Source organism: Streptomyces sp. NPDC057249 (assembly GCF_042669245.1).
Classification (GTDB): Bacteria; Actinomycetota; Actinomycetes; order Streptomycetales; family Streptomycetaceae; genus Streptomyces.
The window spans coordinates 454,972-511,226 of record NZ_JBHUXS010000002.1 but is presented as its reverse complement, the minus strand read 5'-3'; the positions used below and the strand labels follow the sequence as shown (position 1 = coordinate 511,226).

The following is a 56,255-nucleotide window of genomic DNA, read 5'->3' as shown; positions in this document are numbered from 1 at the left end:
TCCATCTCCACGAACCGCACCCGGCGCGGGCTGGTGAACACCTTGTACGGGATGTCGGTGTACGTACGCGCCGACAGGGCCCGGCTGGAGATCCGGGCGATCGAGGGGATCGTGGCGGGCACGGCCCGGCCGAGCGCGCAGGCGACCTGGAAGACGCCGTTGGACAGCAGCTCGTCCTCGATCCAGCCGCTGACCTTTCCGGGCGGGGCCGCGGGGCCCGCGCTGCGGTTGTTGCGCTTGGTGTTGCAGTTTCCGGTGTGCGGGAACCAGTAGAACTCGAAGTGCTCGTTCTCGGCCACGAGCTGATCGAACTCGGTCGTCACCTGGTCGAAGCTCATCGGCTCCTCGCGGGCGGTCAGCAGGAAGACCGGCTCCACGGCGAAGGTGATGGCGGTGATGACGCCCAGCGCGCCGAGCCCGATCCGCGCCACCGCGAAGACCTCGGCGTTCTCGGTCTCCGAGCAGCGCAGCACCGTGCCGTCCGCGGTGACCAGCTCCAGGGCGCGTATCTGCGCGGATATGGACGCCGAGTCGCGGCCGGTGCCGTGCGTACCGGTGGAGGTGGCTCCGGCGACCGTCTGCTCCATGATGTCGCCCATGTTGGTGAGCGAGAGGCCCTCGCGGGCCAGCGCGGCGTTGAGGCGCTTCAGCGGGGTGCCCGCCTCGACGGTCACGGTCATCGCCTTGCGGTCGATCTCGCGGATGCCGGTCAGCAGGTCGGGCCGGATCAGCAGCCCGTCGGTGGCCGCGGTCGCGGTGAACGAGTGCCCGGTGCCGACCGGCTTCACCCGCAGCCCGTCCTCCGACGCCCTGCGCAGCGCCTCGGCCAGTTCGTCCACGGACGCGGGGGACACGGTCCGGGCCGGCCGGGCGGTGACGGTCCCCGCCCAGTTGCGCCACGGGCTCGTCGCCGTCCGTGCGTAGGTCTCGGTCATCTTCCCCGCGCCCTTCCCTAGGAACCGGCCCACCGAGCCGGCGCTTCCCCCGGACGGTGACCACGGGTTACCGGCCGGTTGGAGGGGGATCATACTCACGGCTCCCGCACATTCATCCACCCCTCCCACCACCCCGTCCGGGGGCCGGCACGGCCCGCTCCGGACGTCGGTGCGACCCCGCCCCGGTGCGGGTGGCAGGATCGACGGCATGTCCGATCTGCGCGATCCCGCCCCCTACGACGCCCTGCTCCTGCTCTCCTTCGGCGGTCCCGAAGGCCCGGACGACGTGGTTCCGTTCCTGGCGAACGTGACCCGCGGCCGGGGCATCCCCGAGGAACGGCTCAAGGAGGTCGGCAAGCACTACTTCCTGTTCGGGGGCGTCAGCCCGATCAACGCCCAGAACAGGGCCCTGCTCGACGCGCTGCGCAAGGACTTCTCCGCGCAGGGACTGGACCTGCCGGTCTACTGGGGCAACCGCAACTGGGCCCCGTACCTCACCGACACCCTGCGCGAGATGGTCGGCGACGGGCACCGCCGCATCGCGGTCCTGGCGACCAGTGCCTACGCCTCGTACTCCGGCTGCCGGCAGTACCGCGAGAACCTCGCCGAGTCACTGGCCGCCCTGGAGGCGGAGGGCCTTCCCGTCCCGCGCGTGGACAAACTCCGGCACTACTTCAACCACCCCGGCTTCGTGGAGCCCATGGTGGAGGGTGTCCTCGCCTCGCTGGCGGACCTGCCCGACGAGGCGCGCGCGGGCGCCCACCTGGCCTTCACCACGCACTCCATCCCGACCTCGGCGGCCGACACCTCGGGCCCCGTGGAGGCACACGGGGACGGCGGCGCGTACGTCGCCGAGCACCTCGACGTGGCCCGGCTGATCGTGGACGCGGTGCGCGAGCGGACCGGCACGGCTCACCCGTGGAAGCTCGTGTACCAGTCACGCAGCGGGGCGCCGCACATCCCATGGCTGGAGCCCGACATCTGCGACCACCTGGAGGCCCTCCACGGCGACGGGGTCCCCGCCGTCGTGATGGCGCCCATCGGCTTCGTCTCGGACCACATGGAGGTCCTGTACGACCTCGACACCGAGGCCACCGCCAAGGCCGCCGAGCTGGGCCTGCCCGTACGCCGCTCCGCGACGGTCGGCGCCGACCCCCGGTTCGCCGCCGCCGTGCGCGAGCTCGTCCTGGAGCGGGCGGCCGCCGAGCGGGGCCGGGAGCCGCAGCGGTGCGCCCTCGGGACGCTCGGCGCCAGCCACGACCTCTGCCCGGTGGGCTGCTGCCCGGCCAGGGCGCCCAAGCCCGCCGCCGCGGGGGCCGACAGCCCCTACGCGTGAGCCCGCACGCTTCCCCGCCCGCCCTGTCCCCATCCCTGCCGACCACCCTCAACCTCCTCAAGGGAGCGCCGTGACCGAGACCGACCACTCATCGGACGTCCTGCTCGACCTCGCCCTGGACGCGGCTCGGCTCGCCGGCCGGCTGCTGCGCGACGGGCGTCCGGCGGGACTGGGCGTGGCCGCGACCAAGTCCAGCCCGGTCGACGTCGTCACCGAGATGGACATCGCCGCCGAGAAGCTGATCACCGAGTTCCTGATCGAGCACCGCCCCCTGGACGGCTACCTCGGCGAGGAGGGCGGCACGACCGCCGAGGGCAGCACCGGAGTGCGCTGGGTGATCGACCCGCTCGACGGCACGGTGAACTACCTCTACGGGCTCCCGTCCTGGGCTGTCTCCATCGGCGTCGAGGTGGACGGCGAGCGGGTCGCCGGCGCGGTGGAGGTCCCGATGCGCGGCGAGACGTACTTCGCGCGCCGCGGCCACGGGGCCTTCGTCACCGGAGGCCCGTACGGCGACGAGCACGTCCGGCTGCGCTGCCGGCCCACCGCCCCGCTCGCCGAGGCGCTGGTGGCCACCGGCTTCAACTACGTCGCCGAGGTCCGGGCCCACCAGGCTGAGGTGGCGCACGACCTCATCCCGCAGGTCCGGGACATCCGGCGCGGGGGCTCCGCCGCGATCGACCTCTGCGACGTGGCCGCCGGACGGCTCGACGGCTACTTCGAGCGCGGGCTGCACCCCTGGGACCTGGCCGCGGGCGACCTCATCGCCCGGGAGGCGGGCGCCCTCACCGGCGGACGTCCGGGCCGGCCGGCCGACGGAGACCTGACCGTCGCGGCGTCCCCCGGCGTCTTCGAACCGCTCCAGGCCCTCCTGGACGGGCTGGGCGCCTGGCACGACTGACCGGGTCTCCCGGGCGTCCGGACGCCGGAAGGGCCCCGCAGCCACTGTGGAGCGGCTGCGGGGCCCTCGGCCCATAGCGACGGTCAGGCGTTCGTCGTCGTGCTGATCCGCACACCGTGCTCGGCGGCGAGACGACGGAGGTCGTCCAGCTCGCTCTGCTCGACGTCCGCGAGGAAGTCGTCGCCCGTCTCGCGGGCCTTCGTGAGGTCGTCCTCGGTCGTCTTGATGCGGTGCAGCAGACCTGCGGTGAAAGCGTCCATGAAGCGCCCCCTCATCGTGGGTCGGTGGCACGGGGGTGTGCCCGGGTTTCCCTCCGCCGAGGCGGTAGGGCGGGTGATCACGCACTCTCCGGGAGACGGAGGGGCCTGTGACAACGCCACATGGGAAGACGTGATCGCGGGTGTGAATGCGTACTCCCCCGCCCGAAGCTCAGAGAAACCTCAACTGGCCGGTGAATCCCGACGCTTCTCCGAAGCCGCAGGTGGGGGCGGGACGTCTTACCGCCGGTTTATGCGGGTTACGGGCAGGATGGAGCCGCACAAGTGTGCCGGGGCCGTGTCCGCGGCGCAGGCGGCCGGGCCGTCCCGGACGCCCCCGCGCGCCGTCGTGCAGACCGCTTGCGAAGTTCTAGGGAAGGAAGCGCCGTGCGCGTACTCGTCGTGGAGGACGAGCAGCTGCTCGCCGATGCGGTGGCCACCGGATTGCGCCGTGAGGCCATGGCCGTCGATGTCGTGTACGACGGGGCCGCGGCCGTGGAGCGCATCGAGGTCAACGACTACGACGTGGTGGTGCTCGACCGCGACCTGCCCCTGGTCCACGGCGACGACGTCTGCCGCCGGATCGTCGAGCTCGGCATGCCGACCCGGGTGCTCATGCTCACCGCCTCCGGGGACGTCAGCGACCGGGTGGAGGGTCTGGAGCTCGGCGCCGACGACTATCTGCCCAAGCCCTTCGCGTTCAGCGAGCTGACCGCCCGGGTACGGGCCCTCGGCCGGCGTACGACCGTCGCCCTGCCGCCCGTCCTCGAACGGGCCGGCATCAAGCTGGACCCCAACCGCCGGGAGGTGTTCCGGGGCGGCCAGGAGGTCCAGCTCGCGCCCAAGGAGTTCGCCGTCCTGGAGGTCCTGATGCGCAGCGAGGGCGCCGTCGTCTCGGCGGAGCAGCTGCTGGAGAAGGCGTGGGACGAGAACACCGACCCGTTCACCAACGTCGTCCGGGTGACCGTCATGACCCTGCGCCGCAAACTCGGCGAGCCCCCGGTGATCGTCACCGTGCCCGGCTCCGGCTACCGGATCTGACGCCGGTGCCCGCCGCCCCGCCGCCCATGGCGGCGCCCCCCAAACCCACCTGGGAGCCCAAACAGCAGGAGCCCCCCTACCCGTGGCTGCGCCCGACCATCCGGATACGGCTCACGCTGCTGTACGGCGGCATGTTCCTGATCGCCGGCATCCTGCTGCTGTCGATCATCTACATGCTCGCCGCCCAGGCGCTGCACGTGGGCAGCGACCTCCCGTTCAAGATCGTCGACGGTCATGTCTCCAGCGACGTCTGCAACCTCCTGGAGGAGGGCAACTCGCCGAGCGCGGTCAACGCCGCGATGAACTCCTGCGTGAACCACCAGCGCCAGCAGGCTCTGGACACGCTGCTCAACCGGTCGCTGCTGGCCCTGGTGGGCCTCAGCATCATCGCCTTCGCCTTCGGTTACGGGATGGCCGGCCGGGTGCTCTCGCCGCTGGGCCGGATCACCCGGATCGCCCGGACCGTGGCCGGCACGGACCTGGCCCGGCGCATCGAGCTGGACGGGCCCGACGACGAGCTCAAGGAGCTGTCCGACACCTTCGACGACATGCTGGACCGGCTGGAGCGGGCCTTCACCGCGCAGCAGCGGTTCGTCGGCAACGCCTCGCACGAGCTGCGCACGCCGCTCGCCATCAACCGCACGCTGCTGGAGGTCCACCTCTCCGACCCGGAGGCCCCGCCCGAGCTCCAGCAGCTGGGCAAGACGCTGCTGGCCACCAACGAGCGCAGCGAGCAGCTGGTGGAGGGCCTGCTGCTGCTGGCCCGCAGCGACAACCAGATCGTCGAGCGCAAGGCCGTCGACCTCGCCGAGGTCGCCTCCCGCGCCGTCGACCAGGCGCGCGGCGAGGCCGAGACCAAGGGCGTCGAGATGCGCGAGGAGCTGGCCGAGGCCGTCGTCCAGGGCAACGGCGTCCTGCTGGAGCGCATCGCGCTGAACCTCGTGCAGAACGCCGTCCGCTACAACGTCCCGGAGGGCGGCTGGGTGGAGGTGAGCACGGCGCTGCTGCCCGGCCAGGCGGTGCTCGTCGTCTCGAACACCGGCCCGGTGGTCCCCGCGTACGAGATCGACAACCTCTTCGAGCCCTTCAGGCGCCTGCGTACGGAGCGGACGGGCAGCGACAAGGGGGTCGGGCTCGGTCTGTCGATCGCGCGGTCCGTCGCCCGGGCGCACGGCGGCCGTATCATCGCCGAGCCCCGCGAAGGCGGTGGTCTTGTGATGCGCGTCTCACTGCCGGTCTGACCGGCGCGAGGAGAGCTTTGCGCGCTGATTATTTTTTGTTCGCTTTGAGCGGAATTTTCGGGACCTGATCCCGGAGGGACCGTGTGTGATCGATCACAGGAGCGAATATCTCCCTGCCCACGCTCCGTGACCAGGGAACTCACCGGAAACCCGGCGAAACACCGGGTTTCCGGGGGCAAGCATGACGGGAAGTACACGGGGTGGCGCCTGCGAAGGGTGCCGCCGGGACCGTGTACGGTCCCCATCGCCACCCAAGCCGATCACTCCCGAGCGGTCCTTTTGGGTGTCGATTGAGTAACAGACCTTGATGTGAGGCAAAATCTCCGCCTCAGGTCGGGCACAAGTCCGGCCTCTCACGCGTTACGAGCGCTTGAGACACCGCAGACACCCAGAGGGGGAGAGCGACATGGCAACGGATTACGACACCCCACGCAAGACCGACGACGACGTCGATCAGGACAGCCTTGAAGAGCTGAAGGCGCGCCGGAGCGACAAGACGGCGTCCGCCGTCGACGTCGACGAGTTCGACGCGGCCGAGGGCCTTGAACTGCCCGGCGCCGACCTGTCCAACGAGGAGCTGGCCGTACGGGTCCTGCCCAAGCAGGCCGACGAGTTCACCTGCATGAGCTGCTTCCTCGTGCACCACCGCAGCCAGCTGGCCCGCGAGAAGAACGGCCAGCCGATCTGCCGCGACTGCGACTGAGGTCCGGTCGGCCGTGGCAGGGGACACACCGTTCCGCAAGCGGCGCCCCTGGGGCAGAAGGCACCCGGAGGCGCACCAGGGCGGTACACGCCCGGCAGAAGGCGCGCAGGCGCCTGCCGAGCGGCCCGCCCTGCCACCTTCGCCGGACGGACCGGAGGACGAGCGGGGCCTGCAGGCGGCCTCGCTCGAAGCAGCCGAAGTAGCGGTACGCGCAGCCCGTGAGGCTGCCGGAGTCGACACGGCCGATGGGGCCGGACAGGTCGGCAGGACGGAGCCCGTGACCGGGGCAGGCCGTCTGAGTTCAGTGAAACGGGGTGTACGCAAGGGCGGGGAGAGCGCCAAGGAAGCGATCGGTCATATCGCGGACCTGATCATCCACATCGCTCCCCGCGTCCCTGTGCGTGACCTCGACACCCTGCGCAAGCACTTTCCCGGCCTCGGGCCGGAGGAGATCGCGGACCGGCTCGTCGTGGGCGCGAGCCGCGCGACCGCCACCGTCGGCGCCGGAATCGGCGCGGCGGCCATGATGCCCGTGCCGCCGGCGATGTTCGCCGAGCTGGCCGCCGAGGTCAGCGGCGTCGCCGCCATAGAGATGAAGCTCGTCGCCGAGCTGCACGAGGTCTACGGACGCCGTCCCCCGGGCGGCATCGCCCGGCGCTCGACCGCCTACCTCACCGCCTGGACCGAGGAGCGCGGCATCGAGGTCACCCGTCCCGCCTCGGTGGACGCGGCGCTGAGCGGCCGGATGAAGCGCGAACTGCGCCGCCAGATCATGAAGCGCACCGTGCGCGACCTGCCGAGCCTGATCCCGTTCATGGTCGGCGCCGCCGTCGGCGCGTCCATGAACCGGCGCGACACCAGGAAGCTCGCCGAACGGGTCAGGAAGGACCTGCGCGAGAAGCAGATCCCCTGGGACCGCCTCCCGGACCGGCCCCCGCTGGAACCCGAGGGCCGTTAGGCCGGGACCGCCGCGTTCAGCGCCGCCACCAGGGCCTTCGGGTCGCGCGTCGAGAGATAGACGTACGGGGTCGGGTCCTCCGGGTCCGTGACCTCCACCCGGACCGCCGTCGGGATGTAGCTGCGCAGCAGCATGAAGGCCCGGGTGTCCGCCTTGTGCGTGCGCCAGGCGCGCGCCTCCTCGGCGTCCAGCACCTCGGCCCCGCCGAGCGCCGAGACCGGGATTCGGGCGTCCCCCGCGACGAGCGCGCCCGCCACCACCCGGATGCGGGCCGAGCCGTACGAGCTCACCGCCACGGCCGACAGGACCGTGCCGCCGGCCAGACCGGCGAGGAGCGGCAGGGTGCCCAGCGGCAGCAGCATCAGCGCGCACGCGATGCCGATCAGGACGGCGATCAGCCACCACGAACGGGGTGCGGTGAGGCGTTCGTCGTAGGGCGGGGTCGAAGGCTGCATGGTTCCAGCTTGGCACGGCGCGACCGGCGGGTACCCGCGCGGGTAAGGTCTGCGCCTGTGAGTGGAACATCTGCGGCTCTGACGCCCCCGGCCGACGCGGTGAAACCGGTCCGGCACCCCGACGCCCCGGCCCCCGGCGAACTCCTCGGCGCGCACTACGAGCACTGCTTCGGCTGCGGCTCCGGCCAGCCCCACGGACTGCACCTCCAGGCGCGGGCCGGCGAGGGCGTCAGGGTGACCGCCGAGTTCACCGTGAAGGCGGCCCACCAGGGCGCCCCGGGCCTGGCGCACGGCGGGGTGCTGGCCACGGCGCTGGACGAGACGCTCGGCTCGCTGAACTGGCTGCTGAGGGTCATCGCGGTCACCGGACGGCTGGAGACCGACTTCGTACGGCCCGTCCCCGTCGACACCGTGCTGTTCCTCGACGCCGAGGTCACCGCCGTGCACGGCCGCAAGATCTACTCCCGGGCGACCGGCCGGATCGGCGGCCCGGACGGGCCGGTCGCGGTCCGGGCCGACGCCCTGTTCATCGAGGTGAAGGTCGACCACTTCATCGAGAACGGCCGGCCGGCCGAGATCCAGGCCGCCATGGCCGACCCCGACCAGGTCAGGCGCGCCCGCGCCTTCGAGGTGAACCCGTGATGCGCCACCCCGTCGACGTCCTGATCCGCCGGGTCGACCCGGACGTTCCGCTTCCGGCCTACGGGCACCCCGGGGACGCCGGCGCGGACCTCGTGACGACCGAGGCCGCCGAACTGGCACCGGGCGAGCGGGCCGTACTGCCCACCGGGGTTTCGATCGCCCTGCCCGACGGGTACGCCGCGTTCGTGCACCCACGATCCGGTCTCGCCGCCCGCTGCGGAGTCGCCCTGGTGAATGCCCCGGGGACGGTCGATGCCGGGTACCGTGGAGAGATCAAAGTGATCGTCATCAATCTCGACCCGCGCGAGTCCGTGCGGTTCGAGCGGTTCGACCGGATTGCCCAACTGGTCGTGCAGCAGGTCGAGAAGGTGCGCTTCCACGAAGTGTCGGAGCTTCCCGGCTCGGCGCGGGCCGAAGGGGGCTTCGGGTCCACCGGCGGCCATGCCGCCGTTGATGTTGATGGCGTCCGGGGCGGGGTTCCCCAGGGCGGGAACAGCTACGCTTCGGTCGAATCCGACCGGGAAGGACAGTGACGTGTTCGGACGTCGCAAGAACAGTGGTGCCGCCGATGACACGGCGGACGAGGCGCGCGAGGCCGAGCAGGTCGTCGACGAGCAGGATGACGCCGAGGGCGAGACCCGCCGGACGAACCTTCCGCCGGCGCCGCGCCCGGACGGCCCGTGGGACGTCAGCGAGGTGTCCCAGCCCGGCGACGGCCGGGTCGACCTGGGCGGCATCTTCGTGCCCGGCGTCGAGGGCATGGAGCTGCGCGTGGAGGTCGCCGGTGACGCGATCGTCGCCGCCACCGTCGTGATGCGGGACAGCGCGATCCAGCTCCAGGCGTTCGCGGCCCCCAAGAAGGAAGGCATCTGGGGGGAGGTCCGCGAGGAGATCGCCACCGGCATCACCCAGCAGGGCGGCATCATCGACGAGGTCGAGGGCCCGCTCGGCTGGGAGCTGCGCGCGCAGGTCCCCGTCCAGCTTCCCGACGGGGCGAACGGCGTGCAGCTGGTGCGCTTCGTCGGTGTCGACGGCCCGCGCTGGTTCCTGCGCGGTGTGATCTCCGGCCAGGGCGCCGTGCAGCCGGAGGCCGCCGGGCTCCTGGAGTCGGTCTTCCGCGACACCGTGGTCGTGCGCGGCGAGGGCCCGATGGCCCCGCGCGACCCGATCGTCCTCAAGCTCCCCAACGACGCCCAGATGGTTCCCGAGGGCGTGCAGCAGGAGGAGCAGGAGGGCTCGAAGTTCTCCGGTGGCATGGCGGGCCTCCAGCGCGGTCCCGAGATCACCGAGGTGCGCTGACCCGCACCCGCGGACACCGGCCGGTGGGCCGTACCCCTTCCCCGGGGTGCGGCCCACCGGCTTTCGCGTATGCCGGTGGGTACCGCCGGGGGCCGGGCCGTGCCCGGGCATTGCCCGGTCCCGTGTCACCTGCACATACTGGCGGCCGACAGGACCGAGGACCCACGGGGGAGCGCCATGACCGAGAACACCGCCGACACCAGCACCGGCGGCGGCGCCGGCACGGCCGTCGCCGACGGCCCCATGGTCCGCGTCGAGGACCTGCACCGCTCCTACGGCTCCGGCGCGGGCGCGGTGCACGCGCTGCGCGGTGTCTCCTTCGAGGTGCCGCGCGGCGAGCTCGTCGCCCTCAAGGGGCGCTCCGGCTCCGGCAAGACGACCCTGCTCAACCTCGTCGGCGGCCTCGACACCCCGGACGGCGGCCGGATCACCGTCGACGGCACCGACCTCTCCTCGCTCGGCGAGAACGGGCTCCTGGAGCTGCGCCGGGACCGGGTCGGCTTCATCTTCCAGTCCTTCGGCCTGATCCCGATCCTGACCGCCGCCGAGAACGTCGGCGTGCCCCTGAGGCTGCGCAAGGCCGACCCCGAGGAGCGCGAGGCGCGGGTGTCGCTGCTGCTCTCCCTGGTCGGCCTCGCCGACCACGCCGCCCAGCGCCCCGGTGAACTCTCCGGCGGCCAGCAGCAGCGCGTCGCCATCGCCCGCGCGCTCGCCAACCGGCCCGCCCTGCTGATCGCCGACGAGCCGACCGGACAGCTCGACGCCGAGACCGGCCTCGCGGTGATGGAGCTGCTGCGCGCCGTCGTCCACAGCGAGGGCGTCACCGCGCTCGTCGCCACCCACGACGCCCAGCTCCTCGGCCTCGCCGACCGGGTCCTCGAACTCAGCGACGGCCACATCACCGAGCACTGACCGGCGGCCGGGAAGCGGTATCAGGGTTACGTCAAATCCCGCCGCTTCCCCACCCTCCGCCCGATACGCCGGAAATCCACCAGGTACTTTCGAACCATGGCGCGCGGCAAACTTCGGATCTACCTCGGTGCGGCACCCGGCGTCGGCAAGACGTACGCGATGCTCGCCGAGGCGCACCGGCGCGTCGAACGCGGCACCGACTGCGTCGTCGGCGTCGTGGAGCACCACGACCGCCCGCGCACCGAGACGCTGCTGCACGGCCTCGAAGTCGTCCCCCGCCGCGAGACCGAGCACCGTTCGGCCGTCTTCAGCGAGATGGACATCGACGCGGTGCTCGAGCGCGCCCCGGCCGTCGCCCTGGTGGACGAGCTGGCCCACACCAATGTGCCCGGCTCCCGCAACGCCAAGCGCTGGCAGGACGTCGAGGAACTGCTCCAGGCCGGCATCGACGTCGTCTCGACCGTCAACATCCAGCACCTGGAGTCCCTCGGCGACGTGGTCGAGTCCATAACCGGCGTACGCCAGCGCGAGACCGTGCCCGACGAGGTCGTCCGCCGGGCCGACCAGCTCGAACTGGTCGACATGTCGCCCCAGGCCCTGCGCCGCCGCATGGCCCACGGCAACATCTACAAGCCCGACCGGATCGACGCCTCCCTCTCCAACTACTTCCGCCCCGGCAACCTCACCGCCCTGCGCGAGCTGGCCCTCCTCTGGGTCGCCGACCGGGTCGACGAATACCTCCAGCAGTACCGGGGCGAGCACAACATCCGCACCACCTGGCAGGCCCGCGAACGCATCGTCGTCGGCCTCACCGGAGGCCCCGAGGGCCGCACCCTCATCCGCCGCGCCGCCCGGATGGCGGCCAAGGGCTCCGGCAGCGAGATCCTGGCCGTCTACATCGCCCGCAGCGACGGGCTGACCTCGGCCTCGCCCAAGGAGCTGGCCGTCCAGCGCACCCTCGTGGAGGACCTGGGCGGCACCTTCCACCACGTCATCGGCGACGACATACCCTCGGCGCTCCTGGAGTTCGCCCGGGGCGTCAACGCCACCCAGATCGTCCTGGGCTCCAGCCGCCGCAAGACCTGGCAGTACATCTACGGACCCGGAGTCGGCGCCACCGTCGCCCGCGAGTCCGGCACCGACCTCGACGTCCACATCGTCACCCACGACGAGGTCGCCAAGGGCCGGGGCCTGCCCATCGCCCGGGGCGCCCGCCTCGGACGCGCCCGCATCATCTGGGGCTGGGTGGTCGGCGTCGGCGGCCCGGTCCTCCTCGCCGTGCTCCTCAAGGCCCTCGAATCCGGCCCCGGGCTCGCCAACGACGTCCTGCTCTTCCTCTTCATGACCGTCGGCGCCGCCCTCATCGGCGGACTGCTGCCCGCCCTCGCGGCGGCCGCCGGCGGCTCCCTGCTCCTCAACTACTGGTTCACCCCGCCCACCCACACGCTCACCGTCCAGGACCCGGAGAACTTCGTCGCCATCGTGATCTTCTTCGCGGTGGCCGTCGCGGTGGCCTCCGTGGTGGACCTCGCCGCCCGCCGCACCCACCAGGCCGCCCGGCTGCGCGCGGAGTCCGAGATCCTGTCGTTCCTGGCCGGCAGCGTGCTGCGCGGCGAGACCACGCTCGCCGCGCTCCTGGACCGGGTCCGGGAGACCTTCGGCATGGGGTCCGTGGCCCTGCTGGAACGCCGCAGCGACGTCGATCCCTGGACCTGCGCGGGCAGCGTCGGCCCGGCCCCGGCCGCCCGGCCCGAGGACGCCGACGTGGACATGCCCGTCGGGGACCACATGGCCCTGGCCCTGACCGGCCGGGTGCTGCCCGCCGAGGACCGCCGGGTGCTGGGCGCGTTCGCCGCCCAGGCCGCCGTCGTCCTGGACCGCCAGCGGCTGGTGGACGAGGCCGAGGAGGCCCGCCGACTCGCCGAGGGCAACCGCATCAGGACCGCGCTCCTGGCCGCCGTCAGCCACGACCTGCGCACCCCGCTCGCCGCGATCAAGGCCGCCGTCTCCTCCCTGCGCTCGGACGACGTCGCCTGGTCCGACGACGACGAGGCGGAGCTCCTGGAGGGCATCGAGGCCGGCGCCGACCGCCTGGACCACCTCGTCGGCAACCTCCTGGACATGTCCCGCCTCCAGACCGGCACGGTCACCCCGCTCATCCGGGAGATCGACCTGGACGAGGTGGTGCCCATGGCCCTCGGCGGCGTCCCCGAGGGCAGCGTCGACCTGGACATACCCGAGACGCTGCCCATGGTCGCCGTCGACCCCGGCCTCCTGGAACGGGCGGTCGCCAACATCGTGGAGAACGCCGTGAAGTACAGCCCCGACGGCGACCGCGTCACCGTGGCGGCCAGCGCGCTCGGCACCCGCGTCGAACTCCGCGTGGCCGACCGCGGCCGGGGCGTCCCCGACGAGGGCAAGGAGCGCATCTTCGAGCCCTTCCAGCGCTACGGGGACGCCCCGCGCGGCGCCGGGGTGGGCCTCGGCCTCGCGGTGGCCCGGGGCTTCGCCGAGTCCATGGGCGGCACACTCGACGCCGAGGACACCCCGGGCGGCGGCCTCACCATGGTCCTGACCCTCCAGGCGGCACCCGGGCACGCCCCGGCCGCCCCCGGCCTCCCCGCGCGGACCACCTCATGAAGCAGGACCTCCCCGCACCGACGTACGCCCAGCAGAAAGGCAGGACCCCGATGACCCGGGTGCTCGTGGTCGACGACGAGCCGCAGATCGTACGCGCCCTCGTGATCAACCTGAAGGCGCGCAAGTACGAGGTGGACGCCGCCCCCGACGGGGCCACCGCCCTCCAGCTCGCCGCCGCCCGCCACCCCGACGTCGTCGTCCTCGACCTCGGGCTGCCCGACATGGACGGCGTCGACGTGATCCGGGGCCTGCGCGGATGGACCCGGGTCCCGATCCTGGTCCTCTCGGCCCGCCACACCTCCGACGAGAAGGTCGAGGCGCTGGACGCGGGGGCCGACGACTACGTGACCAAGCCCTTCGGCATGGACGAGCTGCTGGCCCGGCTGCGGGCCGCGGTGCGCCGGGCCGAGCCGGTCGGGCAGGACGGGGGCGACCAGGTCGTCGTCGTGGAGACCGAGGGATTCACCGTCGACCTGGCCGCGAAGAAGGTCCACCGCGAGGGCCGCGACGTACGGCTCACCCCCACCGAGTGGCACCTGCTGGAGGTCCTGGTCCGCAACGGCGGCCGGCTCGTCAGCCAGCGCCAGCTGCTCCAGGAGGTCTGGGGGCCCTCGTACGGCACCGAGACCAACTACCTGCGCGTCTACATGGCCCAGCTCAGGCGGAAGCTGGAAGCGGACCCCTCCCACCCCCGCCACTTCGTCACCGAACCCGGCATGGGTTACCGCTTCGAGCGCGCCTGAAACCGGCGGACGGGCGCGTACGTGTCCTCCGTACGGGTGAGACGGCGGCCACCCGCCAGGACCTCGCGGGACCGGTACCCTTCGGGTATGAGTGCTGTTCCTCGATCCGAGAAGCCCCACAAGGGCGACCGGCCCTCCGGGCGCTTCCGGCGCATGCTCGACCGGCTTTCCAGCTCCCAGGAGGACCTGGAGTGCGAGGAGCTGGAGGAGGACTCGCAGGCGTCGGGGTGCACCCGGATCTCCGAATGCACCGACCGCCAGATCGTGAAGGTCACTGGTACCTTGCGGACGGTCACCCTGCGGCCGCGCGCCGGAGTGCCCGCCCTGGAGGCGGAGCTCTTCGACGGCACCGCACCGCTCGACGTGGTCTGGCTCGGCCGCCGCTCCATCCAGGGCATAGAACCCGGCCGCAAGCTCATCGCCTCCGGCCGGATCGCCATGAGCCACGGCCGCCGGGTGCTGTTCAACCCCAAATACGAACTCCGACCGCTCGGCAAGGAGTAGCCGGTGACGTCTCTCGACAAGCCGACGTCCGACACGGACCGCACCACCGACCAGCAGGAGGCCGACAGCAGGGCGGTCACCGAGGCCGCGCTCTTCGAAGCCTTCGGCGGCGTGAGGGGCATGGTGGAGACGGTCCTGCCCGGGCTGCTCTTCGTCACGATCTTCACGATCAACAAGAACCTCACCTACTCGGCCATCGCGGCCCTGGCGGTGTCGCTCGCGCTCGTGGTCGTCCGGCTGATCCGCAAGGACACCGTCAAGCACGCCTTCAGCGGCGTCTTCGGTGTGGCCTTCGGCGTGGTCTTCGCCAAGATGACGGGCAACGCCAAGGACTTCTACCTCCCGGGCATGCTCTACACCCTGGGCCTCGCCCTGGCCTACCTGGTCACCGCGGTCGCCGGCCTGCCGCTGATCGGCCTGATCCTGGGCCCGGTGTTCAAGGAGAACCTCTCCTGGCGCACCCGTAACCCCGGCCGCAAGAAGGCGTACACCAAGGCCAGCTACGCCTGGGGGCTGATCCTGCTCGCCAAGTGCGCCATTCTCTTCCCGCTGTACTGGTGGGCCGACACCACCCAGCTCGGCTGGGTGCTGGTCGCCCTGAAGATCCCGCCGTTCCTGCTCGCGGTCTACCTGACCTGGGTGTTCCTCGCCAAGGCGCCGCCGCCCATCGACGTCTTCGCCGAGATGGAGGCGGAGGAGGAGGCCGAGAAGGCCCGCAAGGCGGCCGCCGCCGAAGCGGCCAGGGGCCAGGAGCTCTGAAACGTACGAGAGGGGCCCCGTCACCAGCGGTGACGGGGCCCCTCTCGCATGCTCACGCCTCCGAGTCGCCCCGGCGCACCGACAGCAGGTCCTCCAGCTGCTCCTCACGCGCCTGCGCGGCGACGAACAGCAGCTCGTCACCGGCCTCCAGGCTCTCCTCCGGGCTCGGCGTCAGCACCCGCTGACCCCGGATGATCGTCACCAGCGAGGTGTCCTCCGGCCAGGCGACCTCTCCGACCTGGGTCCCCGCCAGCGCCGACTCCGGCGGCAGCGTCAGCTCCACCAGGTTCGCGTCGCCGTGGCTGAAGCGCAGCAGCCGGACCAGATCGCCGACGCTCACCGCCTCCTCCACCAGCGCCGACATCAGACGCGGCGTGGACACCGCCACATCGACGCCCCACGACTCGTTGAACAGCCACTCGTTCTTCGGGTTGTTCACCCGGGCGACGACCCTCGGCACGCCGTACTCGGTCTTGGCCAGCAACGAGACGACCAGGTTCACCTTGTCGTCGCCCGTCGCCGCGATCACGACGTTGCAGCGCTGGAGCGCCGCCTCGTCCAGCGACGTGATCTCACAGGCGTCCGCCAGCAGCCACTCGGCCATCGGCACCCGCTCCACCGAGATGGCGGTCGGCGCCTTGTCCACGAGCAGCACCTCGTGCCCGTTCTCCAGCAGCTCGCCCGCGATGGAACGCCCCACCGCACCCGCCCCGGCAATCGCGACACGCATCAGTGACCGCCCTCCTCGGGGCCCTCGGCGAAGGCCGCCTCGACCTTCGCGATCTCGTCCGTACGCATCATCACGTGGACGAGGTCGCCCTCCTGGAGCACCGTCTGCGACGACGGCAGTATGGCTTCGCCCAACCGGGTGAGGAACGCGACGCGGACGCCCGTCTCCTCCTGGAGCGTGCTGATCTTGTGACCGATCCAGGACGGCGTGGTGTGCACCTCCGCGAGCTGCACCCCGCCGCTCGGGTCGCGCCACAGCGGCTCCGCACCCGACGGCAGCAGCCGGCGCAGCATCTGGTCCGCCGTCCAGCGCACGGTCGCGACCGTCGGAATGCCCAGACGCTGGTACACCTCGGCGCGCCGGGGGTCGTAGATCCGGGCCGCGACGTTCTCGATGCCGAACATCTCGCGTGCCACCCGGGCCGCGATGATGTTGGAGTTGTCCCCGGAGCTCACCGCCGCGAACGCGCCGGCCTCCTCGATCCCCGCCTCGCGCAGCGTGTCCTGGTCGAACCCGACGCCGGTGACGCGACGGCCGCCGAACCCGGAGCCGAGTCGCCGGAACGCCGTGGGGTCCTGGTCGATGACGGCGACCGTGTGCCCCTGCTGCTCCAGGGTCTGCGCGAGAGCGGCTCCCACTCGCCCGCAGCCCATGATGACGATGTGCACCTTGCGCCTACCTCGCAGTCCTGGTCGTCCGGCTGACCTGCGAAAACACCCTGCTCACACTCTTTCCTCGGCTGGCCGGGCAAACAACGGGGCAACGGTGTGTCCCGTCGCCCGGTTACGAGCTTATGCGGCGCGGGTCGCGTCGCCTCATCCGAGTGTGCGCATCGCGGCGCGGCGGTGGCAAAGACGACGTGCCCGGGACGCTCGCCGGCGGCGCGGCGCAAGGATTGCGTTAAGGATTCCGTGGCGTTTCCGGCCGAGTGCAGGAGATTGGCGGGCCACGCCGGTGCAGCGGGGGCGGGCCCCATACGGAACCCTTACGATCCTCTGCGTGTCCAAACTGACCGACGTGCCCAAACGGATCCTGATCGGACGGGCCCTGCGCAGCGACAAGCTGGGGGAGACGCTCCTCCCCAAGCGCATCGCGCTCCCCGTCTTCGCATCCGACCCGCTGTCCTCGGTGGCGTACGCACCCGGAGAAGTCCTCCTCGTGCTGTCCATCGCGGGTGTGTCGGCGTACCACTTCAGTCCCTGGATCGCGGTCGCGGTCGTGGTCCTGATGTTCACGGTCGTCGCCTCCTACCGGCAGAACGTCCACGCCTACCCGAGCGGCGGCGGCGACTACGAGGTCGCCACCACCAACCTCGGCCCCAAGGCCGGGCTGACCGTCGCCAGCGCGCTGCTGGTCGACTACGTCCTTACCGTGGCCGTGTCGATCGCCTCCGGGGTGGAGAACCTGGGCTCGGCGATCCCCTTCGTCGTCGAGCACAAGACGGGGTGCGCGGTCGCCGCGATCGTCCTGCTGACCCTGATGAACCTGCGCGGGGTCAAGGAGTCCGGGAAGCTCTTCGCCATCCCCACGTACCTCTTCGTGGCCGGCGTCTTCATCATGATCGTCTGGGGCGCCTTCCGCGGCCTGGTCCTCGGCGACACCATGCACGCCCCGACCTCCGGTTACACCATCCATCCCGAGCACAAGGGTCTGGCGGGCTTCGCGCTCGTCTTCCTGCTGCTGCGCGCCTTCTCCTCCGGCTGTGCGGCGCTCACCGGCGTCGAGGCGATCAGCAACGGCGTGCCCGCGTTCCGCAAGCCGAAGAGCAAGAACGCCGCGACCACGCTCGCGATGATGGGCCTGCTCGCCGTCACCATGTTCTGCGGCATCATCGGCCTCGCCATGGCCACCGACGTCAAGATGGCGGAGAACCCGGCGAAGGACCTGATCAGCAACGGCAGCCCGGTCGGCGCGGGCTTCGTCCAGGACCCGGTCATCTCGCAGGTCGCGGCAGCGGTCTTCGGCGACGGCACCTTCTTCTTCGTGATCCTCGCCGCCGCCACCGCCCTCGTCCTCTTCCTGGCCGCGAACACCGCGTACAACGGCTTCCCGCTCCTCGGCTCGATCCTGGCCCAGGACCGCTACCTGCCCCGCCAGCTGCACACCCGCGGCGACCGGCTCGCCTTCTCCAACGGCATCGTGCTGCTGGCCGGCGCCGCGATCCTGCTGGTCGTGATCTACGGGGCCGACTCGACCCGGCTCATCCAGCTGTACATCGTCGGCGTGTTCGTCTCCTTCACGCTCAGCCAGACCGGCATGGTCCGGCACTGGAACCGCCATCTGGCCGTCGAGAAGGACCCGGCCAAGCGCCGCCGCATGATCCGCTCCCGGGCCATCAACACCTTCGGCGCGTTCTTCACCGGTCTGGTGCTCGTGGTCGTCCTCGCCACGAAGTTCACCCACGGCGCCTGGGTGGCGCTGCTCGGCATGGTCATCTTCTTCGGCACGATGACCGCGATCCGCAAGCACTACGACCGGGTCGCCGAGGAGATCGCCGCCGACGAGACCGCGCCCGACGAGTCGATCCGCCCCTCCCGGGTCCACTCGATCGTCCTGGTCTCCAAGCTCCACCGCCCCACCCTGCGCGCTCTCGCCTACGCCAAGCTGATCCGCACGGACCACCTGGAGGCGCTCTCCATCAGCGTGGACCCGGCCGAGACGAAGGCCCTGCGGGAGGACTGGGAGCGGCGCGGCATCAACGTGCCGCTGAAGATCCTCGACTCCCCGTACCGCGAGGTGACCCGCCCGGTCATCGAGTACGTCAAGGGCCTGCGCAGGGAGAGCCCGCGCGATGTCGTGAGCGTCTACATCCCCGAGTACGTCGTCGGGCACTGGTACGAGCACCTGCTGCACAACCAGAGCGCCCTCAGGCTCAAGGGCCGGCTGCTCTTCACCCCCGGTGTGATGGTCACCTCGGTCCCGTACCAGCTGGAATCCTCCGAGGCCGCGAAGAAGCGCGCCCGCAAGCGCGCCGACTGGACCGCTCCGGGCTCGGTGCGCCGGGGCCCGGTGGAGCGCAAGCACAAGGAACCGACGCCGAAGGGCTGAGGCGGGGACCGCCGCATGTGGTCGGCGGGCGGACGACACGCACGTAGACTCGTAGGTTGTTGTCGTCCGCCCGCGGACCGTTCCCTTCCCTCTCTGGAGCCACCCCCTCATGCAGAACGAATCCACGTCGCCGCAGACCGGGGAGACGCAGCCGGAGTCGCTGGTCGGGCGGGAGTACGAGGTCGAGGTCGGCCCGGTCGCGCACGGCGGCCACTGCATCGCCCGCACGGACGAGGGCCGGGTGCTGTTCGTACGCCACACGCTGCCCGGCGAGAAGGTGGTCGCCCGGATCACCGACGGAGCCGAGGACTCGCGCTTCCTGCGCGCGGACGCGGTGGAGATCATCGAGGCGTCCAAGGACCGGGTGCCGGCCCCCTGCCCGTTCGCCGGCCCCGGCAAGTGCGGCGGCTGCGACTGGCAGCACGCCAAGCCCGGCGCCCAGCGCCGCCTCAAGGGCGAGGTCATCGCCGAACAGCTCCAGCGCCTCGCGGGCCTCACCCCGGAGGAGGCGGGCTGGGACGGCACGGTCATGCCCGCCGAGGGCGACAAGCTCCCCGCGGGCGAGGTGCCCGCCTGGCGCACCCGGGTCCAGTACGCGATCGACGAGGACGGCCGCGTCGGGCTGCGCAAGCACCGCTCGCACGACATCGAGATCATCGACCACTGCATGATCGCCGCGCCCGGGGTCTCCGAGCTGGGCGTCGAGCAGCAGGACTGGCCCCGGATGGCCACGGTGGAGGCCATCGCCGCCACCGGCTCCCACGACCGCCAGGTCATCCTGACCCCCCGCCCGGGCGGCCGCCTGCCCCTGGTCGAGCTCGACAAGCCGGTCTCCGTCCTCCGCGTGGACGAACGCGACGGCGGCGTGCACCGGGTCCACGGCCGCGGCTTCGTCCGCGAGCGCGCCGACGACCGCACGTACCGCGTCGGCTCCGGCGGCTTCTGGCAGGTCCACCCCCAGGCCGCGAACACCCTGGTCCGCGCGGTCATGCAGGGCCTGCTGCCCCGTAAGAACGACACCGCCCTCGACCTCTACTGCGGCGTCGGCCTCTTCGCCGGCGCCATCGGCCAGCGCATCGGTGAGAAGGGCGCGGTGCTCGGCATCGAGTCCGGCAAGCGCGCGGTCGAGGACGCCCGCCACAACCTGGCGGACCTGGACCGCGTCCGCATCGAACACGGCAAGGTCGACCAGGTCCTGCCCCGCACGGGCATCACCGAATGCGACCTCATCGTCCTGGACCCGCCCCGCGCGGGCGCCGGCCGCGCCACGGTGAAGCACCTGGTGGGCCTCGGCGCGCGCCGCATCGCGTACGTGGCCTGCGACCCGGCGGCTCTGGCGCGGGACATCTCCTACTTCGCGGAGGGCGGGTACCGGGTGCGGACGCTGCGGGCGTTCGATCTGTTTCCGATGACGCACCATGTGGAGTGCGTGGCGATTCTGGAGCCGGCGGCGAAGGGCTCCTGACCTGCATCTTTGCTGCTCTGACTGGTCTCGGCCCGTTTGATACCGGCCTGGTGTCATCCCCGTATGGCGATGACACTTCGACTCCCCGACGATCTTGACGCGAAGCTCACCGAGCGGGCTCGTCGGGAGGGTCGCAGCAAGCAGGAACTCGCCATTGAGGCCATCCGTGAGGCCCAGGACCGGGCCGAGCTGAAGGTCGGTGATGTCCTGGCTGAGCTCATGGAGAGCGATGCGGAGATCCTGGACTACCTGAAGTGACCGACGTGCGCTACCTCCAGGTGGACGAAACCCTGGCCATCGCCCGTACGGTCAACGCTACGGAGCGCAGCGTGCGTGACATGGGTCTTCTCGTATCGGCGATTGAACGGCCCCGGACCAACGTGTTCGGAGCCGAGCTGTATCCCACGCTGCACGAGAAGGCGGCGGCGCTGCTGCACTCCGTCGCCCGCAATCACGCGCTGATCGACGGCAACAAGCGCACCGCCTGGCTCGCCATGCGTGTCTTCCTGCGGTTCAACGGCGTCAGCGCGAGTACCGTCCCGCCGCCCGTTTCCGTGGCCGGCCCGTTCGTCGAGGCAGTCGCGCAGGACACCGCCGATGTGCACGGCGATCACCAAGCACCTCGCGGCCTGGTTTCCCGTTTCCTGACGTTCGACGATGCGTGACGCTGGGGCCTGTTGAGAAGGGGCCAGCCTGTGGGGCTGTGGGTGGGCACCTTTGCACTGCGCCGGGTCTGGGCGCAAGTGATTCGCCGGGTGCTGCCCGGTCCGTCAAGTTCCGTCAAGTGGCGCTGTGGGCAGTCGCTCGTCTTTGGTCCAGACCTATTGACGGGCCCGGTCACCGCTTCTACGCTCCCGTCGATCGCCGCACCGCGTTTCCCCAGTTCATCCCGGGCCGTGCGGCGACGACCCCTCCCGCACGCTCACGCCCGTGGCGCGTCGCCAGAATGGAGCACAGCATGTTCCGTCGAAGGATTCGTACGCTGCCGACGGCAGGTGACGGCCACTCAGCCGCCGTCCTGACCCGAACGGTTGCCGGGGTGAGCGCCGCCGCACTCGTCGGCGCCTGCGTTGCTCTGGTTGGTTCCGGTTCGGCCGGCGCCGCCGATGCCGCCAACCTGGTGACCAACTCCGGCTTCGAGAGCGGGCTTTCCGGCTGGTCCTGCGCCAATGGTTCCGGCCAGGCCACCAGCAGCCCGGCGCACTCCGGCTCGTCCGCGCTGAAGGCCACGCCGTCCGGCCTGGACAACGCCCGGTGCAGCCAGACGGTCAGTGTGCAGCCGAACTCGACGTACACGCTGAGCGCCTTCGTCCAGGGCAGTTACGTGTACCTCGGCGCCAGCGGCACGGGAGCCACCAGCGAGCCGTCGACCTGGACGCCCAGTTCCTCGTCGTACAGCAAGCTGAGCGTCGGCTTCACCACCGGTGCGAACACCACGTCGGTGACGGTCTATCTGCACGGGTGGTACGGGACGCCCGCGTATTTCGCGGACGACGTGTCGCTCACCGGCCCCGGTGGCACGACGCCCCCGCCGACCACGCCGCCGCCCACCGATCCGCCCACTACGCCGCCGCCGACCGACCCGCCGACCACCCCGCCGCCCACCGACCCGCCGGGCGACGCCACCTGTGCCACGAAGCCCAAGCCGGCCGGCAAGGTGCTCCAGGGGTACTGGGAGAACTGGGACGGTGCGTCGAACGGCGTGCACCCCGGCATGGGCTGGGTCCCCATCACCGACAAGCGCATCGCCCAGCACGGCTACAACGTCATCAACGCCGCCTTCCCCGTGATCCTCTCCGACGGGACCGTCCTGTGGGAGGACGGCATGGACGCGGGTGTGAAGGTGTCGACGCCGGCCGAGATGTGTGAGGCCAAGGCCAACGGCGCCACGCTGCTGATGTCCATCGGTGGCGCGACCGCGGGCATCGACCTGTCGTCGAGCAAGGTCGCCGACCGCTTCGTGGAGACGGTCGTGCCGATCCTCAAGGAGTACAACTTCGACGGGATCGACATCGACATCGAGACCGGTCTGTCCGGCAGCGGGAACATCAACACGCTGTCCGCCTCCCAGTCCAACCTGATCCGCATCATCGACGGCGTGCTGGCCAAGATGCCGGCGGGCTTCGGCCTGACGATGGCGCCCGAGACCGCGTACGTCACCGGCGGCAGCGTCACCTACGGGTCCATCTGGGGCGCGTACCTGCCGATCATCAAGAAGTACGTCGACAACGGCCGGCTGTGGTGGCTCAACATGCAGTACTACAACGGCAGCATGTACGGCTGCTCCGGCGACTCGTACTCCGCCGGTACCGTGGAGGGCTTCGCCGCTCAGACCACCTGCCTCAACAACGGCCTGACCATCCAGGGCACCACGATCAAGGTGCCGTACGACAAGCAGGTGCCCGGTCTGCCGGCCCAGCCCGGCGCGGGCGGCGGCTACATGGCGCCCAGCCAGGTCGGGCAGGCGTGGAACACGTTCAACGGCTCGCTCAAGGGCCTCATGACGTGGTCCCTCAACTGGGACGGCTCGAAGGGCTGGTCCTTCGGCGACAACGTCAAGTCCCTGCAGGGCCGCTAGGGCCCCGACGCGTCCGGCCCCGCAGGGCCGGACGCGTCACCCCCGCAGCCGCACCGGCAGCCTCCGCACGCTGTTCCCGACGAACGAGGCGTGGCGGGGGAGTTCCGGCTCCGGGACCGCCAGGTCCAGGGCCGGGAAGCGGGTGAAGAGCTGTTCCAGGGCCGTGGTGGCCTCCAGGCGGGCCAGGGGCGCGCCCAGGCAGTAGTGGGCGCCGTGGCCCAGTGAGAGGTGGCGGGACGTGCCGGCGCGGGTGAGGTCGAAGTGGGCCGCGTCCGGGCCGTGGGTCCGGGTGTCGCGGCCGGCGGCCGAGTAGCCGGCGAGGACCGGGGTGCCGCGGGGGATCACCGTGCCGCCGAGGGTCAGGTCGCGGGTCGGGTAGCGGAACGGGAAGTAGCTGACCGGGCTGTCCCAGCGCAGGGTCTCCTCCACGACGTCGGCCCAGCTCGCCGCGCCGGAGAGCACCAGGTCGAGCTGGTCCCGGTGGGCGCACAGGGCGCGTACGGCGTTGGTGATCAGGTTCAGCGTCGTCTCGTGCCCCGCGACGATGGTCAGCATTAGCGTGCCGATCAGCTCCTGCGGGCTGAACCGGTCGCCGTCCTCCTCGCGGGCCGCGATCATCGCGCTGGTGAGGTCGTCCCCCGGATGGGCGGCCTTGGCGGCTACGACCGCGCTCAGGGTCTCCGCCGTCTCCCGGTTGGCCGCCATGACCTCGGCCGGGCCGATGTCCGTGGCCACGAGCTGGTTGGAGAGGTGGTGGAGCCGGTCGTGGTGGGCCTCGTCCACGCCCAGCAGCTCGCAGATGACGCCCATGGGCAGCGGCAGCGCGAAGCGGGCGCGCAGATCGACGGTGCCGTCGTCGGCGGCGGCCGCCTCCAGACCGTCCAGCAGACGGGACGCCAGCTCCTCGACGTAAGGACGCAGTTCCGCCACCCGGCGGGCGGTGAACGCCTTGCCCATCAGTGACCGCAGCCGCCGGTGGTCGGCGCCGTCCGCGGTCGTCATCCCCTGCACCGTGGCGAACGTCCTCAGCGGCCAGCCGTCCGCGATCTCCCCGGCCTGGAGCGCCGCGAAGTGGCGTGCGTCCTTGGCGACGTCGGGGTGCGCGAGGAACTCCTTCAGCGCGTCGTGGCCCAGCACCGCCATCCCCCGTACGCCGCCGGGGAGCACCACCGGGGCGACCGCCCCCTGCGCCAGCAGCCGTGCGTTGGCCGCGTGCGGACAGCTTCCCGCGGGGTCCATGCGGTGCGGAGGGCGGGCCTCGGGGTTCACCGGTGACGTGTTCAACGGGGCTCCAGGTCTGGGGAAGGCGAGGGGCGAGCCGGTGGGGGGCAGGCAAAGCGTAGGCCGGTCCGGCGGAAATGTTGAGGGCTCGACGTGTCGGGTTCGAGGCTGTGCCGGGCCGGGTCTCGGGCGCGCGTACGGCCGGTGATCGCCGGGCGCCCGGCGGAGTGTTCCCCGGGGCCTGGCCCGCGGCGGTCAGCGCCGCAACGCCTCCGCGACGATCTGCGCCAGATGGCGGCCGTCCAGGCCCGCCAGGTCCTGGAGCTGTGTGCGGCAGGAGTAGCCGTCCGCGAGGATGCGGCGGTCCGGGTGGCCGGCCGCCCTGGTGAGGATGCCGTCCCGGGCGATCTTCGCGGAGACCTCGTAGTGGCCCTTCTCCATGCCGAAGTTCCCGGCCAGACCGCAGCATCCCGGGGAGATCTCGACGTCGCACCCCATCGCCCGGAGCAGCGAGCGGTCCGCCTCGTAGCCCATGACCGCGTAGTGGTGGCAGTGGGGCTGGACCAGGAGGTGTTCCGCCGCCTGCGGGGGCGTCCAGTCGATCGAGGTGAGGAATTCGGCGAACGTCCGGACCGCGCCCGCGAGTTCCGCCGCCCCGGGGTCGTCCGGCAGGAGTTCCACCAGGTCCGAGCGGAGCGTCGCCGTGCAGCTCGGCTCGATGCCGATCACCGTCCGGCCGGCCCGGACGTGGGGGAGCAGCAGGTCCACCGTGGTGCGGAGCTTCGCCTTGGCGGCGGTCAGCTGGCCCGTGGAGATCAGGGTCAGGCCGCAGCAGGCGCCCGGAGCGGCGATCTCCACGTCGCAGCCGGCCGCCGTCAGCACCTCCAGGGCGTCCCGGGGGATGTCCGGTGCGAGGGCGTCCGAGAAGGAGTCGACCCAGAGCAGCACCTTGGGGCCGTCCGCCCCGAGCCGTGTCCGGGAAGCCCCACTCCACCGGAACGGCTTCGCCGGCAGCGGCGGCAGCGAGCGGCGGGGGTCCGCGCCCGCCAGGGTCATCATCGTCCGCCGGAGCACCGGCACCCGGCCGGCCAGGTTGACCAGGGGAGCCAGCGGCGCGAGCAGGCGCAGCCACTGCGGGAGCCGGCCCAGGGTGTAGTGGCTCAGCAGGCGGCGGCGGCCCGCGTACGTCCGGTGCAGGGCCTCCGACTTGTACATCGCCATGTCGATCCCCGTGGGGCAGTCGGTGGCGCACGCCTTGCAGCTCAGACACAGGTCCAGCGCCTCGTGGACCTCCGGGGAGTTCCAGCCCTCCGTGACGAAACCGCCGTTCAGCATCTCCTGGAGCGCCCTCGCCCGGCCCCGCGTGGAGTCCTTCTCGTCGCGGGTGGCCGTGAACGAGGGGCACATGAAGCCGCCCTGGCCGCGCGGGTCCGCCCGGCACTTGCCCACCCCGACGCACCGGTGCACGGCGTCCGTGACGTCCCCGCCGTCGCGCGCGAAGGCGAAACCGTCGGTCGCCCGCAGCCGGCGTGCCCCGGGCCGCCGCAGGTCCGCGTCCAGAAGTGCGGGGCGGACGACGACCCCGGGGTTCATGACGTCGTCCGGGTCCAGGAGCGCCTTGAACCGCTCCATCGCGCGCAGCGCCCCGGGGTCGTACATCGTCGGCAGCAGCTCCGAGCGGGCCCGGCCGTCACCGTGCTCGCCGGAGAGCGATCCGCCGTGCTCGGCGGCCAGGGCGGCGGCGCGTTCGAGGAAGGCGCGCATCGGTGCGCCCCCGACATCGAGCGGGAAGTCGATACGGGCATGGACGCACCCGTCGCCGAAGTGGCCGTAGGCCAGGCCGGACAGCCCCTCCTCGGCCATCAGCGCCTGGAGCCCGCGCAGGTAGTCCCCGAGCCGTTCCGGCGGCACGGCGGAGTCCTCCCAGCCCGGCCACGCCTGCTTGCCGGCGGCGGTGCGTCCGGCCAGGCCGGCGCCGTCGGCGCGGATCTGCCAGAGCCGGACCGCCTCGGGGCCGGCGGGCAGGACGACGCTGTCGGCGGCGTGCGAGGCCGCGACGAGCGCGTGCGCCGCCTCGACCGCCTCCGCCGCGGTCGCCCCGCCGGCCTCGGCGATCAGCCAGCCACCGCCGGCGGGCAGCGCGGGGACGGCGCCGTCGCCGTGTGCCCGGCGGACCACGTCCACGAGCTGCGCGTCCAGGCCCTCCAGTGCGAGCGGACGGAACGGCAGCAGGTGCGGCACGTCGTCCGCGGCCGTCGCCATGTCCGCGTAACCCAGGACCGCGAGCGCCGGGGCGGGCGCCTGCGGAACCAGCCTGACCACGGCTTCGAGCAGGACCCCGCAACTGCCCTCCGTGCCGGTCAGGGCTGCCGCGAGGTCGCGCCCGTTCTCCGGCAGCAGGTGTTCCAGCGAGTAGCCGGAGATCTGCCGCCCGAACCGCCCGAACTCGGTACGCAGGACCGCCAAGTGCTCCGCGACGAAGGCGTCCAGCCCCGGCACCGCCGCGAGCGCGTCCGGCCCCGAGCCCGCCGTGATCACCTCGCCGCCGCCCGTCAGCCAGGTCATCGACACGACGTTGTCGGCCGTACGTCCGTACGAGAGGCCGTGCGGCCCGCACGCGTTGTTGCCGATCATCCCGCCGATGGTGCAGCGCGTGGCCGTCGAGGGGTCGGGCCCGAACCGCAGTCCGTACGGCAGTGCCTCCGCCTGCAGCGTGCTCAGGACCGCGCCCGGCTCGACCACGGCCGTCGAGGAGACGGGGTCGACGGACAGCACGCGGTTCATCCAGCGCGAGAAGTCGATCACCAGCCCGGGCCCCACCGCGTTCCCGGCGCACGAGGTCCCACCGCCCCTGACGGTGACCGGAACCCGGTGTTCACGCGCGATCCGGACCGCGGTGACCACGTCCTCCTTCGTCCGGGGCATGAGCACGGCCCCCGGGACGATCCGGTAGTTCGACGCGTCGGTCGAGTAGACCGCCCGGGTGGTCGCCGAAGCGTCGACGAGATCACCCAGCTTCCCGCGCAGGGCGTCGAGAAACGCCTCGGTGAGGGGGACGGGGGAGTCTGCGGTGGTCGCGGCCATCGGAAAGTGCTCCTGGGGGCGTCGGTCTCGGCAGGCGTCGTCGGCTCGGGTGGTCGGAAGCGTGGTTCACGTCATCCTCATCGCAGTACCAGCTTCCGGGAGACACCGGGGGCGGCGTCGGGACGCCGCCCCGCGTGCCGCCCCGGGGCGTCTTCACGAGTCCCACACGCATCGCACCCGGTTCGTGCGAAAATCCCACCCGGTCGATCATCGTCGTGGAGGGGCGCCGCCCTCCGCATCCGGGGAGGGGAGCCTCGTATGGCCCTGTTGGCGTCGGACGCGAAGTGGCCCGCCCAGCCCGATTACTTCCACGAGTGGGCGCTCGTCGACGTGGAGACCTCCGGACTGCGGCCCGGCCGGGACCGGGTCCTCTCGCTCGCGGTCCTCACGCTGGACGCGTACGGCAACCGGACGGGGGAGTACACGACGCTCCTGAACCCGGGGTGCGATCCCGGGCCGGTGCACGTCCACGGGCTCACCCCGGACCGGCTCGCCGGTGCGCCCACCTTCGAGGAGATCGCGCCGAAGGTGGGGGCGCTCCTCAGCAAGCGCGTCATGGTCGCCCACAACGCCCAGTTCGACTACGACTTCCTGGCGCACGAGTTCGCCCGGATCAGGTCCTGGATGCCGGTGAGCAGGCGGCTGTGCACCCTGGCCCTGAACCGGCTGGTCGGACCCGCGACGGCCGACCTCAAGCTGGGCACCCTCGCCCGGCATTACGGGGTGCGCCAGGAGCGCGCCCACGACGCGCAGGACGACGTGCGCGTCCTCTCCGGCATCCTGCGCGGTTCGCTGGACGCCGCCGAACAACTCGGTCTGGCCCTGCCGCTCCTGGAGTGCCCGCCGCGCCAGGACTACAAGCCCTTCGTGCCCAAGACGCCCTGCGCGTACCGGAACCCGGGGCGTCTGACGCCCGGCGGGCCGCTGGTCCAGGGCATGAAGATCGCCGTCACGGGGGACACCGGCATCTCCCGCGAGGAACTGGTCGCCCGGTCGGTGGCTGCCGGGCTGAACGTGATGACCTCGGTCAGCCGGCACACGAGCGCCGTCGTCACCAACGACCCCGCCTCCGGGTCGTCCAAGCTGCGGCGCGCCGTGCAGGAGGGCGTGCCGCTCCTGGACGAGCCGGCCTACCTCCGGCTGCTGGAGAGCGTGCGGCCGGGCCGGGCGAAGGGCGCGGTGCGGGAAGGCGGCGGGGCGGTCGCGGCCCCCGCCGTTCCGACGCAGCGGGAGGCCGGGCCGGACGCCCCCGCGGCCCGCGCGGACGTGCCCCCGGCCCGCACGGACGCCCCCGCGGCGAACCCCGGACCCCGCCCCGCGCCCGCCGGCCGCAAGGGCCGTCCGCTCACCGGGCGGCGGGTCCTGGTGCTCGGCGGCGGCCACGAGGAGGCCGCCGAAGCGCGGGCCCGCGCCCTGTACATGGGCGCCTCCGCGGCGGTCAACCTCTCGGCCACCGTGTCCGACGTGGTCGTCCTGCCCGGCGGTGAGGCGGACCGGCGGATGAAACGCGTCACCGCGCTCGGCCTTCCCGTCCACGCTCCGGAGTGGCTGCTCGCACCCGCGCCCGCGACGGTGGCCGAGCTGGTCCCGGGGGCGGCCGACGGCCCCGCGGTGCTGGTCAGGGGAGCCGTCCTCGATCTGGCGGACACCGGGGAGCCGTGGGCCGTCTCCACGATGTGGCGTCAGCAGACCCCGTGCGACGTGGACGTCGTCGCCTTCGTCGTCGACGCCGGGGAACAGGTGCAGGGGGACGAGGACTTCGTCTTCTACGGGGCACCCGAGCACCCCGACGGGACCGTGCGGCTCGCCACGGACGGTCCGAGCGAGCAGGTCGTCAGCGTGGACCTGGCCCGGCTGCCCCTGGAGGCGCACCGGGTCGTCGTGGCGGCGGCGATCGACGGGGCCGCGCGCTTCGCCGACGTCGGCGCGCTGGAGATCACCGCCGGCTGCGGGGTCGGCGCCGCCCCGGCGGCCCGCGCCACCCTCGACGCCGCCACCACCGAACGCACCCTCATCCTCGCCGAGCTCTACCGCCGGGGCGAGGGCTGGCGGATGCGGGTCGTCGGGCAGGGGTACGACCACGGCCTGGCCGACCTCGCCCGGGGCTACGGCGTCGACATCGCGGACTGAGGGCCGCCGGACGAGCCGGGTCGGCCAAGCCCGTCCAGGAACGCCGAGAGGGCCCCGTACAGCGCGTCCGGCCGCTCCAGATGCAGGTCGTGGCCCGTGCCCGGGACGCTCACCGCGAGGGTGCCGGGGCGCCGGCGCAGCATCTCGTCCACCTCGTCGGCCGGGACGAAGCTCTTCCGGCCCAGGACGAGCAGGGTGGGACACGTCACCCGGTCCCACTCCCCGTGGAAGGACCGCCGGGCGTTCTCCGCGAGCGAGCCGACCATGACGTCCCGGTCGAACCGCGGCCACCAACCGCCGTCGCGCTCCACCAGCCCGGCCGCCCACCCCGCTCCGCCCGGCCCCCCGCCGAAGAACGCGGACGCCGCCGCGCGGGAGGCGAACGGCACCGGCCACGCGTCGAGCCAGCCGCCGATCTCCTCGGCGACGCCCGGGTTCGGGCCACCGGACCCCGCCTCCACCAGCACGAGCGCGCCCGGCAGGCCCGGGTGGGCGGCGGCGGTCAGCAGCGCGGTGTGACCGCCCAGCGACTGCCCCACCAGGACGGGCCGCTCCAGCCCCAGGCCGCGTACGACGGCGACGACGTCCGCCACGTACGCGGCGCGGGAGACGTCGTCCGGCCGGCGCTCGCTAGCACCGTGCCCGCGCTGGTCGACCGCGACGACCCGGTGCCCGGGCGCCAGCAGCTCGGCGAGCGCGTCCCACTCGCCCGCGTGGCCGGCGAGGCCGTGCAGCAGGACGACGGGCCGTCCGGGCCCGCCCCCGTCCCGGCAGACGAGCCGGACCCCGTCGCGTACGACGGTGTGCTCGGTCCACGACACGGTGCCCCCCAGGCGCTCGGCTGCCTTACCGGTGATCATGCCGCAACCCGGCCGGCCGGGGGGCGCGCTCGGGGGCGCGGCCCGGGCACTACCCTCGCCGCCATGGTCGAACACGAAGCCCTCTCCGTCACCCGTGCCGCCTACGACGACGCCGCTGAGCTGTACGCGCGGCTCTTCGCCGACTCGTTGCGGGACAGCCCGCTGGACCGCGCGATGCTGGACGTCTTCGCCGAGGCCGTCGGCGCGGGCGGCCGGGTGGCGGACCTCGGCTGCGGGCCCGGGTACGTCACCGCCCACCTCGCCGGGCTGGGGCTCGACCCGTTCGGTGTCGACGCCTCGCCCGCCATGGTCGAGCTGGCCCGGGCGGCGTGCCCGGGGCTGCGGTTCGACGTCGGGTCGATGGCGGCGCTCGACCTCGCCGACGGCGCACTGGCCGGGGTGCTCTCGCGGTGGTCCGTGATCCACACCCCGCCGGCGGAGCTCCCGCCGGTCCTCGCCGAGTTCGGCCGTGTGCTCGCACCCGGCGGCCATCTCCTCATCGGCTTCTCCGCCACCGACGGGCCCGACCACCCCACGCAGTCCTTCGACCACGCCGTCACGACGGCCTACCGGTGGTCGCCCGACCACCTCGCCGGTCTGTTGCGGGCGCACGGGCTGACCGAGACGGCCCGGATGGTCCGCGAGCCCAGGCCGGACGACCGGCGCCAGTTCCAGGAGGTTCACCTGCTCGCCCGCAAGGCGTAACGCGGGGCGTCGCCCGGCCCAGGGGCGCCCACAGGCCCGGAAATACCCCGGGGGGTATCACTGTTGCAGTGGACGGAAGATACCCCCCGGGGTAATTGAGCCTACGTGATGATGGGAGTCGACCGTGTTCTTCGTGGACACCCTGGAGACCGAGGGTCTGGGCAACCGCAGCTACCTGGCGGGCGGGAAGGCGACGGCTGTCGTCGTCGACCCCCCGCGTGACGTCGAGCGGGTCCTCGCGGCGGCCGCCGCGCGGGGCGTGCGGATCGCGTACGTGGCGGAGACCCATGTGCACAACGACTACGTCACCGGCGGCCTGGAGCTGGCCCGGCTGACCGGCGCCCGGTACCTGGTGCCGGCCGCGGCCCGGGTCTCCTTCGCGCGGGTCCCCGTCGCCGACGGCGACCGGTTCATCGTGGACGCGGGCCTCGAACTGAGGGCCCTCGCCACCCCCGGGCACACCCCGCACCACACCTCGTACGTGCTCGCCGAGAACGGCCGGGAGACCGCCGCGTTCACCGGCGGCTCGCTGCTCATCGGTACGGTCGGGCGCCCCGACCTCGTGGAGCCCCGGCTGACCGAGCGGCTGGCCCGGGCCCAGCACGCCTCCGCCCACCGGCTGGCCGGCGAGCTCCCCGACGACGTCCGGGTCCTCCCCACGCACGGCTTCGGCAGCTTCTGCTCGTCCGCGCAGGCCGAGGGCGACTCCACGACCATCGGCGCGGAGCGGACCGGCAATGACGCCCTGACCCAGGACGTCGACACCTTCGTGGCCGGGGTGCTCGCCGGCCTGGAGGACGTCCCCGCGTACTACGCGCACATGGCGCCCCTCAACGCCGGCGGCCCGGCCCCCGTGGACCTGACCCCGCCGAGGACCGCCGACGCGGAGGAGATCGCGCAGCGGCTGGCCGCCGGTGAGTGGGTCGTGGACCTCCGCAGCCGTACCGCGTTCGCCGAGGGGCACGTGGCCGGGACCTTCAACTTCGAGGGCGCGGGCAAGCTCGCCACGTACCTCGCCTGGCTGATCCCGTGGGGCAGGCCGGTGACCCTGCTCGCGGCCACCGCCGAGCAGCTCGCGGACGCCCAGCGGGAGCTGGTCCGGGTCGGCATCGACCGCCCGGCCGCCGCCGCCACCGGCGGACCGGACGCCTGGCTGCGCGCGGGCGACGAGCCCCGGTCCTTCCCCCGGACCGACTTCGCGGCCCTGAAGCGGGCCCGCGAGCGCGGCGAGCGGATCGTGGTGCTCGACGTGCGCCGCGACTCGGAGCGGGCCGAGGGGCAGGTGCGGGACTCCGTCCACATACCCGTGCACGAACTGCACGAGCGGTCCGGCGAGGTGCCGGACGGCGAGGTGTGGGTGCACTGCGCGGGCGGGATGCGCGCGGCGATCGCCGCGTCCCTGCTCGACGCGGAGGGCCGGGCGGTCGTCGCCGTGGACGACGGCTTCGACGCGGCGTGCCGGGCGGGGCTGACCGTGGCGCCCGGGTCCTGTTCCGAACGCCGGGACGGTTCCGCGGCGTGAGCGTGCTGATCCTCGCCCTGGCCGCCGGGGCCGTGGTCGGTCTCGCGCTCGGCGCGCTGGGCGGGGGCGGCAGCGTCCTCGCGATACCCGCGCTCATCTATCTGCTCGGCCTCAGCCCGGCCGCCGCGACCACCGCGAGCCTGTTCATCGTCACCGCCACCTCCGCGACCGCCCTCTACGCCCACGCCCGCGCCGGACACGTCCGCTGGAAGGCCGGGGCGGCCTTCGCCGCGGCGGGCGTCGTCCCGGCGGCGGTGGCCGGTCTCGCCGCGACCCGGCTCCCGCAGGCGGTCCTGACGGCGGCCTTCGCCGCGCTCGCCGCCCTCGCCGCCGTGCGGATGCTGCGCCCCGGACCCCGGGGCGCGCCGGGTGAGGTGCGACCGCTGCGGGCCGGGGGAGCCGGGGCGGGCCTCGGCGCGGTGACCGGGCTGCTGGGCGTGGGCGGCGGCTTCCTGGCCGTCCCCGCCCTCGTGACGGTCCTGGCGTTCGAGATGCAGGCGGCCGTAGGGACGAGCCTGCTGGTCATCACCGTCAACTCGCTGACCTCGCTCATCACCCGCTCCGGCGGCGCGGCGGGCATGGACTGGGCGGTGACGGCCCCGTTCACCGGAGCCGCGATCCTGGGCGCGTGGGACGGGAAGCGGCTCGCGGCACGGGTCTCCGGGAGCGGGCTCCAGAGGCTGTTCGCCTGGGTGCTGCTCGCGGTCGCCGCCTTCATGCTGGCCGACGCGCTGACGTGACGGCGGCGGCGCCCCTCAGGCCAGGGAGAGGAACAGCTTCTCCAGGCGGGCCCGCATCTGGTCCCGGTCCACCACCGGCCGGTCGCCGTCGGTCATGCACTGCTGGAGGCCCGTCGCGATGATGGCGAAACCGGCCCGGTCCAGGGCGCGGGAGACGGCCGCCAGCTGCGTGATCACGTCCTCGCAGTCCCGGCCCTCCTCGATCATCCTGACGATCCCGGCGATCTGTCCCTGGGCCCGCTTCAGCCGGTTGAGCACCGACTTCAGCTCGTCGGCCGCCATGTCCAGCTCCACGGTTCCTCCCAAGTGCGGGGCCTCGGTCGCGGTGTCATACCCCTAGGGGTATATCCTACCGCGTTCGTCGCCCTCGTATGGCGTACACCCGCTTGTGGGGTCCCGTACGCCGGGCGAGGGTGGCGGTGCCGGGGCCCGCGCGGAGCCGGGCCGCCGCCGCGAGGGAGGCCGACATGCCGCAGGACACCGAAGCCAAGCCCGCCGAGCGGACCGTGGCCCGGGCGAACCGTGCGGTACGGCGCGACTACCCCTTCGGCGACACCCAGGACCTGGAGGACGCCCGGCGCGGGTTCATGGGCACCGCGCGTGACCCTCTGATCCGCGACGCCACCGGCAGCACCGTCTGGGACCTGGAAGCTTACGGGTTCCTCGACCAGGACTGCCCGGACACCGCCAACCCGAGCCTGTGGCGGCAGAGCCGGCTCTGCTCCGAACACGGGCTCTTCGAGGTCACCGAGGGCATCTACCAGGTACGCGGCTTCGACCTGTCCAACATGACGATCGTCGAGGGCGACCGGGGTGTCCTCGTCATCGACCCCCTGGTCTGCGCCGCCACCGCCGCCGCCGGCCTCGCGCTGTACCGGGCCCACCGCGGCGAGCGGCCGGTGACCGGCGTGCTCTACACCCACAGCCACGTCGACCACTTCGGCGGCGTACGCGGGGTGCTGACAGACGAGGACCTCGCGGCCGGAGTCCCGGTGCTCGCCCCGCACGGCTTCCTGGACCACGCCGTCAGCGAGAACGTCTACGCGGGCACCGCGATGAGCCGGCGGGCCGCGTACATGTACGGCGCCGCCCTCCCGAAGGGGCCCCGGGGCCAGATCGGCGCGGGCCTCGGGCAGACCGTCTCGACCGGCGCGCCCGGACTGATCCCGCCCTCCGTCGACATCACCCGCACCGGCCAGGAGGAGACCGTCGACGGCATCCGCATGGTCTTCCAGCTCACCCCGGGCACCGAGGCACCGGCGGAGCTGAACATCCACTTCCCCGGCTTCTCCGCCCTGTGCATGGCGGAGAACGCCACCCACAACCTGCACAACCTGCTGACGCTGCGCGGTGCCGAGGTCCGCGACCCGCACGTGTGGTCCCGCTACCTCACCGAGTCGGTCAGCCTCTTCGGCGAGCTGACCGACGTGGCCTTCGCCTCGCACCACTGGCCGGTCTGGGGCCGCGAGCGCGTGACCGCCTTCCTCCTGGAGCAGCGCGACCTCTACGCGTACCTGCACGACCAGGTGCTGCGGATGCTCAACCAGGGCCTCACCGGGCCGGAGATCGCCGAGGAGATCGTGATGCCGCCCGCCCTGGAGCGGGCCTGGCACACCCACGGCTACTACGGCTCCGTCAGCCACAACGCCAAGGCCGTCTACCAGCGCTACCTGGGCTGGTACGACGGCAATCCGGCGCACCTGTGGCAGCACCCCCCGGTCGAGGGGGCCCGGCGGTACGTCGAGTTCATGGGCGGCGCCGGCGAAGTCCTGCGCAGGGCCCGGCAGTCCTTCGCCGACGGCGACTACCGCTGGGTGGCGGAGGTCGTCAACCACGTGGTATTCGCCGAGCCGGACAACGCGCAGGCGCGCGCCCTCCAGGCCGACGCGCTGGAGCAGCTGGGCTACGGCAGCGAGAACGGGACCTGGCGCAGCGCCTACCTGACGGGCGCCCGGGAACTGCGCCACGGCAGCCTCGGCACCCCCACCGACACCGCCTCGTCCGACATCCTGGCGGCCCTCACCCTGGACCAGCTGGTGGACTCGGTCGCCATCCGGGTCAACGGCCCCCGCGCCTGGGACGCGGACATCACCGTCCGCTGGGACATCGCCGGCGCCGAACCCCTCACGACGCGGCTGCGCAACGGCGTCCTCACCCACGTCACGGGCACCGGACCGGCCGTGGGCGAGCCCGACGTCACCTTCGCGCTGACCGAGGCGGACCTGCGGGACGTCCTGGTGGGCGCGGTGCCGCCCGGCGACCTGGCGGCCCGCCCCGGCGTCGAGGTCACCGGGGACGCCGGCCGGCTGACCGAACTCCTCGGCCACCTCGACGCCCCGGACCCGGACTTCCCGATCGTCACACCCTGAACACCGCAACCGACCGGACCCACGCACGAGAACTGGAGGACCGATGGCCGTACGGCATCGCCTGATCGAGGCCACGGTGGCAGACGTCTGGCGGGTCCTCGCGGACCCCTCGCGCTACAGCGACTGGGTGGTCGGGACCTCCGGCTCACGCCCTCGCCGGGGCGACTGGCCGGAGGTCGGCGCCAGCCTCACGTACACCCTGGGCCTCGGCCGGTGGTCCGTGCAGGGGCGGACGATCGTCCGGCGGTGCGAGGCGCCGCACGTGCTGGAGCTGGAGGCCGACAGCGGCCGGATCGGCACCGCCCGGATCGCCCTGGAAGTACGGCGGTGGGGCGACAACGCCCTGGTCACCCTGGACGAACACCCCCTGCGCGGACCGGCCGGGAAGTTCCACAACACGGCCATCGACGCCGTGATCCAGATCCGTCACCGCAGCGTGCTCGCGCGGCTGGCGCAGACCGTCGAGGCGGCCCCCAAGGGCGCCCGCGAAGCGGTCTGACCCCTTTCCGCGACCCCCACCTGGAGGCATCGATGCCGGACGCCGTGGTCATCGGAGCAGGCCCCAACGGTCTCGTCGCGGCGAATCTGCTCGCCGCCGCCGGGTGGAGCGTCGAGGTCCTGGAGGCGCAGCCCGAACCCGGCGGGGCGGTGCGCAGCGACCGCCGGGTGCACCCCGACTACGTCACCGACCTGTTCAGCGCGTTCTACCCGCTCGCCGCGGCCTCCCCGGTCATCGGCGGACTCGACCTCCGGGAGGAGGGGCTGCGCTGGTCACATGCCCCCCGGGTCCTGGCGCACCCGCTGCCGGACGGGCGGTGCGCGGTACTGGAGGACGAAGCGCGGGACACCGCGGCGGGCCTCGACGCGTTCGCCGACGGGGACGGGGCGGCGTGGCTGGAGCTGTGCGCCACCTGGGACCGGGTGCGCCGCGATGTGCTGGGCGCCCTCTTCACGCCGTTCCCGCCGGTGCGGTCGGGCCTCCGCCTCGCCGCCCGGCTCCGGGCCGCCGGCGGCCTCCGCCTGGCGCGGACCCTGCTGCTGCCCGTACGCCGCCTGGGCGAGGAGCGGTTCGGCGGCGAGGCGGCCAGGATTCTGCTGGCGGGCACCGCACTCCACGCCGACCTCGGCCCCGAGGCCGCCTGCAGCGGCGGCTTCGGCTGGCTGATGTCCATGCTCGGGCAGACCTACGGCTTCCCGGTGCCGGTCGGGGGCGCGGGCGCGCTCACGGCCGCCCTGGTGCGGCGGCTCGAACGGTACGGCGGCGTGCTCCGCTGCGGCGAACAGGTCACCGAGGTCGTGGTACGCGGCGGACGCGCCGTCGGCGTACGCACCGCGAAGGGCGAGGCCGTGCCCGCGTCCCGCGCCGTGCTCGCCGACGTGTCCGCGCCCGCGCTCTACGGCGGACTGGTCGACGCACGGCATCTGCCCGGCCGGCTCCTGGACGACCTGCGCCGCTTCCAGTGGGACTTCGCGACGTTCAAGGTGGACTGGGCGCTGAACGGCCCGGTGCCCTGGACCGCCCGCGCGGCCACCACGGCGGGCACCGTGCACCTGGCGGAGGGCGTCGACGGCCTCACCCGGTTCACGGCGCAGATCGCCACGGGACAGGTGCCGGACCGCCCGTTCCTGCTCTTCGGCCAGATGAGCACCTCCGACGCCACCCGCTCACCGGCCGGCACCGAGGCCGCCTGGGCCTACACCCACGTCCCGCACCGGATCAAGGGCGACGCGGGTGAGGACGGGCTGACCGGGCGGTGGGACCGGGACGAGCAGGAGACCATGGCCGACCGCATGGAGAACGAGGTGGAGCGCTGGGCCCCCGGCTTCCGCTCCCGGATCATGGCCCGCCGCCTGCTGGCACCGCCGACCATCGAATCCATGGACGCCAACCTGTACGGGGGTGCGATCAACGGCGGGACCGCGTCGGCGCACCAGCAGCTGGTGTTCCGCCCGACCCCGGGCACCGGCCGCCCCGAGACCCCGGTCAGAGGGCTCTACCTGGCCTCGGCCTCGGCGCACCCCGGCGGCGGCGTGCACGGCGCCCCGGGCGCGAACGCGGCCCGGGCGGCGCTGCGCAGGCGGCTGCGGCGCTGAGGAGGGGGTCAGTCCGGCCGCGCGTGGCCCGTCGGCTCCGCCGCGCGGCCCCCGGCCCCCAGCAGGCCCGTGGGCGTGAACTCGGAGCGGTTCAGCTCCTTGCGGGTCGCGAGGGCGACCACCCCCGGCAGCCCGGACCGCACGGCCTGGACGGCGCGCAGCCAGCCGGGGACGTACACGGACGGCGACCGCCGCTCGATCGCGGCGACCACCCGCCGGGCCACGTACGGGGCCGGGTAGGTCTTCCGGGCCGGCGGCGGCATGTGGGCGCGCAGCTCCCGCAGCACCGGGTACTGGTCGGCGTCCCGGATCATGTCGGTGTCGATCCAGTTCAGATACGCGATGCCCACGCCGACACCGCGCGGCGCCAGCTCCGCGCGCAGCGAGTGGCACAGGGCCTCCACGCCCGACTTGGAGGCGCAGTACGCGCTCATCATCGGCGCGGCCCCGATGGCGGCCAGCGAGGCGATCTGGAGGTAGTGCCCCCGGGTGTCCAGAAGCTGCGGCAGGAACGTCCGGGCGGTGACCGCGCTGCCGATCAGGTTGACCTCGATCACGCGCCGCCAGCTCACCGGGTCGGACTCCGCGAACGGGCCGCCCTCGGCCACGCCCGCGTTGGCCACGACCACCGAGGCGGGGCCCAGCCGACGGCGTACCTCGTCGGCGACGCGGGCCATCGCCGCGTCGTCGGTGACGTCCACGTGCCAGTGCCCGGACGGCGCGGGGAGCGTGCCGGCCACCCCGGCGAGCGCCTCCTCCTCCAGGCCGAGCAGCGCCACGCGAGCGCCCCGGGCGGCCAGCTCCCGCGCCACGGCCTTGCCCAGGCCGCGCGCCCCGCCCGTCACCACGGCCGTACGGCCGCTCAGCAGGTGCTTCCGGTCAGTCACGGGAACTCCTTCGCGGTGACGGGAGGGCCGGGACGCCCCGTTCCGGCCATGGTCACCCGGGGGTGCCGGATGCGCGCGGCGGGAGCGGCCCCGCATGCGGCGACGGGGGCGGGGCAGGAGGCGGGGAACCGCCGCTCGGGTCGCGGTGGGGGCCGGGCCCGGCCACGCTGGACTGGATGAGCCCGCGCCGGTGAGAACGAGAACCGCCTTCCCCCTCATGGAGGACTCGGATGACGACTACCGCCGCACCGCCCGTGGACCTGGGCAGGCTGTGGACCCTGCCCGGGGTATACGCCCCGCAGGCCGACACCCATCTGCTGGCGCGGGCGCTCCAGGCCGAGGGCCCGGCCGCCGGCATGGACGTCCTCGACGTCTGCACGGGCAGCGGAGCCCTGGCCCTGCTGGCGGCACGCGGCGGGGCCCGGGTCTCCGCGATCGACATCTCCCGGCGGGCCGTCCTGACCGCCCGCCTGAACGCCGCCCGCGCCGGCCACCGCGTCCGGGTGCTGCGCGGCGACCTCACCGGCCCCGTCGCCGGCCGGCGCTTCCACCTGATCGTGAGCAACCCGCCGTACGTCCCCGCCCCCCACCCCCGCCGCGCCCGCTCCCACGGCCCGGAGGTCGCCTGGGACGCCGGGCTCTGCGGCCGGCAGGCCCTGGACCGCATCTGCGCGCACGCCCACGACGCCCTGCACCCGGGCGGCGTGCTGCTGCTCGTCCACTCCGGGCTGTGCGGGGTGGAGGAGACCCTGGCCCGGCTGACCGCCGGCGGCCTGCGCGCCGCGGTGACGAGCCGGATCTCCGTACCCTTCGGGCCGGTCATGACCGAGCGCCTGCCGTGGCTCCGCGCGCAGGGGCTCCTCGGCCCCCGCGACCGCACCGAGGAACTGGTGGTGATCCGTGGCGAACGCCCCTGAACCCCGCCGCCTGAGCATCGAGCCGGGCGGCCCGGTGCTCATCGAGGGGCCGGTCGAGATCGTCCGGGAGGACGGCTCGACCGTCACCTCCGACCGCTTCGTGGTGGCCGTCTGCACCTGCCGCCGCAGCCGGATGTACCCCTGGTGCGACACCAGCCACCGCCGTCACCGGCGGCCGGTCAGCCCGCCGTCGGGCGAAGGCGCACCGGAAGCGCCTGGTGGCCGTTGCTGATCAGCGACGGGAGCGGGAGCAGGTCCTCGGCGGGGACCGCGAGCCGGATCTCCGGGAAGCGCTCGAAGAGCTGACGGAGCGCGGTGGCGATCTCCAGGCGGGCCAGCGGGGCGCCGAGGCAGAAGTGGACGCCGTGGCCGAACGCCAGGTGGTCCTTGGCGGTGCGGGTCACGTCGAAGTCGTCGGCCGTCCCGCCGTGCCAGTCCGGGTGGCGGTTGGCGGGGGCGAACGAGACCAGGATCGCCTCGCCCCGCGCGATCTTCCGCCCGTCGGGCAGCGGGATGTCCGAGAGGGCGTAACGCATCGGGATGTGCTTGACCGCGGGCTCGTGGCGCAGGGTCTCCTCGACCACGTCGTTCCAGTCGGCGCGCCCCTCACGGAGGTGGGCGAGCTGTTCCGGGTGGGTCAGCAGCGCGGTGATCGCCTGGTCGATCACGTTGACCGTGGTGTCGTAGCCGGCGGAGATCATCAGGAGCAGCGTGTCGCGCAGCTCCTCGCCGCTGAGGCGGCCGCCGTCGCCCTCCTCGTCGCGGGTGGCGAGCAGGAGCGAGGTCATGTCGTCACCCGGCTTGTCCCGCTTGGCGGCGATGAGATGGTCGAGCGCGCCGTACAGGGCGGCCGTGTTGGCCGTGGCCTCCTCGAAGGTGAGGGTGGAGTCGAAGACGCCGTCGACCTTGGCGCGGAAGCCGTCGAGCTGGTCCTCCGGGACGCCCATGAGCCGGCCGATCACCGCGATCGGGAGCGGGTAGGCGAGCTCGGTGCGGAGGTCGACCGGCTCGCCGGCGGGCCGGTCGGCGAGGCCGTCGAGGAGTTCGGAGACGATCTTCTCCACCGAGGAGCGCAGGTCCTGGATGCGGCGGGCGCTGAACGCGGGGGAGATCATCCGGCGCAGCCGCCGGTGGTCGCCGCCGTACGCGGTGAACATGTTGTTCACCGCCACCCACAGGGCGAGCGGCCAGGTGGCCACCGTCTCGGCGAACGCCGGCCAGTGCGCCCGGGCGTCCTTCGAGACCTGGGAGCTGGTCAGGAGCTCCTTCAGGAGCACCGGGTCGCTGACGGACCACGCGGTGACCCCGAGGACGTCGACGCGGGTGGCGGGACCGCGCTCGCGCAGCGCCCGGTACTCCGCGTGGCGGTCGGCGCCGGCGGGGTCGAGGACGATGATCGGCTGCTCGGACATGGGTCTCCTTCAGTGGGAGGCGTGGAAGACGATGGGGAGCGATTCCAGTGCGCGGTGGAACGGGCCCGGCCGCCAGCGCAGTTCACCGGCCGGGACCGCGAGGTCCATCTCGGGCAGGGCGTCGAGCAGATGGGTGACCGCGGTCTCCGCGATCAGGTAGGCGTGCGAGCGCGCCGGGCAGGTGTGCGGGCCGATGCTCCACGCCAGATGGGCCCGGTTGCCCGCGATGCCGCCGGACGCCCGCGCGATCGCCGGGTCGTTGTTGCACCCGGCCATCGAGATCAGGACCGGCTGGTGGGCGGGGAGCAGCACCCCGTCGATGTCCGCCGGGTAGGGCGGGTAGGTGATGCAGTAGTTCGCCATCGGCGGGTCGGTGTACAGGACGGTGTCCAGCGCGTCCCGCACGGTGGAGTGCCCGGCGTGCAGCCCGGCGGAGAACTCCTCGTCGGTGAGGATCTTCAGCTGGGTGTTGGCGATGAGATTGGTCAGCGGCTCGATGCCCGCCCCGTACAGCGTGACCAGTTGGTGGCCCATCTCCTCGTCGGTCAGCTGCGCCGAGTGGCCGAGCAGCCGGGAGGTGATGTCGTCGGCCGGGTGGCGGCGGCGCAGTTCGACGAGGTCGGCGACCGCCTGGCCGAGGATCTCGTTGCCCCGCTGGGCGTCCGTCGCCTCGAAGATGCGGGACATCCCGTCGGCGATGCGCGCCCCGATCTCGTCGGGGCAGCCGAGCAGGGAGCTGAGGACGCGGAAGGCGATCGGCCACGCGTACTGGGTGAGCACATCGGCCCGGCCCGCCGTGATGAAGTCCGCGACCGCGGCGGCGGCCAGCTGCTCCACCCGGGCCCGCAGCTCGTGCTGGTCCACGGCGTCGATCGCGGTGGTGTTGGCGGACCGGTAGCGGGCGTGCGCGGTGCCGCTGCTGCGCAGGGCGTTGGGCCGCCACTCCATCATCGGCCGCACCGGGCAGGAGGCCGGCACCTGTTCCTGCCAGACACGCGGGTCGTGCGGGAAGTACAGGGGGTCGTTGAGGATGCGCCGGGCCTGGAAGTACCCGATCACCAGGGTCGCCGGGATGCCGGGGGACAGCTCGACGGGCACCAGCGGCCCGTACGCCGCCCGCATCCGCTCGTACGCGGCATGCGGGTCGGCGGCGTACGCCGGGTCGTAGAGTGCGACCCGGCCCGACGGGGCCGACGGCAGGGTGGTGCTGGGGGACGTCATGGAGTGGGCTCCAGGGAGAGGGCCGATCGTTGCGCGGCGAGGTGTTCCGTGAGCGTGATCAGGGCGTACACGCAGGAGGTACGGTCCCGGGCGTCGCAGGTGGTCAGGGGCGTCTCCGGGTCCAGGGCCAGGGCTTCGCGGATCTCGGCGAGGGCGTATCCGGGCGCGTCCGGGAACACGTTGATCGCGACCGCGTACGGGATGCCCTGGTCCTCCAGCAGCCCCAGCGCCTCGTGGCTCGCGTCCAGGTCACGCGTGTCGGCCAGCACCAGACAGCCGAGCGCGCCGTGCGCCAGGTCCTCCCACACCGGCTGGAACCGCACCTGGCCGGGCAGGCCGAACAGGTAGAGGGCGAGGGCACCGCCGGCCAGGTGGATGCGGCCGAAGTCCATGCCCACGGTCGTCGTGGTCTTCTCCGGCACCCCGCGCAGATCGTCCACGCCGACGCTGTCCTCCGTGATCGGCTCCTCCATCCGCAGCGGCCGGACCTCCGAGACGCTGCCGATGAAGGTCGTCTTGCCGACGCCGAAGCCGCCGGCGATCACGATCTTGGCGGACTGGGTCACCGTCGCCGGTACGTACGAGACGCCGTTCGAGGCGTCAGACCAGTTCTCGGAGTCCATCGAGCACCTTCTGGAGGAGGTCGTTTCGGGGCTGGTCACCTGCGGCGGGGGCCGGGCTGGCCAGATGGCCGCTGTCCATCAGGGAGGACACGATGATCCGGACGGTGGAGGGCGGCAGCTGGAGGGCGGCGGCGATGTCGGCGACCGCGAGACCGCCCCGGCCCACCGCGAACAGGCCCATCACCCGCCGTGCGTCGGGCCCCAGCTCACCGGCCGGACCCGGCGCGGCGACGACCACGCTCTCCAGGCGTACATCCCGGTCCGGCCGGACCCGCCCGCCGGTACGGACGTAGGGCCTGACCATGTCCGGATCGTGCCGTGGGCCGCTCATGCGGCGGGGCCCCCGTCCGGCTGGAGCACCGGGGTGCGCTCCCTCGTGCCCAGCTGTTCGCCCAGGCGGACGACGAGCAGGGCCATGTGGTGGCTGATCAGGCCGACGTCCGCGTGCGGGCCCGTCGTCACGACGGACAGCATGGTGTGGTGCCCCGCCGCGGTCGTCAGCCCGATGGTGGACACGGACTCGATCAGCTGCTGGCGGACCCCCTGCCCGCCGGTGAACTCGTCCCAGGCCCGGCCCGAAGCGCGCAGCGACGCGGTCAGGGCGGCCAGCTTCTCGCCGTCCTCCTGGCTGATGGTGCGCGTCCGCGCCTTCAGCAGCCCGTCGCCGCTCATCAGCACGGCGTACCGGACGCCCTCCACCGATCCGAGCTGCTCGTCCAGCAGCCAGCCCAGGGTGTTCGCGTGCGTGTCCGACATGATCAACGTCCTTCGTCCGTACGAGGGGTGTTCTGGTTGTCCCGGCTGCGGCGGCTGCCCGCCATCCAGGCGGCGGCCACCGCGGGCCTGCCCGGCTCGACCTCGGGTTCGGGCGCCGGCCGCGCCCCGGCGGCGGGCCGTGTCCCACGCCGGCGGACGGTGAGCCCGCCGGCCGTGGTGGCCGGCGCGGGAGCCGGGGCGGGCGTGGGCTCCGGCTCGGGGGCGGCCGGGGGGACGGTGGCCTTCCGGGCCGTCGGCAGCGACTGCGCGGACACCGGCCGGGAGGGCCCCGGCGTCGTCAGCAGGTCCTGCGGCAGGACGATGATCGCGCGGGTGCCGCCGTACAGGTTCGGCGCGGTCAGCTCGACGCGGAAGCCGTACTGGTGGGCCAGGACCGAGGCCACGCGCAGACCCGTCTGCGGGTAGGCGCCCAGCCGGGTGATGTCGTCCCGCTGCTCGCCGGACATCACCTCGCGGGCCCAGGTCAGCCGCTCGTCCTCCATCCGGAGACCGGCGTCGTCCACCACCAGGAACGCCGCGTTCGCCCCGTGTTCCAGGGAGACGTGCACCAGGGCGTTGGGCGGCGAGTAGCGCAGCGCGTTGTCCAGCAGCACGGCCAGGGTGTGGACGACCGCCTCCACGGACCGGCTGCGCACCGCGAAGGACTCCAGGTCCGTGTGCTGGATGCGCTGGTAGCCCTCGACCCGGCCCATGGCGGTGCGCACCACATCGGTCAGCGTCGTCGCGGGCCAGCGCCGCGACAGTTTGTCACCGGCCAGGACTCCGTAGCCGGACGCGGTGAGCAGCATCTGCTGCGCCAGGTGGTCCATCTCGACCAGCGTCGCGTACGCGTCGTCCGACACGTGGCGCCGCACCCCGGCGCTGATGGTGCTGCTCAGCTTCGCCGCGCGGTGCACGGTGCTGGACGCGAAGGCGCGTACCGCCGCCCGTGCCGTGTCCACCGACTCCTGGCGGGCCTGGGCGACCTGACGCTCCGTCTCCGCCCACACCTGGGTGAGCTGTTCCTCGGCGGCGTTCTGCGCGAGGCGGCCCGTCATGGTGATCGCGGAGCGCGCCTGATCGGCCAGCGCGGTCAGCCCGTGGGCGAGCTGGGTGTGGGCCAGCTGGGGCGGGATGGCCGAATCCAGGGGGTGGGAGCGGCCGGTCTGCGCCTCGGAGGCGGCTGCCGGGACGACGCTCTGGGCGATATGCGCCACGTACTGCTCGGCGGCCCGGATCTGCTGGGCCAACTGCTCGCGCTGCTGCCCGATTTCGTCGGCCCGCCGCCTCTCGGCGCGGGCGCGGCGCAGGAACCACAGCGAGGCGCAGGCTCCCGCGGCCAGCGCGAGCAGGATCAATATCGGTTCGGTCATGGGGTCCTCGCGGAAGTGAGGGGGACGGTTCCGCCGGCCGCGCGGGTGCCGGAGGGCAGGCCGGTCCACGGTCCGCCGCAGCCGGTCGACCCACTGCCGAAGCCGGCCGCCGGGTGGGGGGTGGAGCGGTTGACCGGCGAGCGGGACATGACAGAACACTAATCAGAAACGACCAAGGAACGTGTGCAGGACGGGTGTTGACGATGTATCGGTGGCCGAAAAGTGAGGCCACCTGGCCGTCGGCGCTCCGGACGTCCCTCGTAGGATTCGGTGCGGTCCGCGACCGCGAAAACGCGGACCGACCAGCGCAGAGCAAGCGTCATTCCGCGCCGGCGCCCCGGCGGGAGAGCAGCCGGGCGCACGGCCGGGACATCAAGTGAGTGGAGAGCCAGTCATGCGTGGAGGCAGTATCGCCGTGGTCGGCGGGAGCATAGCGGGGTGTGCCACGGCCCTCGCCGTGTCGCGCGCCGGAGCGGACCGCGTCACCGTCTTCGAGCGCGCCGACGCCGAACTCCGGGACCGCGGCGTCGGAATCGCCCTCCAGAGCGACCGCTACGAAGAGCTGAGAGAGGCGGGATACGTCGCCCCCGAGATGCCCTGGGCTCCGCTGAACCGGCGGGTGTGGAGCGTACGGGACCAGGACGCGCCGCACGGCCGTGGCTTCGGGCGGCAGCCGTTCCCGTTCCGCGCCTACAACTGGGGCTCGCTCTGGAGCGAGCTGCGCAGCCGGGTGCCCGAGGGCGTCGACTACCGCTCCGGAGCCGTCGTCACCGCCGTGGAGCCGGCCGACGACGGGGTGACGCTGCGGCTCGCCGACGGCCACGAGGAACGGTTCGACCTCGTCATCGGCGCCGACGGCTACCGCTCCGTGGTCCGCGAGGCCATGTTCCCCGGCATCAGCCCCGAGTACGCCGGATACATCGGCTGGCGCGGCGCCTCCGAGGACGTCGAGGGGCTGCCCTCGGACGGGCTCGACGCCCACAACATCGTCTTCCCCGGCGGCCACTGCATGATCTACCGCATCCCGGACGGCACCGGTGGCCACCGCCTCAACTGGGTGCTCTACACCACGCCCCCGCAGGCCGACGGCCTCCACCCGGACCTGCGCACCCCCACCTCGCTCCCGCCCGGCCGCCTCAACTCCGAGCTGACGGACTGGCTGCGCGCCCTGGTCGCCGACCACTTCCCGCCCTTCTGGGCGGACAAGGTGCTCGGCACGCCTGCCGAGACCACGTTCATCCAGCCCATCTACGACCTGGTCGTCCCGCACTACACCTCGGGCCGCATGGCGCTCGTCGGCGACGCCGCCAGCGTCGCCCGCCCGCACGTCGGCGCCGGCAGCGTGAAGGCACTCCAGGACGCGACCGCGCTGGAGGCGGCCTGGACCGCGGGGGACAGCTGGAAGGACGTGCTGGACCGCTACGACGCCGGGCGCGGCGCGGTCGGCTCCGCCATGGTGGCCCTCGCCCGCCGCATGGGCAGCACCCAGGTCGAGAACACCCCGGACTGGTCGGCCATGCACCAGCCCGAGTTCGACGCCTGGTGGCAGGAGCAGAACAGCGGCTCCGACCGCAGCAGCGGCTTCGGCGGCCACAGCCTGAAGTCCGAGTAACCGCGAGCGCGAGGAGGGGGCGGCCCGCGCCGGGCCGCCCCCTCCTCGCGTCGTCGGTCAGACGCCCGTGGGCGCCAGCTCCAGCGCCTCGTGCAGGGCCGTCGGGTCCTTACGCGCCTGCGCCCCGTCCAGGCGCAGCGCCACCCGCCCCGACGTCAGGACCGTGAGCGTGTCCGCGCACCCGGCCGCCGTCGCCGGACTCGGCGACACCAGGAGCACGGCGATGCCCTCGGCGGCCAGCGTCGTCACCAGCTCGTGCACCTGACGGACCAGGGCCGGGGCCAGGCCCTCCGTCGGCTCGTCCAGCAGCAGCACGCTCGGCGAACCGAGCAGCGCCCGGGCCAGGGCCAGCATCTGCTGCTCCCCGCCCGACAGGTCCGTGCCCCGGTTGCCCCGGCGCTCGCCCAGCCTGGGCAGCAGATCCAGGACCCGCTCGGGCGTCCACACACTCGGCCGCGAGGCGTCGCCCCGGCGCGGCGGACGGTGCGAGAGGCGCAGGTGCTCGGCGACGCTGAGGTTCGCGAAGACCCGGCGCCCCTGCGGCACCAGACCGATCCCGGCGCGGGCCATCCGGTGCGCCGGCTGACCCGTCAGGTCCCGGCCGGCCAGCCGTACGGTGCCCGCGTCCGGGCGCATCAGACCGGCGACGGTGTGGACGAGCGTCGTCTTGCCCGCGCCGTTGTGGCCGACGACGGCGTGCACCGTGCCGGCGGGCACGGAGAGGTCGAGGCCGTGGAGGACCGTGCCGCCGTGGTAGCCCGCGGTCAGGCCCGTGAGTTCGAGCATCGGGGGTCGGTCATCCTCTCGCTTCGGTGCTGCCGGTGACGAGTTCCGGCGCCTCACCGGACACCGGCGCCGTGTTCTGGTACGCGTCGCGGACCTCCGGGTGGGCGAGCGCCTCCCCGGTCGGCCCGGTCACCAGCACCCGGCCGGCCGCCAGTACGGTCACCGACGTGGCGACCTGGGCGACGACCTCGACGTGGTGCTCGACCAGCACGACCGCCACGCTCTCGGGCAGCGCCCCGAGGATGTCGAGCAGCCGGCCGATGTCGCCGTCGGTCAGCCCGGCCGCCGGCTCGTCCAGGAGCAGCAGGCGCGGATCGCCCGCCAGGGCCGCGGCCAGGTCCAGCATGCGGCGCTGCCCGTGCGAGAGCTCGGAGGCCGGCCGGTGCGCCAGGTGCGCGAGCCCCACGGTCTCCAGGTGCCGCCCCGCCGATTCGGTGTGCAGCCGGTAGCGGGACGGGCTGCGCCAGGCGCCCCGGCGCTTCGGGTGGTGCGCCCAGCCCGCCAGCACGATGTTGTCCAGCACCGTCAGCTCGCCGATGACGGACGGCTGCTGGAAGCTGCGCGCGATGCCCAGCCGGCTGCGCTTCGCGGTGGACGCCCGGGTGACGTCCGCACCGTTCAGCGCGATCGTGCCCCGGTCGGGCCGGTCGGTGCCGGCGATGAGGTTGAGCAGGGTCGTCTTGCCGGCGCCGTTGGGACCGATCACGGCGTGCCGGGCGCCCGGGGGCAGCCGCAGCGCGACGTCGTCCACGGCGGTGAGGCTGCCGTACCTGCGGGTGAGGTGGTCGAGGTCCAGCACGGGGACCGGCTCTACGGCTTCGGGCGTCATGGGGAGACCTTCCCGGCGGGGGACACGGTGGACGCGGCGGGTGCGGGGCGGCCGACGAAGAGGCGCAGACCGGCCAGCCCGCGCGGCAGCAGGTACACGGCGGCGATGAACAGCGCCCCGAGCAGCAGCGGCCCGTGGCCGGGCCAGGAGCCGGCGACCCAGTCCCGGGTGAACACGATCAGCCCGGCGCCGAGGAGGGCACCGATGACCGACGTCGTACCGCCGATGACGACCGCGAGCAGCGCGAACGCGGCGATCTCGAAGCCGACGTCGGCGGGGGAGAGGTACTGCTGCACGGTGACCATCAGCGAGCCGCCCACCCCGGCCAGCGCGCCGGCGCAGATGTGGGCCACCAGGAGATAGCGCCCCACGGGGTGCCCGGACGCCCGCATCCGCGCCTCGGCGCCCCGGGTCCCGGTGAGCAGCTTGCCGGCCGGGGAGCGCAGCACCAGCAGGGTGAGGGCGACCGCGACGACCGCGACGACCGCCGCGTACACGTACAGCTCGCGCTCCTCGGTCATGCCCTCGCCGCCCCACAGCGCCTGGGTGGCCGGGAAGCCGACCAGCCCGTCGGCGCCGCCGGTGACGGACTTGACCTGGTTGATCACCGCACTCGTCAGCTCGCCGACGGCCAGCGTGATCATCAGCACGGTGGTGCCGCGGGCCCGGATGACCGCGGGTCCGGTCACCGCCGAGAACACGGCGGCCGCGAGCGCCGACAGGACGATCTGGACCGGGCCCACCGTCCACCCGGCGTCGGCCAGGTTGGCGGTGGCGTACGCGCCGACGGCGAACGGGGCGGTCTGCCCGAGCGTGGGCAGACCGGCGTACCCGGTCAGGACGGTGACGCTCACCGCGAGCAGCCCGAGCGCCAGGGCGGACCCGGCGAGCGAGATGCTGTACGAGTCGAGCATCCCCGGGAGCGCGAAGAGGACGGCGAGCAGGACGAGCAGCGGGACGGCCTGCCGCCACCCGGCCGCGTGCAGCCAGGAGGCGAGCCGCCCGGGGGCCGCCGGAGCGGGCGCCGCTGCCTTGCGCGGCCGGTTCTCCCACCGGGCGGCGAGGAGCCGGCGCAGCCGGGAGACCGGGTCGGTGGACGGGCCCCGCTCCTCGTGCGCCTCCGGCTCCGTGAACCGGGAGCGGAACACCAGCACCGCCGCCATCGCGGCGAACAGCAGGTAGGGCGCCAGGTCCGGGAGCACCGAGACGCCCAGGGTCTGGACCTCGCCCACGGCGACCGCCGCGGCGAACGTCGCCCACAGCGAGCGCAGCCCGCCGAGGACGACGACCACCAGGGACAGCATCAGCACGTTCTCGGAGGTGCCGGGCCCGGGGCCGATGATCGGCGCCCCGAGCACGCCCGCCGCACCGGCCAGCGCGCCCGCCGCCGCGAGCACACCGGTGTGCACGGCGCGGGGGTTGTGGCCGGTGGCGGCGAGCATCTGGGGGTCGTCCGCCGAGGCGCGTACCGCCGCGCCCACCCGGGTCCGGGTGAGCACCCACGTACCGAAGGCCGCCAGGACGACGGCCATGGCGATGAAGCAGAGCCGGTAGGCGGGGTAGCGGTGGCCCAGCAGGTGGACCGAGGAGTCGAGCGCGCCGGGGACGCGCACCGGCAGCTCGTCCGCCCCGAAGAGCTGGATCAGCAGGTCCCCGCCGACGAGGGCGATCCCGAACGTCAGCAGGGCCTGGGCCAGATGCCCACGCCGGGCGAGCGGAACCGTGGCGGCGGAGAGCCCCGCCCCGGCGAGGGCCGCGGCCGCCGTTCCGGCCGCGAGCCCGAGGACGAGGCCGCCCCATGTTCCGTCGCTCAGCTCGGCGCCGGTGTAGGCGCCGATCGCGTACAGCATGCCGTGCGAGAGGTTGAGTACGCCGGCCGTGCCGAACGCGAGACTCAGGCCGGCGGCGACCACGAACAGCAGCAGCCCGTAGGCCACGCCGTCCACCGCCGGCACGAGGTGGGCATCGAGCAGATCCATGTCAGCCGCCGAGCGTGGCCAGGTCCTGGACCATGACGTTGGACAGCTGGTTGCCGTCCGGACGCACCTGGCGCAGGTACCACGTCTGCACCGGCGCGTGCGCCTTCTTGCTGAACTCCCAGTTGCCGCGCGGGCTGTCGATCTGGCCCAGGTTCGCGATGGCCTTGTTGATCGTCTCCGGGGTCACGTCACCCTTCTTCGCGGCGTCCGCGATCGCCTTGTCGAGCACGGCGGCCGCGTCGTACGACGACATGGCGTAGGTGGTCGGCTGGGTGTCGTGCTCGGCGGTCCAGTCGGCGGCGAACTTGCGGTTGGCCGCGTTGTCGAGGTCCGGCGCGTAGTTCAGGACGGAGTAGATGTCCTTGGCGGCCTGGCCCTCGGCCTGGAGCACGCTGCCCTCGGTGACGAAGGCGGTGTACAGCGGCAGGTCGGCGACGTCGGACTGCGCGTACTGCTTCGCGAAGTCGATCGCCGCCTTGCCGGCGTAGAAGCAGTAGACCGCCTTGGCGTCGGTCTTGGCGATCTCCGCGAAGTACGGCATGAAGTTGGTCGTCTTCGGGAACGGCGTCCACTTGGTCTTGCCGTCCGGGTTGGCCAGCTTGCCGCCGACGCGCTTGAACTCGTCGGTGAACCCGCGCAGTTCGTCGTAACCGCCCTGGTAGTCCGGTCCGATCGCGTAGACCGGGCCGTCCACCTTCTCCTTGACGTACGGGGCGATGGCCTTGCCCGGCTCGTCGGACATGAAGCTCGTCGTCCACACGTACTCGGGGTCCTTGACCTCGGGACGGGCGTTGGAGCCGAGGAAGGGGATCTTCGCCTGGCTGACCAGCGGCAGCACCGCGTTGACCGAGCCACCGCTGACCAGGCCGGTCAGCACGTCGACCTTGTCCTTCTTGACCAGCTTGGTGGCGGCCGGGACGGCGGTCGGCGGGCCGTCGCCCTCGTCGGCGACGATGAGCTCGACCTTGCGCCCGCCCAGCTTGTTGTCGTGCGTCTTCAGATACAGCTCGAAGCCGTTGCGCAGATCGGTGCCGACCGGCTTGTAGGTGCCGGAAAGCGACGCGACCAGGCCGACCTTGACGGTCTCGTCGCCGGAGCCGCTGTCGCTGCTGCAACCGGTGACGGCGGCCAGGCCGAGGGCGAGGGCGGCGGCACCGACGGGCCGGACGAATCTGCGGTGGCGGGTGCGGCGGGGTATGTCGAAGAACATGAGTGCTCTCATCGGGGGAGTATCGGGCAACGGTGTGACCCGACCGCGGAGTCGGCTCCGCGGACGGGTCGCTGCGGCCGTGGGGGGAACGGCCGGGTTCAGTGCGTGGGGGAGTTGTGCGGGGTGCGGACCTGGGGGGACAGCGAGTCACCGACCTGGTTGATCAGCTCGGACATCATGTAGCTGACCTCGCCGATGTCCGCGTCCCTGGTGGTCATGACCAGGAGCGAGGCACCGCTGGAGACGGCCATGGAGAACATGTAGCCGCCCTCCATCGCGGTGAGACTGTGCTCCACCGGGTCGGTGTCGGTCAGCTGGGCGGCCGCGGACAGCAGGTTCACGACGCCGGAGGCGATGGCGGCCAGCCGGTCGGCGTCGTCGCGCTCCACGCCGGTGTACGCGAGCGCGAGTCCGTCCACGGACACGGCTATCGCCTGGGTGACCTCCGGAATGCGTCCGGCGAAGTCGCTCAGGATCCAGCTCAGGTCGGTGGGTGAGGTCATTTCTTGGTCCGTTCGGTGTCGTCGTTGCTGGCGGGACGCCCGCGGGGGTTCGTGCTCCGGCTGATGCCCTGGGCGTAGGCCGCCAGGACGTCGGAGACCTGCCGGGAGTCCCGGCGGCGGGGGGTCGGCCGCGGCGCACCGGCGCCGGACCGCTGCTCGGTACCGGCCCGCTTCTCCCGTGCGGGCCACTGCTGGGGCGCGGTGCGCTTGCGGACCGGAAGGCCGGACGCGCTGACGCCCGCGATGCGCGAGGCCGGTTCGTCGTGCACGGGATGCGGGGCCGGCGCGTCGGCGACGTCCCTCCGGGCCGGGGCCTCGTGCTCCTCGCGCGCGCCCGGGGCCGCCGGGGCGCCCGCACGGGCGCCGACGCCCGCGCCGACCGGACGGCCGACCCGGCCGCGTACGTCGTCGGGCTTCCGGCGGGTCACGACCGTACGGGGCGACTCGAAGCCGTTCTCCGTCGGCGGGGCCGGTTCCTCGGACACCTCGGCCAGCACGTCCTTGGGCAGGGTGACCTCGGCGATGGTGCCGGGACCCGAGGAGTCGCGCAGCTCGACAACGATGCCGTGGCGGGCGGCGAGGCGCGCCACCACGTGCAGACCCATGGACCGCACGTCCCCGATGCCCGCCTTCGGCTCGCGCAGCCCGGCGTTGAGCGCGGCACGGCGGTCCGCCGAGATGCCCACGCCCTCGTCCACGATCTGGACGACGGCCCGGTCCCACAGCCGCCAGACGGCGACCCCGACCTGGGCGTCGGGCGGGGAGAAGCGGGTGGCGTTGTCGAGGAGCTCCGCCAGCATGTGCGCGACGTCGTGCACCGCGCGGGCGGAGATGCCGATGCCCGCCTCGATCGCGCCGAGGGACACCCGGTCGAAGCGCTCGATCTGCTGGGCCGCCGCCACGATGACGGTGGAGCAGCCGATGTCGGCCGAGCGCACCCGGGCGTTGCCGTAACCGCCCAGCACCAGCAGGTTGTTGGTGTTGCGCTCCATGCGGATCGCGAGGTGGTCGAGGGCGAAGAGCGTCTTCATGCGCTCCGGGTCGGCCTCGTCGCGCTGCACCGTGTCCAGCTCGGACACCATGACGCTGGTCAGCTGGGCGCCGCGGCGGGCGACCCGGACCAGGGTCTCGGCGAACTGCTCGTGCACCCGGGCCTGTTCGGCGGCGAGGCGCACGGCCTCGTGGTGGACGGCGTTGAACGCCTCGCCGACCTCACCGATCTCGTCGCCGCTGGTGGTGGTGACGGGGTTGCCGGTGCGTTCGGCGACCTGCTCGGGGGTGGCACCGCTCAGCGCGCCGGGCTGGGACAGCTCGCTCATGACGGCGGGCAGCCGGGTGTGGGCCACCTCGTGTGCGGCGTTGCGCAGGTCGCGCAGGCGGCGGATCATGACCCGGCCCAGGCGGACGGCGACGAGGACGACACCGACCAGGGTCAGCAGCACGAGGGTGATCTCGCCCCCGGCGGTCCACAGCAGCCTGGTGCGCTCCGCGTCGACGGTGGCGGCGACGGACTCGTCGATCCGGTCCTCCACCTCGTGCAGCAGCGTCTGCCGGTCGTCGGACGCCTTCTGCCACTCCTTGGGCGTGACACCGATCGGCTTGCTGGTGTCCGTGCGCCCGATCCGGTCCTCCAGCTTGCGGGACTCCAGGGCCTTGGGGCCGGAGAGGGTGCGCTCCAGCCAGGTCCGCCACTCGCTCGGGCCGAGGCTGAACATCGCACTCGTCGACTCGGTGTAGCCGAGCCGGCTGGCGTCGAAGGTGCGCTGGGACGCCGCGGTGAAACCACCCGCGGCCTGCGCCCTCATGACGGTGATCTGCTCCTGCGCGGTGTGCTCGGCGGCCGCGGACAGCGCCGCGGCCGCGCGGATGCGGTCGGCGATGTCGGCGTCGACACCGTCGGCCTGCGCGATGCCGTCGCGGTAGCCGTTGAGGTCCGCGATCACGATCCGGTAGCCGAAGGCGAGCGCGGAGATGGTGGTGCTGCCCGAGCGCACCTGGGCGCGCAGGGCGGGGAGTTCGTCGATGAAGCGGTCGATCCGGACCAGGGCCTCCCGGGCGCTTCCGGGCACCTCGGAGAGTCCGCCGGTGCGGCTCTTGAAGGCGGTGATGCTCTTGTCGGTCGCGTCGGAACTGGCCTGGAAGGCGGACGAGTCCCCCTGGTCCGAGACCAGCGCGGTGGCGGCCGCTCGCTCACGCTGCAACTGGTGAGTTAAGTCGGCCGCGCCGGCGGCGACGTCGACCATGTCGGCCAGCCGGTTCGCCTGGAGTGCCTGGTTGGTGGCGGGTGCGAGGGCCAGGGCCGAGAACGTGACCGCGACGGCGAGGGGAGCCGTGACCAGCAGGACGAGGCGGCGATTGATTTTCACTGCGCGGCTCCGTCGGCGGAGCCGGGCTTGAGTATCGGTGACACGCAGATACCTGTTAACGGGTTGTGGGGTGTCGGTAGGAACGCTCGTACATCGTGTGCACAGTTACGGATGGGACGGGTGGGGTGGGTGGGGCTCGCATTGCGCGGCTTGATCCTATGCCTAGTGCACAACGCCGGATGCGTGCAGCCTCGAAAATTTGCGTTCAGTTAGATGTGCGAATCCGGTCGGAATCGGTCAAGTGTGGGTGCCCGGCGCCTGATTGGCCCCGTTGTGCGCGCCTCGACAGGCCCCGCACCGGTGTGTGAAGTCAGGGGAAGTCGCGTCCGATTAGCGAAGGCGACGGTTCGTCACCACCCCCACACCACAGTGAACAGGACATCCTGAAAAGGCACATGACCTCCACGGCACGCCGCCTTGACCTGATCACCCGTCAAGCGCCGCTACCGCCCACCGTGCCCGCGCGGACAGCGGGGCGAGCGCCTTGGCCGACCCCTTGGCGATCCGTCCCAGCACCAGCCGGGCGTGCCCCATCACCGTGCGCGCCAGCTCCGCGTCGCCCGACTCGACGGCCGCGAGCACCAGTTCGAGGTGCTGCTCCGCGACGAGCCGGCCGAGACCGCGTCGGTGCCACTGCTCGACCGTGGCGTCCGGCGCGCCGGAACCGCGCCCCCGGCCACCCTCGCCTTCCATCCCCACCGCCTCACGCGCCCACCCCAACGCCCGTGCGGCGGCCCGGAGATCACCCTTGCCGCGCTCGATCCGGGCCAGCACGTACGCCTCCGCCGCACGGTCCCGGTCCGTGTCCTGGAGGGAGAGCAGGCCGGACTGGGCGCGGGCCGCCTGCCCGTACTCGCCCAGCCGCTCCAGGGCCCGGCTCAGCGCCCGCAGCCGGGCCGCGTCGGGACCCGTGTCGTCCAGCATCCGGATCAGCGCCACCCGGGCGTGCGCGCGAAGCCCCTGACGGCGCGCCAGCTCCACCCAGGTGAACGCGTCCGGGCCCTTCCCCCGCTCGCCACGCGCCCACGCCACGGCCGACGCGGCATCGGTGACCAGACCCGACGTGGCGGACCGCAGGAGCGCCACGTCCTCGTCCCGCCCATGAGCCGCCACCAGCGCCGCCGCCACCAGACGCTCCTCGTGCCACTCACCGCGCTCCGCGTCCTCCCGCTCCAGCAGCCGGCGCAGCACGGGCAGGTCACCGTCGCGCCGGTCCTCCCACGCCGCCCGCACCACCCCCGCCCGCAGCACTGGATCGGCGTCCACCGCCTCCCGCGCCCCGGCATCCCCCGACCGCAGCAGCCGCAGCGCCGCGCGACCGGGCCCGAGGACCACGTCCCGCAGGCACATCCGGTACTCCTCGTCCAGCCGGTAGGCGCACAGCTCCGCGGAGTTCAGGAGCAGATGGTCCGGCTCGGTGCGCCGGGCGGCGGACTCCGCCAGGGCGAAGAGCTCGGTAAGCGGCCGTTCGGGCAGCCCCAGACCCTCGATCAGCGCGGCGCGCCGGGCGTCCAGATCGGGGGCGAACTCCTCGCGCGCCTCGGCGTCCGCGGCGCGCACGGCGGCCCGCAGCCCCTCCTCGTCCAGCTCGGCGGTCAGCCCCTCGCACCAACCGGGCAGCCGCACCAGCATCTCCAGCGCCTCGGAGACGCTGTCGGCGATCAGGACCGCCTCGCCCTCGGACGAGGCGTACAGCACCGCCGTACCGCCGCTCAGGAAGTACGTGCCCCCGGTGTCGTCCCCCGCGACCGGCTCCAGCTCCCTCCCGGACGCCAGGTGCACCGGCTCGACGTGGGAGGCCCGCTCGACGTCGAAGTCGAAGGGGAAGGCGGCGAGTTCCGCCAGGTCGGGACGGCTGCGGAGCAGTTCGAGCACACGGTCGGTCATGGCCCGCATCCTAGGGAGGAGC

Annotated in this window: 51 protein-coding genes and 2 pseudogenes (1 of these 53 running past the window's edge); 30 read left to right on the top strand and 23 right to left on the bottom strand. The window is 73.0% G+C overall.

What is annotated here, in order from left to right; translation table 11 throughout:
- Positions 1-935, bottom strand: partial view of a D-arabinono-1,4-lactone oxidase gene (locus ACFUJY_RS05845; protein WP_383295047.1) — the 5' portion only. 388 nt of this gene lie to the left of the window's left edge; the window shows 935 of its 1,323 coding nt (coding positions 1-935); the start codon lies at positions 933-935; its stop codon lies off the left edge, out of view.
- Positions 936-1,143: 208 nt separating this feature from the next.
- Between ACFUJY_RS05845 and ACFUJY_RS05840 the strand changes: the two genes are divergently transcribed.
- Both ACFUJY_RS05840 and ACFUJY_RS05835 read left to right on the top strand, forming a co-directional pair.
- Positions 1,144-2,271 carry a ferrochelatase gene (locus tag ACFUJY_RS05840; RefSeq protein WP_383295044.1) on the top strand — a complete coding sequence of 376 codons (1,128 nt, stop codon included), beginning with the start codon at positions 1,144-1,146 and terminating at the stop codon, positions 2,269-2,271.
- Between the two features lie 70 nt (positions 2,272-2,341).
- Positions 2,342-3,172, top strand: a complete 831-nt coding sequence (locus tag ACFUJY_RS05835; protein ID WP_383295042.1) for an inositol monophosphatase family protein — start codon at positions 2,342-2,344, stop codon at positions 3,170-3,172.
- A gap of 83 nt (positions 3,173-3,255) precedes the next feature.
- Here ACFUJY_RS05835 and ACFUJY_RS05830 read toward each other — a convergent pair whose 3' ends face one another.
- Complete coding sequence (locus ACFUJY_RS05830) at positions 3,256-3,432, bottom strand: hypothetical protein (protein WP_383295039.1); 177 nt, start codon at positions 3,430-3,432, stop codon at positions 3,256-3,258.
- A gap of 384 nt (positions 3,433-3,816) precedes the next feature.
- On the opposite strand from ACFUJY_RS05830, the gene ACFUJY_RS05825 reads away from it, so the two are divergent.
- The 4 genes from ACFUJY_RS05825 (at position 3,817) to ACFUJY_RS05810 (ending at position 7,372) form a co-directional block, all read left to right on the top strand.
- Entirely contained in the window at positions 3,817-4,470 is a 654-nt protein-coding gene (locus ACFUJY_RS05825) for a response regulator transcription factor (RefSeq protein ID WP_143617776.1), read from the top strand.
- Positions 4,471-4,496: 26 nt separating this feature from the next.
- Positions 4,497-5,711, top strand: a complete 1,215-nt coding sequence (locus ACFUJY_RS05820) for a sensor histidine kinase (protein ID WP_383295415.1) — start codon at positions 4,497-4,499, stop codon at positions 5,709-5,711.
- 406 nt (positions 5,712-6,117) lie between these two features.
- Entirely contained in the window at positions 6,118-6,414 is a 297-nt protein-coding gene (locus ACFUJY_RS05815; protein ID WP_003965732.1) for a DUF4193 domain-containing protein, read from the top strand.
- A gap of 13 nt (positions 6,415-6,427) precedes the next feature.
- Positions 6,428-7,372 (top strand): hypothetical protein, encoded by a 945-nt coding sequence (locus tag ACFUJY_RS05810; protein WP_383295036.1) that lies wholly within the window; start codon positions 6,428-6,430, stop codon positions 7,370-7,372.
- Here the strand turns inward: ACFUJY_RS05810 and ACFUJY_RS05805 are convergent.
- Positions 7,369-7,827: a DUF3093 domain-containing protein gene (locus ACFUJY_RS05805; protein ID WP_383295033.1), complete on the bottom strand. Its 459-nt coding sequence runs from the start codon at positions 7,825-7,827 to the stop codon at positions 7,369-7,371. The two genes, ACFUJY_RS05810 and ACFUJY_RS05805, sit on opposite strands and share 4 nt — an antisense overlap.
- Positions 7,828-7,884: 57 nt before the next feature.
- Here ACFUJY_RS05805 and ACFUJY_RS05800 point away from each other — a divergent pair, with 57 nt between their 5' ends.
- The 8 genes from ACFUJY_RS05800 (at position 7,885) to ACFUJY_RS05765 (ending at position 15,326) form a co-directional block, all read left to right on the top strand.
- The gene (locus ACFUJY_RS05800; RefSeq protein WP_361024997.1) at positions 7,885-8,469 is read left to right on the top strand and encodes a PaaI family thioesterase; all 585 of its coding nucleotides are present in this window, start codon (positions 7,885-7,887) and stop codon (positions 8,467-8,469) included.
- The gene (gene dut, locus ACFUJY_RS05795) at positions 8,469-9,002 is read left to right on the top strand and encodes a dUTP diphosphatase (RefSeq protein ID WP_147971347.1); all 534 of its coding nucleotides are present in this window, start codon (positions 8,469-8,471) and stop codon (positions 9,000-9,002) included. Before ACFUJY_RS05800 ends, dut begins: the two co-directional genes overlap by 1 nt.
- 1 nt (position 9,003) lies before the next feature.
- Positions 9,004-9,768 (top strand): DUF3710 domain-containing protein, encoded by a 765-nt coding sequence (locus ACFUJY_RS05790; protein WP_365684472.1) that lies wholly within the window; start codon positions 9,004-9,006, stop codon positions 9,766-9,768.
- A gap of 177 nt (positions 9,769-9,945) precedes the next feature.
- A complete protein-coding gene (locus ACFUJY_RS05785) occupies positions 9,946-10,680 on the top strand; it encodes an ABC transporter ATP-binding protein (RefSeq protein WP_383295028.1) in 735 nt (244 codons plus the stop codon).
- A 96-nt stretch (positions 10,681-10,776) separates the two neighbouring features.
- Positions 10,777-13,320 carry an ATP-binding protein gene (locus tag ACFUJY_RS05780; protein WP_383295025.1) on the top strand — a complete coding sequence of 848 codons (2,544 nt, stop codon included), beginning with the start codon at positions 10,777-10,779 and terminating at the stop codon, positions 13,318-13,320.
- A gap of 50 nt (positions 13,321-13,370) precedes the next feature.
- Positions 13,371-14,063, top strand: a complete 693-nt coding sequence (locus ACFUJY_RS05775) for a response regulator (RefSeq protein ID WP_361025286.1) — start codon at positions 13,371-13,373, stop codon at positions 14,061-14,063.
- Positions 14,064-14,150: 87 nt separating this feature from the next.
- Positions 14,151-14,567: an OB-fold nucleic acid binding domain-containing protein gene (locus ACFUJY_RS05770; RefSeq protein ID WP_073967463.1), complete on the top strand. Its 417-nt coding sequence runs from the start codon at positions 14,151-14,153 to the stop codon at positions 14,565-14,567.
- Positions 14,568-14,570: 3 nt separating this feature from the next.
- Complete coding sequence (locus ACFUJY_RS05765) at positions 14,571-15,326, top strand: DUF3159 domain-containing protein (RefSeq protein WP_383295021.1); 756 nt, start codon at positions 14,571-14,573, stop codon at positions 15,324-15,326.
- Between the two features lie 52 nt (positions 15,327-15,378).
- Here the strand turns inward: ACFUJY_RS05765 and ACFUJY_RS05760 are convergent, their stop codons facing one another.
- Both ACFUJY_RS05760 and ACFUJY_RS05755 read right to left on the bottom strand, forming a co-directional pair.
- Entirely contained in the window at positions 15,379-16,056 is a 678-nt protein-coding gene (locus ACFUJY_RS05760) for a TrkA family potassium uptake protein (protein ID WP_018105403.1), read from the bottom strand.
- A complete protein-coding gene (locus ACFUJY_RS05755) occupies positions 16,056-16,724 on the bottom strand; it encodes a TrkA family potassium uptake protein (RefSeq protein ID WP_026242838.1) in 669 nt (222 codons plus the stop codon). Before ACFUJY_RS05755 ends, ACFUJY_RS05760 begins: the two co-directional genes overlap by 1 nt.
- A gap of 331 nt (positions 16,725-17,055) precedes the next feature.
- Between ACFUJY_RS05755 and ACFUJY_RS05750 the strand changes: the two genes are divergently transcribed.
- The 6 genes and pseudogenes from ACFUJY_RS05750 to ACFUJY_RS05725 all read left to right on the top strand — a co-directional run bounded on the left by ACFUJY_RS05750 (position 17,056) and on the right by ACFUJY_RS05725 (position 23,147).
- Positions 17,056-19,104, top strand: coding sequence for an APC family permease (locus ACFUJY_RS05750; protein WP_383295017.1), 2,049 nt, complete (start codon positions 17,056-17,058; stop codon positions 19,102-19,104).
- Between the two features lie 109 nt (positions 19,105-19,213).
- Positions 19,214-20,569 carry a class I SAM-dependent RNA methyltransferase gene (locus ACFUJY_RS05745; RefSeq protein ID WP_383295014.1) on the top strand — a complete coding sequence of 452 codons (1,356 nt, stop codon included), beginning with the start codon at positions 19,214-19,216 and terminating at the stop codon, positions 20,567-20,569.
- Positions 20,570-20,632: 63 nt separating this feature from the next.
- The gene (locus ACFUJY_RS05740) at positions 20,633-20,827 is read left to right on the top strand and encodes a ribbon-helix-helix protein, CopG family (protein ID WP_383295011.1); all 195 of its coding nucleotides are present in this window, start codon (positions 20,633-20,635) and stop codon (positions 20,825-20,827) included.
- Positions 20,824-21,217: pseudogene (locus ACFUJY_RS05735) on the top strand (type II toxin-antitoxin system death-on-curing family toxin). The gene ACFUJY_RS05740 and the pseudogene ACFUJY_RS05735 overlap by 4 nt, the downstream one beginning before the upstream one ends.
- Positions 21,218-21,515: 298 nt before the next feature.
- Positions 21,516-22,022: pseudogene (locus tag ACFUJY_RS05730) on the top strand (carbohydrate binding domain-containing protein); the annotation flags it as partial.
- A 204-nt stretch (positions 22,023-22,226) separates the two neighbouring features.
- Entirely contained in the window at positions 22,227-23,147 is a 921-nt protein-coding gene (locus ACFUJY_RS05725; RefSeq protein WP_383295412.1) for a chitinase, read from the top strand.
- A 36-nt stretch (positions 23,148-23,183) separates the two neighbouring features.
- On the opposite strand, the gene ACFUJY_RS05720 is transcribed toward ACFUJY_RS05725, so the two are convergent.
- On the bottom strand, positions 23,184-24,386 hold the full coding sequence (locus tag ACFUJY_RS05720) for a cytochrome P450 (protein WP_383295409.1): 1,203 nt from the start codon (positions 24,384-24,386) through the stop codon (positions 23,184-23,186).
- Between the two features lie 237 nt (positions 24,387-24,623).
- Positions 24,624-27,452 carry an FAD-binding and (Fe-S)-binding domain-containing protein gene (locus ACFUJY_RS05715; protein ID WP_383295008.1) on the bottom strand — a complete coding sequence of 943 codons (2,829 nt, stop codon included), beginning with the start codon at positions 27,450-27,452 and terminating at the stop codon, positions 24,624-24,626.
- Between the two features lie 258 nt (positions 27,453-27,710).
- Between ACFUJY_RS05715 and ACFUJY_RS05710 the strand changes: the two genes are divergently transcribed.
- On the top strand, positions 27,711-29,582 hold the full coding sequence (locus ACFUJY_RS05710; RefSeq protein ID WP_383295005.1) for a TerD family protein: 1,872 nt from the start codon (positions 27,711-27,713) through the stop codon (positions 29,580-29,582).
- On the opposite strand, the gene ACFUJY_RS05705 is transcribed toward ACFUJY_RS05710, so the two are convergent.
- Positions 29,558-30,442, bottom strand: a complete 885-nt coding sequence (locus ACFUJY_RS05705; RefSeq protein WP_383295002.1) for an alpha/beta fold hydrolase — start codon at positions 30,440-30,442, stop codon at positions 29,558-29,560. The two genes, ACFUJY_RS05710 and ACFUJY_RS05705, sit on opposite strands and share 25 nt — an antisense overlap.
- Before the next feature lie 63 nt (positions 30,443-30,505).
- Between ACFUJY_RS05705 and ACFUJY_RS05700 the strand changes: the two genes are divergently transcribed.
- From ACFUJY_RS05700 to ACFUJY_RS05690, 3 genes are all read left to right on the top strand, one after another.
- Positions 30,506-31,147, top strand: coding sequence for a class I SAM-dependent DNA methyltransferase (locus ACFUJY_RS05700; protein WP_383294999.1), 642 nt, complete (start codon positions 30,506-30,508; stop codon positions 31,145-31,147).
- Between the two features lie 124 nt (positions 31,148-31,271).
- The gene (locus ACFUJY_RS05695; RefSeq protein WP_383294996.1) at positions 31,272-32,669 is read left to right on the top strand and encodes a rhodanese-like domain-containing protein; all 1,398 of its coding nucleotides are present in this window, start codon (positions 31,272-31,274) and stop codon (positions 32,667-32,669) included.
- Complete coding sequence (locus tag ACFUJY_RS05690) at positions 32,666-33,409, top strand: sulfite exporter TauE/SafE family protein (protein ID WP_383294993.1); 744 nt, start codon at positions 32,666-32,668, stop codon at positions 33,407-33,409. Before ACFUJY_RS05695 ends, ACFUJY_RS05690 begins: the two co-directional genes overlap by 4 nt.
- Positions 33,410-33,424: 15 nt before the next feature.
- Here ACFUJY_RS05690 and ACFUJY_RS05685 read toward each other — a convergent pair whose 3' ends face one another.
- Positions 33,425-33,703 (bottom strand): metal-sensitive transcriptional regulator, encoded by a 279-nt coding sequence (locus ACFUJY_RS05685; protein WP_328902875.1) that lies wholly within the window; start codon positions 33,701-33,703, stop codon positions 33,425-33,427.
- A gap of 173 nt (positions 33,704-33,876) precedes the next feature.
- Here ACFUJY_RS05685 and ACFUJY_RS05680 point away from each other — a divergent pair, with 173 nt between their 5' ends.
- From ACFUJY_RS05680 to ACFUJY_RS05670, 3 genes are read left to right on the top strand one after another with little or no spacing between them, the layout of a single operon-like run.
- The gene (locus ACFUJY_RS05680) at positions 33,877-35,778 is read left to right on the top strand and encodes an alkyl/aryl-sulfatase (protein WP_383294990.1); all 1,902 of its coding nucleotides are present in this window, start codon (positions 33,877-33,879) and stop codon (positions 35,776-35,778) included.
- Positions 35,779-35,821: 43 nt separating this feature from the next.
- Positions 35,822-36,277 carry an SRPBCC family protein gene (locus ACFUJY_RS05675; protein ID WP_383294987.1) on the top strand — a complete coding sequence of 152 codons (456 nt, stop codon included), beginning with the start codon at positions 35,822-35,824 and terminating at the stop codon, positions 36,275-36,277.
- Between the two features lie 32 nt (positions 36,278-36,309).
- A complete protein-coding gene (locus tag ACFUJY_RS05670; RefSeq protein ID WP_383294984.1) occupies positions 36,310-37,872 on the top strand; it encodes a phytoene desaturase family protein in 1,563 nt (520 codons plus the stop codon).
- Positions 37,873-37,880: 8 nt separating this feature from the next.
- Here ACFUJY_RS05670 and ACFUJY_RS05665 read toward each other — a convergent pair whose 3' ends face one another.
- Positions 37,881-38,759 (bottom strand): SDR family oxidoreductase, encoded by an 879-nt coding sequence (locus tag ACFUJY_RS05665; protein WP_383294981.1) that lies wholly within the window; start codon positions 38,757-38,759, stop codon positions 37,881-37,883.
- A gap of 230 nt (positions 38,760-38,989) precedes the next feature.
- Between ACFUJY_RS05665 and ACFUJY_RS05660 the strand changes: the two genes are divergently transcribed.
- Both ACFUJY_RS05660 and ACFUJY_RS05655 read left to right on the top strand, forming a co-directional pair.
- Positions 38,990-39,676 carry a HemK2/MTQ2 family protein methyltransferase gene (locus tag ACFUJY_RS05660; RefSeq protein ID WP_383294978.1) on the top strand — a complete coding sequence of 229 codons (687 nt, stop codon included), beginning with the start codon at positions 38,990-38,992 and terminating at the stop codon, positions 39,674-39,676.
- On the top strand, positions 39,660-39,908 hold the full coding sequence (locus tag ACFUJY_RS05655) for a CDGSH iron-sulfur domain-containing protein (protein WP_383294975.1): 249 nt from the start codon (positions 39,660-39,662) through the stop codon (positions 39,906-39,908). Before ACFUJY_RS05660 ends, ACFUJY_RS05655 begins: the two co-directional genes overlap by 17 nt.
- Here the strand turns inward: ACFUJY_RS05655 and ACFUJY_RS05650 are convergent.
- The 6 genes from ACFUJY_RS05650 to ACFUJY_RS05625 are packed head-to-tail and all read right to left on the bottom strand — an operon-like array spanning position 39,856 to position 45,061.
- Positions 39,856-41,088, bottom strand: coding sequence for a cytochrome P450 (locus ACFUJY_RS05650; protein ID WP_383294972.1), 1,233 nt, complete (start codon positions 41,086-41,088; stop codon positions 39,856-39,858). The genes ACFUJY_RS05655 and ACFUJY_RS05650 overlap by 53 nt on opposite strands.
- Before the next feature lie 9 nt (positions 41,089-41,097).
- On the bottom strand, positions 41,098-42,309 hold the full coding sequence (locus ACFUJY_RS05645; RefSeq protein WP_383294969.1) for a cytochrome P450: 1,212 nt from the start codon (positions 42,307-42,309) through the stop codon (positions 41,098-41,100).
- Positions 42,306-42,932 (bottom strand): ATP/GTP-binding protein, encoded by a 627-nt coding sequence (locus tag ACFUJY_RS05640; RefSeq protein WP_383294966.1) that lies wholly within the window; start codon positions 42,930-42,932, stop codon positions 42,306-42,308. Before ACFUJY_RS05640 ends, ACFUJY_RS05645 begins: the two co-directional genes overlap by 4 nt.
- Entirely contained in the window at positions 42,910-43,236 is a 327-nt protein-coding gene (locus ACFUJY_RS05635; RefSeq protein ID WP_383294964.1) for a DUF742 domain-containing protein, read from the bottom strand. The genes ACFUJY_RS05640 and ACFUJY_RS05635 overlap by 23 nt, the downstream gene beginning before the upstream one ends.
- 23 nt (positions 43,237-43,259) lie before the next feature.
- Positions 43,260-43,688: a roadblock/LC7 domain-containing protein gene (locus ACFUJY_RS05630; protein ID WP_018105448.1), complete on the bottom strand. Its 429-nt coding sequence runs from the start codon at positions 43,686-43,688 to the stop codon at positions 43,260-43,262.
- Between the two features lie 2 nt (positions 43,689-43,690).
- Positions 43,691-45,061, bottom strand: a complete 1,371-nt coding sequence (locus tag ACFUJY_RS05625; RefSeq protein WP_383294961.1) for an ATP-binding protein — start codon at positions 45,059-45,061, stop codon at positions 43,691-43,693.
- A gap of 394 nt (positions 45,062-45,455) precedes the next feature.
- Here ACFUJY_RS05625 and ACFUJY_RS05620 point away from each other — a divergent pair, with 394 nt between their 5' ends.
- A complete protein-coding gene (locus tag ACFUJY_RS05620) occupies positions 45,456-46,673 on the top strand; it encodes an FAD-dependent monooxygenase (RefSeq protein ID WP_383294958.1) in 1,218 nt (405 codons plus the stop codon).
- A gap of 57 nt (positions 46,674-46,730) precedes the next feature.
- Here ACFUJY_RS05620 and ACFUJY_RS05615 read toward each other — a convergent pair whose 3' ends face one another.
- From ACFUJY_RS05615 to ACFUJY_RS05585, 7 genes are all read right to left on the bottom strand, one after another.
- Positions 46,731-47,459, bottom strand: a complete 729-nt coding sequence (locus tag ACFUJY_RS05615) for an ABC transporter ATP-binding protein (RefSeq protein WP_383294955.1) — start codon at positions 47,457-47,459, stop codon at positions 46,731-46,733.
- A gap of 10 nt (positions 47,460-47,469) precedes the next feature.
- Positions 47,470-48,288: an ABC transporter ATP-binding protein gene (locus ACFUJY_RS05610; RefSeq protein WP_383294952.1), complete on the bottom strand. Its 819-nt coding sequence runs from the start codon at positions 48,286-48,288 to the stop codon at positions 47,470-47,472.
- Positions 48,285-50,267, bottom strand: coding sequence for a branched-chain amino acid ABC transporter permease (locus ACFUJY_RS05605; RefSeq protein ID WP_383294949.1), 1,983 nt, complete (start codon positions 50,265-50,267; stop codon positions 48,285-48,287). The genes ACFUJY_RS05610 and ACFUJY_RS05605 overlap by 4 nt, the downstream gene beginning before the upstream one ends.
- Before the next feature lies 1 nt (position 50,268).
- Positions 50,269-51,477 (bottom strand): ABC transporter substrate-binding protein, encoded by a 1,209-nt coding sequence (locus tag ACFUJY_RS05600; RefSeq protein ID WP_383295407.1) that lies wholly within the window; start codon positions 51,475-51,477, stop codon positions 50,269-50,271.
- A gap of 98 nt (positions 51,478-51,575) precedes the next feature.
- Positions 51,576-51,980 carry a roadblock/LC7 domain-containing protein gene (locus ACFUJY_RS05595; RefSeq protein WP_383294946.1) on the bottom strand — a complete coding sequence of 135 codons (405 nt, stop codon included), beginning with the start codon at positions 51,978-51,980 and terminating at the stop codon, positions 51,576-51,578.
- Positions 51,977-54,346, bottom strand: coding sequence for a nitrate- and nitrite sensing domain-containing protein (locus ACFUJY_RS05590; protein WP_383294943.1), 2,370 nt, complete (start codon positions 54,344-54,346; stop codon positions 51,977-51,979). The genes ACFUJY_RS05595 and ACFUJY_RS05590 overlap by 4 nt, the downstream gene beginning before the upstream one ends.
- Positions 54,347-54,772: 426 nt before the next feature.
- Entirely contained in the window at positions 54,773-56,233 is a 1,461-nt protein-coding gene (locus ACFUJY_RS05585; protein WP_383294940.1) for a hypothetical protein, read from the bottom strand.
- Positions 56,234-56,255: the final 22 nt, after the last annotated feature.

Excerpts from the sequence above, each read along its gene's own strand:
- ACFUJY_RS05775 (WP_361025286.1), top strand. The coding sequence starts at position 13,371 with ATGACCCGGGTGCTCGTGGTCGACGACGAGCCGCAGATCGTACGCGCC.
- ACFUJY_RS05640 (WP_383294966.1), bottom strand. The coding sequence starts at position 42,932 with ATGGACTCCGAGAACTGGTCTGACGCCTCGAACGGCGTCTCGTACGTA.
- ACFUJY_RS05745 (WP_383295014.1), top strand. The coding sequence starts at position 19,214 with ATGCAGAACGAATCCACGTCGCCGCAGACCGGGGAGACGCAGCCGGAG.
- ACFUJY_RS05635 (WP_383294964.1), bottom strand. The coding sequence starts at position 43,236 with ATGGTCAGGCCCTACGTCCGTACCGGCGGGCGGGTCCGGCCGGACCGG.
- ACFUJY_RS05830 (WP_383295039.1), bottom strand. The coding sequence starts at position 3,432 with ATGGACGCTTTCACCGCAGGTCTGCTGCACCGCATCAAGACGACCGAG.
- ACFUJY_RS05815 (WP_003965732.1), top strand. The coding sequence starts at position 6,118 with ATGGCAACGGATTACGACACCCCACGCAAGACCGACGACGACGTCGAT.
- ACFUJY_RS05805 (WP_383295033.1), bottom strand. The coding sequence starts at position 7,827 with ATGCAGCCTTCGACCCCGCCCTACGACGAACGCCTCACCGCACCCCGT.
- ACFUJY_RS05620 (WP_383294958.1), top strand. The coding sequence starts at position 45,456 with ATGCGTGGAGGCAGTATCGCCGTGGTCGGCGGGAGCATAGCGGGGTGT.
- ACFUJY_RS05785 (WP_383295028.1), top strand. The coding sequence starts at position 9,946 with ATGACCGAGAACACCGCCGACACCAGCACCGGCGGCGGCGCCGGCACG.
- ACFUJY_RS05645 (WP_383294969.1), bottom strand. The coding sequence starts at position 42,309 with ATGACGTCCCCCAGCACCACCCTGCCGTCGGCCCCGTCGGGCCGGGTC.
- ACFUJY_RS05605 (WP_383294949.1), bottom strand. The coding sequence starts at position 50,267 with ATGGATCTGCTCGATGCCCACCTCGTGCCGGCGGTGGACGGCGTGGCC.
- ACFUJY_RS05760 (WP_018105403.1), bottom strand. The coding sequence starts at position 16,056 with ATGCGTGTCGCGATTGCCGGGGCGGGTGCGGTGGGGCGTTCCATCGCG.
- ACFUJY_RS05595 (WP_383294946.1), bottom strand. The coding sequence starts at position 51,980 with ATGACCTCACCCACCGACCTGAGCTGGATCCTGAGCGACTTCGCCGGA.
- ACFUJY_RS05585 (WP_383294940.1), bottom strand. The coding sequence starts at position 56,233 with ATGACCGACCGTGTGCTCGAACTGCTCCGCAGCCGTCCCGACCTGGCG.
- ACFUJY_RS05710 (WP_383295005.1), top strand. The coding sequence starts at position 27,711 with ATGGCCCTGTTGGCGTCGGACGCGAAGTGGCCCGCCCAGCCCGATTAC.
- ACFUJY_RS05840 (WP_383295044.1), top strand. The coding sequence starts at position 1,144 with ATGTCCGATCTGCGCGATCCCGCCCCCTACGACGCCCTGCTCCTGCTC.
- ACFUJY_RS05670 (WP_383294984.1), top strand. The coding sequence starts at position 36,310 with ATGCCGGACGCCGTGGTCATCGGAGCAGGCCCCAACGGTCTCGTCGCG.
- ACFUJY_RS05650 (WP_383294972.1), bottom strand. The coding sequence starts at position 41,088 with ATGTCCGAGCAGCCGATCATCGTCCTCGACCCCGCCGGCGCCGACCGC.
- ACFUJY_RS05780 (WP_383295025.1), top strand. The coding sequence starts at position 10,777 with ATGGCGCGCGGCAAACTTCGGATCTACCTCGGTGCGGCACCCGGCGTC.
- ACFUJY_RS05720 (WP_383295409.1), bottom strand. The coding sequence starts at position 24,386 with ATGGACCCCGCGGGAAGCTGTCCGCACGCGGCCAACGCACGGCTGCTG.
- ACFUJY_RS05610 (WP_383294952.1), bottom strand. The coding sequence starts at position 48,288 with ATGACGCCCGAAGCCGTAGAGCCGGTCCCCGTGCTGGACCTCGACCAC.
- ACFUJY_RS05770 (WP_073967463.1), top strand. The coding sequence starts at position 14,151 with ATGAGTGCTGTTCCTCGATCCGAGAAGCCCCACAAGGGCGACCGGCCC.
- ACFUJY_RS05740 (WP_383295011.1), top strand. The coding sequence starts at position 20,633 with ATGGCGATGACACTTCGACTCCCCGACGATCTTGACGCGAAGCTCACC.
- ACFUJY_RS05675 (WP_383294987.1), top strand. The coding sequence starts at position 35,822 with ATGGCCGTACGGCATCGCCTGATCGAGGCCACGGTGGCAGACGTCTGG.
- ACFUJY_RS05700 (WP_383294999.1), top strand. The coding sequence starts at position 30,506 with ATGGTCGAACACGAAGCCCTCTCCGTCACCCGTGCCGCCTACGACGAC.
- ACFUJY_RS05630 (WP_018105448.1), bottom strand. The coding sequence starts at position 43,688 with ATGTCGGACACGCACGCGAACACCCTGGGCTGGCTGCTGGACGAGCAG.
- ACFUJY_RS05600 (WP_383295407.1), bottom strand. The coding sequence starts at position 51,477 with ATGTTCTTCGACATACCCCGCCGCACCCGCCACCGCAGATTCGTCCGG.
- ACFUJY_RS05615 (WP_383294955.1), bottom strand. The coding sequence starts at position 47,459 with ATGCTCGAACTCACGGGCCTGACCGCGGGCTACCACGGCGGCACGGTC.
- ACFUJY_RS05625 (WP_383294961.1), bottom strand. The coding sequence starts at position 45,061 with ATGACCGAACCGATATTGATCCTGCTCGCGCTGGCCGCGGGAGCCTGC.
- ACFUJY_RS05680 (WP_383294990.1), top strand. The coding sequence starts at position 33,877 with ATGCCGCAGGACACCGAAGCCAAGCCCGCCGAGCGGACCGTGGCCCGG.
- ACFUJY_RS05660 (WP_383294978.1), top strand. The coding sequence starts at position 38,990 with ATGACGACTACCGCCGCACCGCCCGTGGACCTGGGCAGGCTGTGGACC.
- dut (WP_147971347.1), top strand. The coding sequence starts at position 8,469 with ATGCGCCACCCCGTCGACGTCCTGATCCGCCGGGTCGACCCGGACGTT.
- ACFUJY_RS05705 (WP_383295002.1), bottom strand. The coding sequence starts at position 30,442 with ATGATCACCGGTAAGGCAGCCGAGCGCCTGGGGGGCACCGTGTCGTGG.
- ACFUJY_RS05820 (WP_383295415.1), top strand. The coding sequence starts at position 4,497 with ATGGCGGCGCCCCCCAAACCCACCTGGGAGCCCAAACAGCAGGAGCCC.
- ACFUJY_RS05715 (WP_383295008.1), bottom strand. The coding sequence starts at position 27,452 with ATGGCCGCGACCACCGCAGACTCCCCCGTCCCCCTCACCGAGGCGTTT.